This is a genomic window from Thalassospira sp. MCCC 1A01428, from assembly GCF_002115825.1.
Taxonomy (GTDB): Bacteria; Pseudomonadota; Alphaproteobacteria; order Rhodospirillales; family Thalassospiraceae; genus Thalassospira.
Genome location: NZ_JFJZ01000008.1, coordinates 1 through 57,671, shown reverse-complemented (window position 1 = coordinate 57,671; position 57,671 = coordinate 1). Strand labels below are relative to the sequence as shown.

The 57,671-nt window shown below is 52.4% G+C and carries 43 protein-coding genes and 3 tRNA genes; 26 read left to right on the top strand and 20 right to left on the bottom strand.

Features of this window, described 5'->3' with window-relative positions:
• Nucleotides 1-23: 23 nt before the first annotated feature.
• The 5 genes from THS27_RS08855 to THS27_RS08835 form a co-directional block, all read right to left on the bottom strand.
• Nucleotides 24-2,492 (bottom strand): DNA translocase FtsK, encoded by a 2,469-nt coding sequence (locus tag THS27_RS08855; RefSeq protein WP_085589954.1) that lies wholly within the window; start codon nucleotides 2,490-2,492, stop codon nucleotides 24-26.
• A 50-nt stretch (nucleotides 2,493-2,542) separates the two neighbouring features.
• Complete coding sequence (locus tag THS27_RS08850) at nucleotides 2,543-3,733, bottom strand: aminotransferase class I/II-fold pyridoxal phosphate-dependent enzyme (RefSeq protein ID WP_085589952.1); 1,191 nt, start codon at nucleotides 3,731-3,733, stop codon at nucleotides 2,543-2,545.
• Nucleotides 3,734-3,985: 252 nt separating this feature from the next.
• Nucleotides 3,986-5,224: an ammonium transporter gene (locus THS27_RS08845; protein ID WP_085589950.1), complete on the bottom strand. Its 1,239-nt coding sequence runs from the start codon at nucleotides 5,222-5,224 to the stop codon at nucleotides 3,986-3,988.
• Nucleotides 5,225-5,522: 298 nt separating this feature from the next.
• Nucleotides 5,523-6,866: an ammonium transporter gene (gene amt / locus THS27_RS08840; protein ID WP_085589949.1), complete on the bottom strand. Its 1,344-nt coding sequence runs from the start codon at nucleotides 6,864-6,866 to the stop codon at nucleotides 5,523-5,525.
• Between the two features lie 23 nt (nucleotides 6,867-6,889).
• Complete coding sequence (locus THS27_RS08835) at nucleotides 6,890-7,228, bottom strand: P-II family nitrogen regulator (protein WP_073955310.1); 339 nt, start codon at nucleotides 7,226-7,228, stop codon at nucleotides 6,890-6,892.
• Nucleotides 7,229-7,793: 565 nt separating this feature from the next.
• Between THS27_RS08835 and THS27_RS08830 the strand changes: the two genes are divergently transcribed.
• Both THS27_RS08830 and THS27_RS08825 read left to right on the top strand, forming a co-directional pair.
• The gene (locus THS27_RS08830) at nucleotides 7,794-9,017 is read left to right on the top strand and encodes a UbiH/UbiF/VisC/COQ6 family ubiquinone biosynthesis hydroxylase (RefSeq protein ID WP_085589948.1); all 1,224 of its coding nucleotides are present in this window, start codon (nucleotides 7,794-7,796) and stop codon (nucleotides 9,015-9,017) included.
• Nucleotides 9,018-9,464: 447 nt separating this feature from the next.
• Nucleotides 9,465-10,130, top strand: a complete 666-nt coding sequence (locus tag THS27_RS08825) for an OmpW family protein (protein ID WP_085589947.1) — start codon at nucleotides 9,465-9,467, stop codon at nucleotides 10,128-10,130.
• 205 nt (nucleotides 10,131-10,335) lie between these two features.
• Here the strand turns inward: THS27_RS08825 and THS27_RS08820 are convergent, their stop codons facing one another.
• The 5 genes from THS27_RS08820 to THS27_RS08800 form a co-directional block, all read right to left on the bottom strand.
• Nucleotides 10,336-10,725, bottom strand: a complete 390-nt coding sequence (locus tag THS27_RS08820) for a gamma-butyrobetaine hydroxylase-like domain-containing protein (protein ID WP_085589946.1) — start codon at nucleotides 10,723-10,725, stop codon at nucleotides 10,336-10,338.
• 13 nt (nucleotides 10,726-10,738) lie between these two features.
• Nucleotides 10,739-10,930: a Trm112 family protein gene (locus THS27_RS08815; RefSeq protein ID WP_085589945.1), complete on the bottom strand. Its 192-nt coding sequence runs from the start codon at nucleotides 10,928-10,930 to the stop codon at nucleotides 10,739-10,741.
• 89 nt (nucleotides 10,931-11,019) lie between these two features.
• On the bottom strand, nucleotides 11,020-11,718 hold the full coding sequence (locus tag THS27_RS08810; RefSeq protein WP_085589944.1) for an LON peptidase substrate-binding domain-containing protein: 699 nt from the start codon (nucleotides 11,716-11,718) through the stop codon (nucleotides 11,020-11,022).
• Nucleotides 11,715-12,641, bottom strand: coding sequence for a thioredoxin (gene trxA, locus THS27_RS08805; RefSeq protein ID WP_085589943.1), 927 nt, complete (start codon nucleotides 12,639-12,641; stop codon nucleotides 11,715-11,717). Before trxA ends, THS27_RS08810 begins: the two co-directional genes overlap by 4 nt.
• Before the next feature lie 152 nt (nucleotides 12,642-12,793).
• Nucleotides 12,794-13,312: a prolyl-tRNA synthetase associated domain-containing protein gene (locus THS27_RS08800; RefSeq protein WP_085590144.1), complete on the bottom strand. Its 519-nt coding sequence runs from the start codon at nucleotides 13,310-13,312 to the stop codon at nucleotides 12,794-12,796.
• A 220-nt stretch (nucleotides 13,313-13,532) separates the two neighbouring features.
• Between THS27_RS08800 and THS27_RS08795 the strand changes: the two genes are divergently transcribed.
• From THS27_RS08795 to THS27_RS08780, 3 genes are all read left to right on the top strand, one after another.
• Nucleotides 13,533-13,607: transfer RNA gene (locus tag THS27_RS08795), tRNA-Gly, on the top strand.
• A 34-nt stretch (nucleotides 13,608-13,641) separates the two neighbouring features.
• Nucleotides 13,642-13,716, top strand: a tRNA-Gly gene (locus tag THS27_RS08790).
• Between the two features lie 418 nt (nucleotides 13,717-14,134).
• The gene (locus THS27_RS08780) at nucleotides 14,135-16,294 is read left to right on the top strand and encodes a bifunctional diguanylate cyclase/phosphodiesterase (RefSeq protein ID WP_085589941.1); all 2,160 of its coding nucleotides are present in this window, start codon (nucleotides 14,135-14,137) and stop codon (nucleotides 16,292-16,294) included.
• 136 nt (nucleotides 16,295-16,430) lie between these two features.
• On the opposite strand, the gene THS27_RS08775 is transcribed toward THS27_RS08780, so the two are convergent.
• Nucleotides 16,431-17,261, bottom strand: a complete 831-nt coding sequence (locus THS27_RS08775) for an oxidoreductase (RefSeq protein WP_085589940.1) — start codon at nucleotides 17,259-17,261, stop codon at nucleotides 16,431-16,433.
• 316 nt (nucleotides 17,262-17,577) lie between these two features.
• Nucleotides 17,578-18,336, bottom strand: coding sequence for an enoyl-ACP reductase FabI (gene fabI, locus THS27_RS08770; RefSeq protein ID WP_085589939.1), 759 nt, complete (start codon nucleotides 18,334-18,336; stop codon nucleotides 17,578-17,580).
• A gap of 377 nt (nucleotides 18,337-18,713) precedes the next feature.
• On the opposite strand from fabI, the gene THS27_RS08765 reads away from it, so the two are divergent.
• The 3 genes from THS27_RS08765 to THS27_RS08755 all read left to right on the top strand — a co-directional run bounded on the left by THS27_RS08765 (nucleotide 18,714) and on the right by THS27_RS08755 (nucleotide 26,483).
• Complete coding sequence (locus tag THS27_RS08765; RefSeq protein WP_085589938.1) at nucleotides 18,714-23,549, top strand: NAD-glutamate dehydrogenase; 4,836 nt, start codon at nucleotides 18,714-18,716, stop codon at nucleotides 23,547-23,549.
• Nucleotides 23,550-23,946: 397 nt separating this feature from the next.
• Nucleotides 23,947-24,840 carry a zinc metalloprotease HtpX gene (htpX, locus tag THS27_RS08760; protein ID WP_085589937.1) on the top strand — a complete coding sequence of 298 codons (894 nt, stop codon included), beginning with the start codon at nucleotides 23,947-23,949 and terminating at the stop codon, nucleotides 24,838-24,840.
• Nucleotides 24,841-24,986: 146 nt separating this feature from the next.
• Nucleotides 24,987-26,483 carry a hypothetical protein gene (locus THS27_RS08755; RefSeq protein WP_085589936.1) on the top strand — a complete coding sequence of 499 codons (1,497 nt, stop codon included), beginning with the start codon at nucleotides 24,987-24,989 and terminating at the stop codon, nucleotides 26,481-26,483.
• A gap of 326 nt (nucleotides 26,484-26,809) precedes the next feature.
• Here the strand turns inward: THS27_RS08755 and THS27_RS08750 are convergent, their stop codons facing one another.
• Nucleotides 26,810-27,532, bottom strand: a complete 723-nt coding sequence (locus THS27_RS08750) for a Bax inhibitor-1/YccA family protein (protein WP_085589935.1) — start codon at nucleotides 27,530-27,532, stop codon at nucleotides 26,810-26,812.
• A 241-nt stretch (nucleotides 27,533-27,773) separates the two neighbouring features.
• Between THS27_RS08750 and THS27_RS27165 the strand changes: the two genes are divergently transcribed.
• Both THS27_RS27165 and THS27_RS08740 read left to right on the top strand, forming a co-directional pair.
• On the top strand, nucleotides 27,774-29,525 hold the full coding sequence (locus THS27_RS27165; protein ID WP_085589934.1) for a hypothetical protein: 1,752 nt from the start codon (nucleotides 27,774-27,776) through the stop codon (nucleotides 29,523-29,525).
• 136 nt (nucleotides 29,526-29,661) lie between these two features.
• Nucleotides 29,662-31,278 carry an acyl-CoA synthetase gene (locus THS27_RS08740; protein WP_085589933.1) on the top strand — a complete coding sequence of 539 codons (1,617 nt, stop codon included), beginning with the start codon at nucleotides 29,662-29,664 and terminating at the stop codon, nucleotides 31,276-31,278.
• Nucleotides 31,279-31,425: 147 nt separating this feature from the next.
• Here THS27_RS08740 and THS27_RS08735 read toward each other — a convergent pair whose 3' ends face one another.
• Nucleotides 31,426-33,969 (bottom strand): ABC transporter permease, encoded by a 2,544-nt coding sequence (locus THS27_RS08735; RefSeq protein ID WP_085589932.1) that lies wholly within the window; start codon nucleotides 33,967-33,969, stop codon nucleotides 31,426-31,428.
• Entirely contained in the window at nucleotides 33,969-34,721 is a 753-nt protein-coding gene (locus tag THS27_RS08730) for an ABC transporter ATP-binding protein (protein WP_085589931.1), read from the bottom strand. The genes THS27_RS08735 and THS27_RS08730 overlap by 1 nt, the downstream gene beginning before the upstream one ends.
• Nucleotides 34,722-34,865: 144 nt before the next feature.
• Here THS27_RS08730 and THS27_RS08725 point away from each other — a divergent pair, with 144 nt between their 5' ends.
• The 6 genes from THS27_RS08725 to thpR all read left to right on the top strand — a co-directional run bounded on the left by THS27_RS08725 (nucleotide 34,866) and on the right by thpR (nucleotide 41,881).
• Nucleotides 34,866-35,624, top strand: a complete 759-nt coding sequence (locus THS27_RS08725; protein ID WP_085589930.1) for an arylesterase — start codon at nucleotides 34,866-34,868, stop codon at nucleotides 35,622-35,624.
• Nucleotides 35,625-36,780: 1,156 nt separating this feature from the next.
• On the top strand, nucleotides 36,781-37,482 hold the full coding sequence (locus THS27_RS08710) for a J domain-containing protein (RefSeq protein WP_085589927.1): 702 nt from the start codon (nucleotides 36,781-36,783) through the stop codon (nucleotides 37,480-37,482).
• A 233-nt stretch (nucleotides 37,483-37,715) separates the two neighbouring features.
• Complete coding sequence (locus THS27_RS08705) at nucleotides 37,716-38,870, top strand: FIST C-terminal domain-containing protein (RefSeq protein WP_246832898.1); 1,155 nt, start codon at nucleotides 37,716-37,718, stop codon at nucleotides 38,868-38,870.
• Nucleotides 38,871-38,995: 125 nt separating this feature from the next.
• Complete coding sequence (locus tag THS27_RS08700; protein WP_085589925.1) at nucleotides 38,996-40,036, top strand: NADP(H)-dependent aldo-keto reductase; 1,041 nt, start codon at nucleotides 38,996-38,998, stop codon at nucleotides 40,034-40,036.
• A gap of 89 nt (nucleotides 40,037-40,125) precedes the next feature.
• Nucleotides 40,126-41,013, top strand: coding sequence for a pirin family protein (locus THS27_RS08695; protein WP_085589924.1), 888 nt, complete (start codon nucleotides 40,126-40,128; stop codon nucleotides 41,011-41,013).
• A 232-nt stretch (nucleotides 41,014-41,245) separates the two neighbouring features.
• A complete protein-coding gene (gene thpR, locus THS27_RS08690; protein ID WP_085589923.1) occupies nucleotides 41,246-41,881 on the top strand; it encodes an RNA 2',3'-cyclic phosphodiesterase in 636 nt (211 codons plus the stop codon).
• A gap of 78 nt (nucleotides 41,882-41,959) precedes the next feature.
• Here the strand turns inward: thpR and THS27_RS08685 are convergent, their stop codons facing one another.
• The 4 genes from THS27_RS08685 to THS27_RS08665 all read right to left on the bottom strand — a co-directional run bounded on the left by THS27_RS08685 (nucleotide 41,960) and on the right by THS27_RS08665 (nucleotide 45,093).
• Complete coding sequence (locus tag THS27_RS08685; protein WP_371455323.1) at nucleotides 41,960-42,565, bottom strand: type 1 glutamine amidotransferase domain-containing protein; 606 nt, start codon at nucleotides 42,563-42,565, stop codon at nucleotides 41,960-41,962.
• 103 nt (nucleotides 42,566-42,668) lie between these two features.
• Entirely contained in the window at nucleotides 42,669-43,307 is a 639-nt protein-coding gene (locus THS27_RS08680; RefSeq protein ID WP_085589922.1) for a PQQ-binding-like beta-propeller repeat protein, read from the bottom strand.
• Nucleotides 43,308-43,349: 42 nt separating this feature from the next.
• Nucleotides 43,350-44,573 carry a helix-turn-helix domain-containing protein gene (locus tag THS27_RS08675; protein ID WP_085589921.1) on the bottom strand — a complete coding sequence of 408 codons (1,224 nt, stop codon included), beginning with the start codon at nucleotides 44,571-44,573 and terminating at the stop codon, nucleotides 43,350-43,352.
• Nucleotides 44,574-45,003: 430 nt separating this feature from the next.
• Nucleotides 45,004-45,093 (bottom strand) — tRNA-Ser (locus tag THS27_RS08665).
• Between the two features lie 322 nt (nucleotides 45,094-45,415).
• Between THS27_RS08665 and THS27_RS08660 the strand changes: the two genes are divergently transcribed.
• From THS27_RS08660 to THS27_RS08650, 3 genes are all read left to right on the top strand, one after another.
• On the top strand, nucleotides 45,416-45,721 hold the full coding sequence (locus THS27_RS08660) for a hypothetical protein (RefSeq protein ID WP_085589919.1): 306 nt from the start codon (nucleotides 45,416-45,418) through the stop codon (nucleotides 45,719-45,721).
• A gap of 101 nt (nucleotides 45,722-45,822) precedes the next feature.
• Nucleotides 45,823-46,818 (top strand): NADPH:quinone oxidoreductase family protein, encoded by a 996-nt coding sequence (locus THS27_RS08655; protein WP_085589917.1) that lies wholly within the window; start codon nucleotides 45,823-45,825, stop codon nucleotides 46,816-46,818.
• Nucleotides 46,819-47,026: 208 nt separating this feature from the next.
• Entirely contained in the window at nucleotides 47,027-48,325 is a 1,299-nt protein-coding gene (locus THS27_RS08650; protein WP_085589915.1) for a bifunctional 2-polyprenyl-6-hydroxyphenol methylase/3-demethylubiquinol 3-O-methyltransferase UbiG, read from the top strand.
• 311 nt (nucleotides 48,326-48,636) lie between these two features.
• On the opposite strand, the gene THS27_RS08645 is transcribed toward THS27_RS08650, so the two are convergent.
• Nucleotides 48,637-48,852: a DUF1127 domain-containing protein gene (locus THS27_RS08645; RefSeq protein WP_085589913.1), complete on the bottom strand. Its 216-nt coding sequence runs from the start codon at nucleotides 48,850-48,852 to the stop codon at nucleotides 48,637-48,639.
• A 151-nt stretch (nucleotides 48,853-49,003) separates the two neighbouring features.
• On the opposite strand from THS27_RS08645, the gene THS27_RS08640 reads away from it, so the two are divergent.
• The 7 genes from THS27_RS08640 (at nucleotide 49,004) to THS27_RS08610 (ending at nucleotide 57,361) form a co-directional block, all read left to right on the top strand.
• Nucleotides 49,004-49,921, top strand: coding sequence for a LysR substrate-binding domain-containing protein (locus THS27_RS08640; protein ID WP_085589911.1), 918 nt, complete (start codon nucleotides 49,004-49,006; stop codon nucleotides 49,919-49,921).
• A 114-nt stretch (nucleotides 49,922-50,035) separates the two neighbouring features.
• The gene (locus THS27_RS08635; RefSeq protein ID WP_246832897.1) at nucleotides 50,036-51,973 is read left to right on the top strand and encodes an extracellular solute-binding protein; all 1,938 of its coding nucleotides are present in this window, start codon (nucleotides 50,036-50,038) and stop codon (nucleotides 51,971-51,973) included.
• Between the two features lie 3 nt (nucleotides 51,974-51,976).
• Nucleotides 51,977-53,080, top strand: a complete 1,104-nt coding sequence (locus THS27_RS08630; RefSeq protein WP_085589909.1) for a microcin C ABC transporter permease YejB — start codon at nucleotides 51,977-51,979, stop codon at nucleotides 53,078-53,080.
• Between the two features lie 3 nt (nucleotides 53,081-53,083).
• The gene (locus tag THS27_RS08625; protein ID WP_085589907.1) at nucleotides 53,084-54,118 is read left to right on the top strand and encodes an ABC transporter permease; all 1,035 of its coding nucleotides are present in this window, start codon (nucleotides 53,084-53,086) and stop codon (nucleotides 54,116-54,118) included.
• A gap of 9 nt (nucleotides 54,119-54,127) precedes the next feature.
• Nucleotides 54,128-55,762: an ABC transporter ATP-binding protein gene (locus THS27_RS08620; protein WP_085589905.1), complete on the top strand. Its 1,635-nt coding sequence runs from the start codon at nucleotides 54,128-54,130 to the stop codon at nucleotides 55,760-55,762.
• Nucleotides 55,763-55,804: 42 nt separating this feature from the next.
• Nucleotides 55,805-56,470, top strand: a complete 666-nt coding sequence (locus THS27_RS08615) for a hypothetical protein (RefSeq protein WP_085589903.1) — start codon at nucleotides 55,805-55,807, stop codon at nucleotides 56,468-56,470.
• A 222-nt stretch (nucleotides 56,471-56,692) separates the two neighbouring features.
• Complete coding sequence (locus THS27_RS08610; protein ID WP_085589901.1) at nucleotides 56,693-57,361, top strand: LysE family translocator; 669 nt, start codon at nucleotides 56,693-56,695, stop codon at nucleotides 57,359-57,361.
• Nucleotides 57,362-57,671 lie beyond the last annotated feature (310 nt).

The window sequence follows — 57,671 nt, the reverse complement described above, 5'->3', positions numbered from 1 at the left end:
GCATTTTATCGATTTTCAAGGGCTTAATCTTCAAACGGAGTGCCATCCATGTTGCCGATCAGCACTTCGCGTTTGCCCACATGGTTGGCTGCCGATACCAGCCCGTTTTCTTCCATTTGTTCAATAATTCGGGCGGCACGGTTATAACCGATCGACAGTTTGCGCTGAACAAAGCTGGTGGACGCCTTTTTCTCGCGCAGGACAATGCCGACGGCCTGATTGTAAAGGTCGTCATCCGCACTGTTACCACCACCTGAACCGGCATTGCCGCCGCCTGCCATATAGGCTGCAACCGGGTCTTCTTCCGGTTCTTCGGTGACTTCATCAAGATAGGACGGGTCGCCCTGGTCGCGCAGGTGTTTTACAATGCTTTCAACTTCTTCGTCCGATACAAACGGGCCGTGTACACGTTGCAACCGCCCCCCCTGGCCCATAAACAGCATGTCCCCTTGCCCCAGAAGCTGTTCTGCCCCCATTTCACCCAGAATGGTGCGGGAATCGATTTTCGAGGTGACAGAATAGGAAATGCGGGTTGGGAAGTTGGCCTTGATGGTACCGGTAATCACGTCGACCGACGGGCGCTGGGTTGCCATGATCAGATGGATACCGGCGGCACGCGCCATCTGTGCCAGGCGCTGGATCGATGCTTCCACATCCTTGCCGGCCACCAGCATCAAATCGGCCATTTCGTCGACAATAACCACGATAAAGGGCAGGGCTTCCATCGGCAGTTGCTGGTCTTCAAAAATCGGTTTGCCGGTTTCGGGATCAAATCCGGTTTGCACCCGACGGGTCAGTTCTTCGCCCTTGGCAGCGGCTTCCTTGATGCGTTTGTTATATCCGGCAATGTTACGCACCCCGACCTGGCTCATGGCGCGGTAACGGTCTTCCATTTCACGCACCGCCCATTTTAGGGAGACGACGGCTTTGTGCGGGTCGGTCACTACCGGGGTCAGCAAATGCGGAATGCCATCGTAGATTGACAGTTCCAGCATTTTCGGATCAATCATGATGAAACGGCATTCTTCGGGCGTGTGTTTATATAGCAGGCTTAGGATCATGGCGTTCACACCCACCGATTTACCGGACCCTGTGGTCCCGGCAATCAGCAAATGTGGCATTTTTGACAGATCGGCAATCACCGGCGATCCACCAATATCCTTGCCAAGGCTAAGGTTTAGTTTGCCGGTATTCTTTTCAAAATCGTTCGAAGCCAGGATTTCATGCAAATGCACGGTTTCACGTGTGGAATTTGGCAGTTCGATGCCGATAACATTGCGTCCCGGCACCACCGCAACACGGGCGGCTATCGCACTCATGGAACGGGCAATGTCGTCGGCAAGGCCAATCACGCGCGATGATTTAACCCCGGCCGCTGGTTCCAGTTCGTATAATGTCACCACCGGGCCGGGGCGCACCTGTACGATTTCGCCCTTAACACCAAAATCCTGCAATACGGTTTCCAGCAAACGTGCATTTTGCGCCAGCGCCCCCTGATCAATCTGGGCGTAGTCTTCCTCGCTGGGTTCATGAAGCAGGCCAAGCGGCGGGAAGCTGTATTCTCCGGCACCCAGATCAAAGGAGGACTGGCGCTGGGCTGATGCCTTGGTGCTGGGTTGGACCTTGGCCGCCGGCGGGGCCACAATATGAACCGGGGGTTCATTGTCGATATCGTCATAATCATCGGCATCATCGCTGGCCGACAGAGTGTTGCGTTCAACTGCTGCCGCCACCCTTTTTTCCGACCGTTCCATCGATGGTTCCTGACGGGGGCGGGCATTGCGGTCGCCCTTGCGTTCACCCGGTGCAATTTCGGCAACTTCGTCCGCGCTGTTGCCTGGAATGGCACGGCCCACACCGTAAATAACCGTGCCGCCAATACGCGACAATACATGGCCGACGGCCCGCCATTCGGATAATTGATAGGCCATGCAAAACAGGGTCAGGCCCATACCGACAACCATGCTGAACAGGCCGATAATTACCGGTCCGGCAGGGATACCGGCCAAGGTTAACAACATGCCAAGGCGACCAAGCAACAAATCACCGGCAAAGCCGCCATAACCAACGGTTAAGGGCCATGTCATGCCGCGTGGCACAGCCGATGCCGCCGTTGCCATTAACAACAAGGCCAGCGGCAATACCAGAAACCGCAGCCACATCCAGCTAAACGGGCGCATCGCAATCAGGCGCAGGCCCCAGCCAACAATAAGGGCGGTTAACAATGCGGCCCCCAAACCAAGGGTGCGCAACATCATATCGGCGAAATAGGCGCCAAAAATGCCCAGCGGATTATAGATATAGGCGTGGTCGCTGGCGTGGTTAAACGACGGATCACCGGGGTGAAATCCGATCAGCATGATAAACAGGGCAATCCCCGCCGCTGTCAGCGCCAGTCCACACAGCTGGATGCCCCCGCGTTTAAGGAAGCTGACCAGTGCACTGGGTAGAAAGGCAGTGCCGCGTTCAAGAAGGTTTGTCTGACTGCTCATGCCGATTTCCGTTGTTAGTCCTGTTACGTACTGTCTGAAACGTGACCGGGTTAGCGTGATAGGGCGGCGTTAATCCGGCTTAGCCCGTCGCGGGTTGTGGCAAGATCATGCACCAAAGCAATACGAATGAAACGTGCGCCCGGGTTATCGCCCGTTGGACCGTTGATCGAAAGGTAACGCCCGGGAATGACTTTAACCCCTTCTTCCGCCCATATTTTTTTGGTGGCTGCTTCGTCGTCACCCACATCAAGCCATATAAAGAACCCGCCCGCGGGGCGATAAAAGCCAAAACGGTTGCCGAAAATTTCGGCGGCGATATCAATTTTGGCGCGGTACAGGTCGCGGTTGGCTTCGGCGTGGGCATCGTCATTCCAAAGGGCGGTGGATGCCGCCATGATCGGCATGGGAATGGTTGCCGAACAATAGCTGCGCAGGCGGTTGAACTGTTTGATGATTTTGGCATCGCCCGCGACAAAACCGGACCGCAAGCCCGGCGCGCTGGAGCGTTTGGACAGGCTGTGAAACACCAGCACATTATCCATATTGCCGTTTTGGGCGGCACAAATTTCAAGGGCGCCGGTTGGGGCATCGCGGTCGTAAATGTCGGCGTAGCATTCATCCATCGCCAAAACAAAATCGTGTTTGCGTGCCAGGGCAATAATGCGTTCAAGATACTCGCGCGAGGCAACAGCCCCTTGCGGATTGGCGGGCGAACACAGGAAAAACAGGCGGCAAGCCGATAACGTTTCGTCATCGATTTGATCAAGGTCGGGCAAAAAACCGGTTTCCGGCGTGGCGGCCAGCGGCACCATTTCGGCATCGTTAAGCACGGCGGCGCCGCAATAGACCTGATAAAACGGATTGGGCAACAGGACCTTGGGTTTGGGGCCGGGTTGGTCCTGTGGGATAACGCAGGTAGCGATCAGATAAAGGGCTTCACGCGTACCGGCAACCGGAATGATGTGGTCGTCGCGGTGGATCATGTCGTCGGGCAGGTCATAGCGGCGATCGAGCCATCCCTTGATGGCGGCGCGCAGTTCCGGCGTGCCTTGCCCCGGCGGGTATTTGTGCCACAAATGGGCATTGGCGATCATGGCTTCGGTGATCATGGCCGGGGGTTCATGCTGGGGTTCGCCAATGGACATCACCAACGGGTCCTTGCCCGGTGCAATACCGTCCAGCAGGGCGGCAAGCCGCGGAAAAGGATAATCGGGCAAAGTGTCCAGGCGCTGGTTGAACATGTTGTGTGACGTTCCGTTTCTAAAAGACCCCAATTGGCAAACTGGCGGGTTAGCTTGCCTGTGTGTGATTGATTGGCGTGGATGGCCCAATTTGCAGGATGATTTGCAATCAGGATCTTACGCAATCAGAGCGCACACATAGTTTACCCCTAATGGAAAAGTACAAAGAAAGATTTAAAGGACAGTGTCCTTAAACGCAAAAAGCCCGGAAACGTGCGGTTTCCGGGCTTTTTGAATTGTTATATTTTTGGCCTAGCTTGCCTTTACATCATCCTCGGGATAGGCGGTGATTTTATGGATCGACAGATCGGCACCATAATATTCTGCTTCGGAATCAAGGCGGATACCGATTGTGTTTTTCAAAACGCCATAAACCACGAATCCGGCAATCGCGGCATAGGCCGCGCCGCCGATCGAACCGACAAGCTGCGCACCAAACGATACCCCGCCAACGCCGCCAAGTGCCGACAGGCCAAAAACACCGCAAGCTATGCCGCCCATTAAACCGCACATGCCATGCAGGGGCCAAACGCCCAAAACATCATCAATTTTCCATTTTGCCTGGCATTTTTCAAACGCCCAGACAAACAGAAAACCGGCCAGCCCGCCGGTGATCAGCGCGCCAATGGGATGCATGACATCGGACCCGGCACATACCGCGACCAGCCCGGCCAGCGCACCGTTATGGACAAAGCCGGGGTCGTTACGCCCGGCGATCAGCGCGGTTAAAATGCCGCCAACCATCGCCATGAGCGAATTAACCGCGACCAGCCCGGTAATGCCGCTAACCGATTGTGCAGACATGACATTAAAGCCAAACCACCCCACACATAATACCCACGACCCCAGGGCGAGAAAAGGGATGTTGGACGGTGGAATACCCACCAGTCCGCCGGTTTTGGTATAGCGGCCTTTGCGAACGCCCAAGTGAACGACTGCACCAAGGGCGATCCAGCCACCAACGGCATGAACCACAATTGACCCGGCAAAATCATGAAATGGTGCGCCGAAAATGTTGGTAATAGCATTCTGAATGCCAAAATTACCGTTCCAGACAATGCCTTCAAACAGCGGGTAAAACACACCGACCAGAACGGCGGTGGCAATCAGCTGTGGCCAGAATTTGGCCCGTTCGGCAATGCCACCCGAAATAATGGCCGGGATGGCGGCGGCAAATGTCAGCAAAAAGAAAAATTTAACCAGATCAAAGCCACTGCTGGCAAAGGCATGTTGGCCGTTTACAAGTTCGGCCCCACGTAACACATTGGCATTGCTGAAAAAAAATACACCGTAGGCCACAGCATAACCGATGAAAAAATAGGCAATGGTTGAGACGGCAAAATCAACGATGATTTTAACCAGGGCATTAACCTGGTTCTTTTTTCGAACGGTTCCGACTTCGAGAAAGGCGAAACCGGCGTGCATGGCAAGGACCATAATGGCCCCCATCAGCACAAAAAATACGTCCGAGGCAGTTTGAAAAGCCTCCATGAGACGACCTCTGTTTTTGTTTGTAACGTTTCCTCTTGGTGGGCGGCCCAGATCAATATCTGTGCCAACACCATTGTTTGCCTGGAAAATTCGTTAAAAAACAGAAGGTTGATGGCGTTCATGTGCTTAATGGCAATGTCTGGTGTGCTTTTGCTGTTTTGCGGGTATGCCTGCCAAGTGACCAAATGGTTGCTTAAAAAGGCAGCACAAAAAGAAAAGACCCGCCACAAGGGCGGGTCAGTTGGTCTGACAGGTAGGATGCGTTAGCATCCGTCAGGAAATTGTTGTGCAGGGCATCTTAGAAGCGCTGCGAACCTTTACCGAATTCCGGATAGGCTTCGAGGCCCAGTTCTGCAGCATCGGTACCCAATGCTTCGTCTTCTTCCGACAGGCGGAGGCCGACGGTAAATTTAAGAACCAGCCAGACAATGGCCGAGGTTACCAGGGTGAAGGCGCCGATGGCGACTACGCCGGTCAGCTGGACACCGAAGGAAACGTCGGCATTGGTGATCGGAACAGCCAGGGTGCCCCAGATACCGCAAACAAGGTGAACAGACACAGCACCGACAACGTCGTCGATTTTGCATTTGTCAACCAGCGGAACGGCGATGACAACCAGGATGCCGCCAATGGCACCGATGATGATCGCTGCACCGATGGACGGGGTGTCCGGACCGGCAGTGATCGACACCAGGCCAGCCAAAGCACCGTTAAGGGCCATGGTCAGGTCGACTTTTTTGTAGAGGATCTGGGTCAGGATCATGGCTGCGATCACGCCACCAGCAGCTGCCATCGAGGTGTTGGCATAGATGTTGGCAATGGCAATAACGTCGCCAGCGGTGCTCATGGCAAGCTGCGAGCCGCCATTGAAGCCGAACCAGCCGAGCCACAGGATCATGGTACCGATGGTGGCCAGGGTCAGGTTGGAACCCGGCATCGGGTGAACCGAACCGTCTGCACCGAACTTGCCTTTACGTGCGCCAAGGATGATGGCACCGGTAAGGGCTGCCCAGCCGCCGACAGAGTGAACAAGGGTTGAACCGGCGAAGTCATAGAAGCCCATTTCGGCCAGCCAGCCGCCGCCCCACTGCCATGAACCCGTGATCGGATAAAGGACCGAGGTCAGGACAACGGTGAAGATCATGAAAGGCCACAGTTTGATGCGCTCGGCAACCGTGCCTGAAACAACAGAAGCAGCAGTTGCCACAAACACCATCTGGAAGAACCAGTCAGAGGTGGATGCATAACCGGCAGAATAATCGCCAGCAAGGGCTGCGGCGTCATCTGCGCCCCAGATGCCAAAGCTGCCAATCCAGCCGCCATCAACACCGGCATACATCAGGTTGTAGCCGACGAGGTAATACATGATGCCCGCTGCCGCAAACAGGGCAACGTTTTTAAGCAGAATGGTGGCAACGTTTTTGGAGCGAACCAGGCCAGCTTCGAGCATGGCGAAACCGGCAGCCATCCACATCACGAGCGCGCCGTGGATCAGAAAGCTGAAGGTGTTGAAAATGTAACCGGTTTCTGCCGAAACCCCGGAAGCGGCGGCTGCATCCTGTGCAGAGGCCGGTTCGATCATCGCCAGTGTGGCTGCCCCAATTAGCCCGGCAAGGCCGGTATTCTTCATCGAGATTTTCATAATGTCTCCCCTTGTCTCCGGGCTTACAGGGCGTCGTCGCCGGTTTCGCCGGTGCGGATACGAACCGCATGGCTTACGTCGAGAACGAAAATCTTACCGTCCCCGATTTTACCGGTCTGAGCCGTTTTCGTGATGGCTTCGACAACCTGATCGACCAGATTATCCGTGATCGCGACTTCCAGCTTTACCTTCGGCAGGAAGCTGACCATGTATTCGGCGCCACGATAAATTTCGGTCTGACCCTTTTGACGGCCAAAACCTTTGACTTCGGTGACCGTCAGACCCTGAACACCAAGCGCGCTTAACGCTTCGCGAACTTCATCAAGTTTGAACGGTTTGATAACAGCAGTAACCAATTTCATAATATGCGACCTCCCGGCACATCCGTTGACCACCAGTGTGGCAATCACGATTTCGCAGTCACAGCAGGTAAACCAAGAATCGTGCCAGATTCGAAATTCATCGAATAAAGCATTGATTTATTTTGGTTTATTGAATTTATGGTGGGATGCTTCGGGGAAATGGAATCACCACGGGCGCGTATAATTTGTGCAAAGAAAACGCAGCGTGATTAAAACTGCATCAAAAATGGGCATAAATGTGTCAGGTGATTTTTATCATTGATTGCATGAACTTAGACTCGCCCTATTCGTACATATAGATAGCGATAAGGCTGGCGGAAGCGGTTTTGACAGCCTATGTTGCGTCTGATTTTAGCCGCCCGGGTGTTTGGGCTCCGGGAAAATGCAGGCATTGGTGGGCTTGTGGTAACATCAGGCTCTGATCTGCCACCGGGATTGTACGAGGATTATGCAGCGATCATGTTTTGGGCATGTGCTGTATGAATGATCATAAAGATCACATCGTATGCAGGTGGAATACAGGCAGATGCCGCGTGGTAACCGGGCAATGACAGGATCAATAAAGATGACGACGAATGATGTCCTTCATTTTGATGTGATTATTCTGGGGGGTGGCCTGGCAGGGGCCAGCATGGCAATGGCTTTGGCGCATGGTGGATTGCGCAGTGTTGTTATTGACCGGGAAGATCCGCAAATATTGCTGGGGGCCAACCATGATGGTCGTACCTGTGCCATTGCTGCGGCATCGCGTGCGGTGCTCGATGTTACCGGTGTATGGCAATATATGAAAGCCGATGCCGAGCCGATTTCGGATATTCGCATTGCCGATGGCAAAAGCCCGCTTTACCTGCATTACGATCATCGTGATGTGGGAACGGAAGCACTGGGTTATATTGTTGAAAACCGGGTTACGCGCCAGGCGCTGTACCGGGCAATGAATGAAAATGATCTTGTGACGCTGATGGCACCCGCATCGGTCACGGAAATTACCCGCGATAGTGCCAGTATGGTTTTAACCCTGGACAATGGCTGCGTTGTACATGCGCCGTTGGCGATTGGTGCCGAAGGCCGGGGGTCGCCGTTGCGCAAATGGGCTGGCATTAAAACCTATCAGTGGCAGTACAATCAAAGTGCGATTGTCTGTACAGTAAAGCATGAACGCCCACATGAAGGTGTTGCGGTTGAGCATTTTTTGCCCGCAGGCCCGTTTGCCATTTTGCCAATGACTGAAAACCGGTCATCCATTGTGTGGACCGAAAGCACAGCAATCGCCAATTATCTGGTCGGGCAAAGTGATGAAGTCTTTCTGGATGAGCTCTATCAGCGTTTTGACGGATATCTGGGTGATCTTGAAGTGATTGGTCCGCGGTTTTGTTATCCGCTGGGATTGCAACATGCCTATCATTATAGTGATGCCCGTTTGGCCCTGATTGGCGATGCCGCGCACGGAATGCACCCGATTGCGGGGCAAGGGCTGAATATGGGGATTCGCGATGTGGCGGCTTTGGCCGAAATCCTGATCAATGCCCGGCGGTTGGGGCGCGATATTGGCATGCAGGATGTGTTGGCAGAATACGAGCAATGGCGCCGTTTTGATAATACGGTGATGCTTGGGGTTACCGATGCGACCAATCGGCTATTTTCGAATGATATTGCCCCGGTTCGGCTGGCGCGGGATGCAGGACTGGCCGTTGTGCAAAAAATTCCGGCGTTGAAACGTACCTTTATGTCTCATGCAATGGGCTATGCGGGGACTTTGCCGCTGCTAATGCAGGGTAAATCTATCTAGGGCCAAATTTCTCGCGGCACTGGATTTATGTGATTATGGCTTGTTCAAAACCGGTTTGTCCTGGTTTTAGAAAGTGCACGTTTACCTTTACCTTTACCTTTACCTTTACCTTTACCTTTACCTTCGTTGTGCTGCTCGCTACCGGATTGATCAGGGCCACACTAATATGATTCCGGTAATGAATAGCGGTCAGTGCGAGTCGTTAAATCGGCGCCAGTCGACTCGCTATATTTTTCGAAAACAGGATATTTTCCGGAATTGTTGCATCAAATCACATTTTTCCGGCTAAAAAAGTGCCCTGAAATTCGTATGACACGCGCATAGTTAAAAACCATTCTAAAAGACACTTGATTTCGTGTTGTTTTCTTGATGTGGGTCAAGCTATTCGCACGCCAATTGCACGATGCTCCGCCTCGATCAATTCTTTGACGAAGGGGAGTCCGTATTATGCGACTGATCAATACTCTTAAAGCTGCCGGTGCAGTTGCTATTCTGGTTGCGGCTGCTGCTGCTTCAATTGCTCCGGCTTCGGCCGAAGATATGGGCTTCAAGGGCAAATCGGCAGGTGACATCCTGATCCGTGGCCGCGTAGTAAGTGTCGTTCCTGATGAGGACATCAAAAGCAACACTCTGCCGGGCGAAGGTAAAGTGGATAACGATGTTATTCCGGAACTCGATTTTTCTTATTTCATCACCGACAATATCGCACTTGAGTTGATCGCTGGTACGTCCAAGCATGATGTAAAGTGGAACACCGGTGCTGCCGAAGTCGATTTGGGCAGTGTTCGCCTGTTGCCGCCTACTTTGACTGCCCAGTATCACTTCCTGACCAAACAGCGTTTCAGCCCGTATATTGGCGCAGGTGTGAACTACACATTTTTCTATGATGAAAAATCAGGTGATGCGCAGTCAATCAATTATGAAAATGGCTTCGGTCTCGCCTTCCAGGCTGGTTTTGACTATGCAATTTCCGGCCCGTGGTCTTTGAACGTTGATGTGAAGAAAATCTTCCTCAACACCGATGTGACCACCAATGTTGGCGGCACCACGTACAAAGCCGATGCGGATCTTGATCCGTGGCTGTTCGGTGTTGGTATCGGTTACCGCTTCTAATCTGTTCTTTCGGGGACAAAAGCAAAAAAGACCGTCGCAGTCCTCTGCGGCGGTCTTTTTGTGTGTGGTCGCCAGGAGCGCGAAGATGCCCGGATGGTGTGCAATTTGGCAGGATGGTGTTGTTCAACGCATTGAGGGCGGAGGACGGCTCTTACCTCACAGCCCTGCTTGCGTGCTTTATGCCGTGGCGAGGGCTGGTGCGGGTTCAGGCCGGCTTGCGTGGTTCACGAGATAGCCCGCGATCTTTTAGGGCCTGTTCGTAATCCTGCCAGAGCTTGTCCTGGTTTTCGTGCAATTCGCGCAGGTAGTGCCAACTGTAAATGCCGCTGTCATGCAGGTCATCAAACGTGATTTGTATCGCGTATTGGCCAACAGGCTCGATATTAATAATCCCGACATGTTTTCTGCCGGAAATAATCCGTTTTTCAGATGGGTGATGTCCCTGTACTTCGGCAGACGGGCTTTCGATGCGCAAAAGCTCCGCACTCAGGCGGGTGTTCTGGTCATCGTCCCAGATAATTTCCAGTATACGGTCATCTTTGAGATAATTTATCTCGACCGGGATGTGATTTGGCGTGAAAGCATTGCCGGTCATGATTGCAAGCCTGTCAGTCTTCGATGACGCGGGCTTCGTCGGGCAGCATGATGGGAATGCCATCACGGATCGGATAGGCAAGACCGGCCTTGCGGCTGATCAGTTCGCGGTTTTCGCGGTCATATTCCAGTGTATCCTTGGTTACCGGACATACCAGAATTTCCAGAAGTTTCGGATCAACCGGGCTGTGATTTGCGGTCGTCATGTTAAGTTTGCCTTGTCTTTGCAAAATGCATTCACACACCAGAGGTTATGAAGCATCCATTCGCGTCTGTTTTGGCCCAGAGATAAACCCTAGTTGCTGGCAGCCTTGTTTGTTTGCGGGTGACATGCCATTTCCAGCAAGGTTGTCAGCATGTCGCCACGATCATACAGACTTGGACATTCCAGCAAAGCCTGTTTTTCCAGCGGATCAAGCTGGCAGCCCATGGCGATGGCGGTGACCAGCATTTCATCGTCGGTATCGCTGATGGTATCCCAGCACGACCGCAGGGAATGGTGGGCAAAATAGGCGTCCAGCGCACGGCGCAAACGTGATCGGTTCAGGGGCTGGTCCATCGACTGGATGTTATAATCGAGATCACCGCGCCAGCGTGAATAATCACATCGGACGGACCGGTATCCACCTTTGGCCAATGGTAATTCTTCGGCGATATCAAACCGGCATACGCCGGTAAGGGTGACCAGAAAACGCCCGTCATCTGTTTCGCTAAAAGCAGAAATACGGCCCACACACCCGGTGCCAAACATTTCGGCAGTCGATGTATCGGCATTGTCGTTGCCTTTCGAAGGCGTGTCGGAATGGCGCGGTTGCACCATTCCGATCATGCGGTCGCGGCCCAGGGCATCCATGGTCATGTTCAGATAACGCGGCTCGAAAATATTGAGGGGTAAATGACCGCGGGGCAGTAACAGCGCGCCGCTAAGCGGAAACACCGGTAGCGTTGCCGGAAGTTCTGAAAAATCTGGATCAAATGGGCCGCAAATATTCATGCAAACAATACCGTTGAAAGGGCGCGGCGACCAGCAACACTTGCCGGATCCATTGGGCCCCATGCCTCGAAAAACTTGATCAATTGGGTGCGCGCACCATCATCATTCCATTCGCGGTCCTGGCGAATGATCGCAATCATGGTTTGCACAGCTTCTTCACGTTTGTTGGCCGCAAACAGGGCCATGCCCAGGTCAAATTGTGCCTGGATATCATTCGGGCTGGCCTCGGCATTTGCGCGTGCAACATCGAGGTCTGCGTTGTGAAACCCTGCTTCGGCCAGTTCAAGTGCGCTGATGGCGGCTGCGACCGGGGTTTTAAGCCGGGTTTTGTCGTCCATGTCATCAACAAATCCGCGGGCGTGCTCGGTTTCGCCCATGGCGACCATGCAGCGCAAAACACCGCCCAGTGCTGTGTCATTGTCTGGTTCGCGTTCCAGAACATTGCCATACAGGCCATAGGCGGTTGTCGCATCCTCGTCCGCGAGGGCAGCATGAGCCTTTTCCAGCAGCATCTCGATCGGGCTTTCGATCGGGCCGCCGGCAATACGTTCAAAAAAGGCACGGACTTCACTTTCGGGCTGTGCACCCTGAAAGCCGTCAACCGGGCGGCCATCCTTAAATGCATAAACCGTTGGCACCGACTGGATGCGTAATTGCATGGCAAGGTCCTGGTTTTTATCGATATCGATTTTAACCAGCTTCACCCGCCCGCCCGCTTCACGCGTGACTTTTTCGATAATTGGCGTTAGCGTTTTGCAAGGTCCGCACCAAGGTGCCCAAAAATCAACAACAACGGGACCTTCCATTGACGGTTCGATCACATCCTGCACAAAGGTTTCGATGCCGGAATCCTTGATCAGGTCAGAATTTGCCCCGGACTGTGCCGACGGGGCTGGGGCATTGGGATCAAGAATAATAGACATGATAAGGTTACTCGCTGTTGGTCGTATTTTAAATGAGGGTCCTTATCCACAAGGACAAGGGGCAGTGATTTAGATTACGTTTTTGCAATGTTTGGCAGCGGGATCGGCAACCCCAGCAATCTGGGATATTCAATCGCGAATGCAACTGTTTTTCAGTCGCTTTCGGCAATTTCTTCTTCAAAATTCAACATTTTGGGATCATATCCCAGTGAAGTGACGAATTTTAACAAATCTGCCGGTGCAATGGATGTTGTGCGGTCATTTCGCAACGGATGAAAATTCAGAACATTGTCTGGATTGCGAAAAAAGGCACTGTCAAAGGCCACATTAACGATTTTGGCATCATCGTTGATTAGGGAAAATGGCGTTACAGAGCCGGGCATAACGCCAAGCGTTTCGAGTAAAAGATCGGAATTTCCAAAGGATAGCCGGTTGCAGCCAAGTTTTTTATGCAGGTGATTTATTCGGATCGGTTGGTTTTCTTCGGCAACGACCAGCCATAGCGCACCTTTTTTGTCTTTTAAAAACAGGTTTTTGCTGTGCATTCCCGGAAGGTCGCCGCGCAGGGCCTGTGATTCTTCGACTGTAAAAAGGGGGGCGTGTTCGAATGTGTTAAATTCGATTCCCAATTTGTTCAGACAGTCAAACAATCGAGTGGATGCATCGTCCATGTTATTTCCGCTATGGTTGGGCTGTTGAAAAATAATTGCCATAACAATAGCACAAAAATTACGCCAGATAGATAGTCACGCGCAAAAAACCAATAAAAACTGTTGGAAAACAGCCATTTTTTATGATGTGACATTTTCATCAAAAAAGGTGTTGCAATCACTCGTTCTTGGGCTATTATCCGCGCCGCTCCCCAAGGGGAACACAAACAGACTGATGAATGCGGGCGTAGCTCAGGGGTAGAGCATAACCTTGCCAAGGTTAGGGTCGAGAGTTCGAATCTCTTCGCCCGCTCCATCAGGTCGTTTGGGAATACCGCTTTCATTATGATGCGGGCGTAGCTCAGGGGTAGAGCATAACCTTGCCAAGGTTAGGGTCGAGAGTTCGAATCTCTTCGCCCGCTCCATAATGAAAGCATCTCAAGGCCGTCCTTCGGGGCGGCCTTTTGTTTTGTTCTCGCCAATCCGGTCTGCCGGTAGATGTTCCTATTGATGGCGTCGCGTCAGGCATTGGGTTGCAGGTGTTTATCCGGTCTGCAATGGGCCGGTTCATGGTCTGGCATTTTTATATTCGCGATAATGCTATTAAATTCCTTTCTGGTATTGTGATCCCTGATTTCGGGCTTGGTTTATGGGCAAATTCAAACGTGCGGGGATATCGGATAAATGCTTTTTCTTATCCGATTGTATATTGTGTTCAGTAAATTTGTGATAATTTCCGTTTTGAACAGGATGTATCAGGGCAGATTCTGGATATTGGGCCGCTAACCGGGGATAGATGTCATTTCCAGCCGTCATTTTTTATTTGCGCGCACGGTGCCCGCTATGTTGCTGGTGCTGCTTGTCGGGGTTTCAGGTTTTTTTCTGGTATACTGGGCTACCAGCGAGACTGATCGGGTGGCAACAGCACGTCAGCTTTATCTGCTTGATCAGGCGCAGGCGGAAACCTTGCGGGTTATCCCCTATGAGCAGGAAAGCACGACTGTTTGGGATGATGCGGTCCGGGCTGCACTTGGATGGGATAGCAGCTGGCTAGATGCCAATCTGGGATCGTGGATGCATGACTATTTCGGGTTTGATGAACTTTACGTTCTTGACCCCCGCGACGTTCCTGTTCTTGCCTTTCTGTCACGTACCGGTTTGCAGGCACATGTAAGCCCGGAATTTGGCGACGTTTTATATCCGCTGATTAACAAATTACGTGCCCGTTTGCGGGCCGGTGATGGCCCCAACGCCGCCAAAATGCAAACACCCGGTGAAACCGCACTTAAATTGGTGGGTGGGCATCCTGCAATTGTCAGCGTTAAACCGATTGTCAGTGACACCGGTAAAATTCGGCAAATACCCGGCAATGAATTTTTGCACGTTGCTGTGCGGTATATTGACGGGCCGGAATACCTGGCGGAACTGGAACGCAAATACCTGTTTGATCACCTACGGTTTTCAACCGTTCAGGATGCGGTTGGTAATGAACGCGTTTATCCGATGGTTACAAACGATAATCAAACGATAGGCTATTATATCTGGCAGCCATATCGTCCCGGATCAACGGTGATGGCTTATATTTCGCCCATGCTGGTGCTGGTGTTTGGCGGACTGGTTGCGGGGGTATTTGTCTTTATGTCGCTTATGCACCGCCGTGAGACCAGTCAGGATGCCGTTGAAGCCAGAATGCACTATATGGTGATGCATGATGCCCTGACCGGCCTGCCGAACCGGGTGCATTTTAACCAGCGCGTTGATTTGGAACTGTCCCGCCTGGCCCCAGGTGGAGCTGGTATTGCCTTGCTGTTTCTCGATATTAACGGGTTTAAGCAGGTTAACGATTCGTTTGGGCATCCCCTGGGCGACAAGTTGCTTTATGAATTCGGGCAGCGCCTGCTTTCCCTGTCGCGCGAGCGCGATGCGGCGGGACGACTGGGAGGCGATGAATTTACCCTGATGTTAACCGGTATTCGCCAGCGCGAGGATATTGAACGGTTTTGTCGCCGATTGATTGAACTGGCACGGATGCCTTTTAATATTGAAGGACATCAGATTTTTGTCGGGCTTAGTGTGGGGTATGCCTTTGCTCCGGAACACGGCCAGGACCGCAACGAATTGATGCGCAAGGCCGATGTGGCGCTGTATCACGCCAAAATGAACGGGCGTAACGATTTTACCGGTTTTAATCTTGAGATGGACGTGCTGTTGCGCAATCGCCGCCGGGTTGAAAGCGATCTGCGCGAAGCCATGGTTTCGTTCGACCAGTTCAAGGTCCATTATCAGCCGGTTTACGATGTTAAACAAAACAGCCTGATCGGCTTTGAGGCCTTGCTGCGCTGGCAGCATCCGGCGCGGGGCTGGGTCTCGCCGGAGTTTTTCATTCCCGTCGCCGAAGAGGCGGGGCTGATACGTGATTTGGGGCAGTTTGTTTTGCGAAAATCCTGCGAGGCGGCCTTGCAATGGCCGGGTCATACTGTGTCGGTGAATGTGTCGATCATTGAATTGCAGGATGCGGATTATGCAAAAAATCTTTCGGCAATGCTGGCGTTAACCGGCCTGTCACCCGCCCGGCTGGAGCTGGAAGTGACCGAAACGGCCGTGGTAACGACCGGGGCTTGCGAGGATAATCTGCAAGCCATTCGCATGATGGGTGTTCGGGTGGCACTTGATGATTTTGGAACCGGCTTTTCATCACTAGGGCGCCTAACCCAGATTGATGTTGACCGCATCAAGATCGACAAGACCTTTATTCATGGTTTTGATCAGTCTGACTGCGACAAGGCCATGGTGCGTGCGATTGTCGAGCTTGCCCAGGCAACATCACTTTTAACAACGGCTGAAGGCGTTGAAAATATCAGACAGGTGGAGTTCCTGCGCGAAATTGGCTGTGATGCGATTCAGGGTTTTTATTTTTCCGAAGCCGTTCCTTCCGACCAGGTTTTGGCATTGATTGCAGCCGAACCGGACCGCGCTGTGTTATTGGGCGACCGGAATCACTAAAATGCGGCATCAGTACCCGCATGCCCGGGTCGGGGATACCTGATCAATGTATGCGCATTTCTGATAACAAGTACGATGTTGGTGCGGTTTTTTTTGGTGGAAGAATTTGGTGGAAGAATAAGGTCAGGGTCTAATTTTAGTAGTTTGTTGAAGTTGAAAGATCACGCCATTGGTCCAGTTCATATTGATGATTGGCGATTTTGGTTGTCATGATTTCAACGGCATCAGGCCCGACAGGAAAATGAAGCGGCGGTTCATCATCATTTGACAGGCGCACCAGTGTTTGCGCCAGTTTACGCGGATCACCAGGCTGCTGATGGTTATAGCTGCCATAGGTGTTTTTAAGGTTGGTGGCGGTTTCCTGATAATCTTCAATTGTGCTTTCCAGAAAACGAACGGATGATTTATCGAGAAAATCGGTTCGGAAAAACCCGGGTTCGACAATGGTGACGTGAATGCCAAACTGGGCCACTTCCTTTGACAGGGATTCGGAAAAACCGGCAATGGCATGTTTGCTGGCGCAATAAAGCGACCCGCCAGACCCGCCGCGCAACCCGGCGATGGAAGACAGATTGAAAATATGACCCGACCGTTGCCGACGCATGGTGGGCAGCACGGCACGGGTGACATTCATGGCACCAAATACATTGGTTTCAAACTGGGCGCGAATGTCTTCATCGCTTGAATCTTCAAACAACCCGAAATGCCCGTAACCGGCATTGTTGACCAGAACGTCGATTTTGTTGAACTTTGCAGATGCCGCATAAACAGCACTCTTGGCATGGCTCTCGTCGGTAACATCAAGTGTCAGGGCAACGAAACGGTCCCCGGCCGATTGAAACTGATGGGCAAGATTGTCACGGTTGCGTGCGGTGCCAATAACGCGGTCCCCTGCATCAAGGGCCGCTCGTGTGATTTCGGCACCAAGCCCGCGGCTGGCACCGGTGATAAACCATGTCTTGGGCATCAATGCCTCCGTTTGGTCGTTATATGACTGTGATGAAGCCAACTTATCTGATGCAAGGCATTATGCGGTAGACTGATCCCCGCAAAGGATTGCACAATCCTCTAACAAAACCGGTTTGATAGGGCTTATTAAGTTGATCGGAGCCTGCAATGTTGCCTGATCATCGGACTTTTACCCTGTCATCACCGCCTGGAGACGAGCCGCAGGAGTATCGTTCGGCTTCAAAAAGTAACGCCGACGGGCAGGGTTTGCCGTCGGCGTTAACAAGTGCATTTAACCGTTTAACAGGTAAGGATGTGTCGCAGCAGGGATAGGGTTACCCCATGATATGATAGCCGCCGTCTATGTGAATGACATCGCCTGTAATGGCCCGCGACCTGTCGCTGGCTAAAAATGAAGCCAGATCGCCGATTTCGTCGATTGTGACCAGGCGGTGTTCGGGCGAACGGGCGCGGGCCTGTGTCATCAGGTTATCAAATTCGGCAATGCCCGATGCCGCACGGGTAAGGAGCGGGCCGGGCGAAATGGCATGGACGCGAATGCCTTGTGGGCCGAGTTCTGCCGCCATATAGCGGGTTGCAGATTCAAGAGCTGCTTTAACCGGTCCCATAATGCCATAATGGTCGATCACGCGTTCCGATCCCATATAGCTAACGGTCAGCAAGGCGCCGCCATCGGCCATGAGCGGTTCTGCCCGTTTGGCAATGCGCTGAAATGAATGGCAGGAAATATCCATTGCGGTTAAAAAACCGTCGCGCGAACAATCAACCACGCGGCCATGCAAATCATCAGCCGGGGCAAAGGCAATGCAATGCAGGACAAAATCGAGTTTGCCCCATTTTTCGCCAATATCGGCAAACAGGGCGTCGGCCTGGGCCTCATCGCAAACATCAAGCGGTGCAATGATCGACGCATCGACATTTTCGGCCAGCGGGCGGACATATTTTTCCGCTTTTTGATTAAGATAGGTCACGGCAAGGTCGGCACCGTCGCGTCGGAAAGCCTGTGCACAGCCATAGGCGATGGATTTATCGTTGGCGATGCCAATCACCAATCCTTTTTTTCCTGCCAGCATCCAGATACCCCTTTTGAAATTTAAATCACGCTGCAATTGCGAAAGTTTTTAAAAAGATCGTGTCAGAAGAAAGTCTAAACCAGTTTGCGATGCAGCAAATGGCAAAGTTAAGTGACATCGAATATACGACCTATGCAAGTGGCACATAGCCGAACCGATTGAGAAATCAAATTTTTTACATTCCAGACGTAGTTTTTGAGCAGGCGATAAGCTATGTGTAAGTCTGGATGAAGGCGGCGTTTTCGTGTGTTTTTCTTTCCCAGGGTGGCGCTGCCGGAGTCCCAAAGCAATGTGATAATCCGAGGTGTTTAGTATCCGTCGCAAAGACGGGTGCAGGCGGTTCTGGCAAACAGAACCGACAAAAAGGGAAATACGACATGAAAGCCCGAACCGACGACCCGAAACGGGAAGTCATTGACAAAGTTGTCGAGCAAATTCACCTGCGGCTGGCAGGAGACGTGGCGAAGGATGCAGAAGCATTCGTTCGCCTTTTTTATAAGAACGTTCCGCCCGACGATATGGCCGGACGCTCAGTCGATGCCCTTTATGGCGCGGCATTGACGCTTTATAAATTTGCCCGCACGCGACCGACCGATAATGCTGCCAAGATCCGGGTTTATAATCCGGACCTGGAAGAGCACGGCTGGAAATCCGATCACACCGTGATCGAGATGATTAATACCGATATGCCATTTTTGGTGGACTCGGTAACGTCTGCGCTGAACGAATTTGATGCCACCGTTCATCTGGTGATTCATCCGATTATTCGAATCGCGCGAGATGGCGATAACATTTTACAATCTGTCAGCAGTGTTGAAGACTCCGATGCACCACGTGAATCGGTTATGCATGTCGAAATTGATGAGCAGACAGATGAAAATACCCTTCAGGCGATTCATAATCGTCTTGAAGATGTCCTGACCGACGTTGCCCTGGCGGTGCAGGACTGGCAGCCGATGATGTCGCGGGTAAAGGAGGTTCTTTCCCAGATTGAACAGGCGCCCGAAGGCATTTCAGAAGATGCCGTGCAGGAGACCCGTGATTTCCTGGATTGGCTCTATGACGATCATTTCACCCTTTTAGGATACCGCGAATACAAGTTTAGCGGTGAAGGCAAAAAGGCCAAGGTCGACGTTAATACGGACAGTCAGCTTGGTATCCTTCGTCGTGAAGGGACCCACATATTTGATGAATTGCGCCAACTGGGCAAATTATCGCCCGAAGTGCAGGACTTTGTTACCAAACCAAACCTTTTGATGGTGACGAAGGCCAACAAACAGTCAACAGTTCATCGCGCCGTTCATCTTGATACCATCGTTGTTAAACAGTTTGATGAAACGGGTAAGGTAATTGGCCAGCACCTGTTTGTCGGTCTTTTCACATCGGTTGCGTATAATTTAAGCCCGAAACTGATCCCGCTTTTACGGATGAAGCTGGCCGAAACGGTCAAACGCGCCGGGTTCCCGCCCAACAGTCACGATGGCAAGGCGCTGGTCAATATTCTGGAAACCTTCCCGCGTGACGAACTTTTCCAGATCGAACTTGATGACCTTTACCACATCTGCATGGGCATTCTTCATTTGCAGGAACGCCAGCGCATTGCCCTGTTTGTGCGCCGTGACGCCTTTGAACGGTTTGTATCGTGTCAGATTTTCTGCCCGCGGGACCGTTTCACGACCAAGCTGCGCATAAATTTCCAGCGGGTGGTGGAAGAAGCCTTTAATGGCACGGTATCGGCCCATTACACCCAGATCGGCGATTCCCCGCTTGCGCGTTTGCATGTGCTGGTACGAACCACACCGGGCGAACTGCCTGAATATGAAGTCCAGGACATTGAAAAACGGCTGGTCGAGGCCGCACGGGACTGGAATGACACCATGCGCCAGGTTTTGGTGCGTGAAATGGGCGAAGAAAAAGGCCTGTCACTTTATCGGCGTTATGGCGATTCCTTTGCTACCGACTATCAGGACCGTTTTTCCGTGGAAACTGCGGTTCTTGATATTGAACGGTTTGAAGATGTTCTGAATTCGAACGATTTACGGGTTAATCTTTACCGACCGATTGAAGCGGCTGAAAACGAATTACGCTTTAAAATTTATAACCCAGCCGCACCGGTGCCTCTGTCCGATGTGTTGCCGATGCTGGAAAATATGGGTTTGAAGGTGATCACTGAAAACCCGTTTGCGGTAACCCCGCGTGACAGTGCTGTCGGTGTGCGCATTCATGATTTTGGCGTCATTGTTGATGGCACGTTTACGCTGCATGAAGTGCGCAACAAGTTCCAGGAACTGTTTGTGCGCATGTGGCACGGCGAAGTTGAAAACGACGCCTTTAACCGCCTGGTATTGCTGGGGGGGCTGGATTGGCGCGAAGTTGTTATATTGCGGACTTTTGCCCGGTACATGCGCCAGACCGGGTCGGCATTCTCGCAGGATTATCTGGCAAAAACGCTGGCAAATAACGCAGCCCTGGCAACGTCGCTGGTGGAATTGTTCATTGCCCGTTTTGACCCGGACCGCGATCTTGGGCTGGAAGCCGAAATTGGTGCAATTGAAAGCGATATCCTCGCCCGGCTTGATGACGTGATGAACCCGGATGAAGACCGTATTTTGCGGGCTTTTCTTAATCTGGTGCAGTCCAGCCTTCGTACCAACTATTTTCAGGTTGGTGCAGATGGCAATCCCAAGCCGTATCTGTCGATCAAGTTTAATTCTGCCGAGGTCGAAGACCTGCCGCTTCCGCGCCCCTGGCGCGAAGTGTTTGTCTATTCCCCGCGTGTTGAAGCGGTGCATTTACGTGGTGGGCCGGTCGCCCGTGGCGGTATCCGCTGGTCCGATCGCCAGGAAGACTTCCGCACCGAAATTCTTGGGCTTGTAAAGGCACAGATGGTCAAGAATGCCGTTATCGTGCCGGTCGGTTCCAAAGGCGGCTTTGTCGTCAAACGTCCGCCGGTTGATGGCACGCGCGAGGCTTTCCTGGAAGAAGGTATTGCCTGTTATAAAACGTTGATGTGCGGCCTGCTTGATATTACCGACAATATCGTCGCCGGTACGGTGGTGGCGCCAGAGCGGGTCCGTCGTCTTGATGAGGATGATCCCTATCTGGTGGTGGCTGCCGACAAGGGCACTGCGACATTTTCCGATATCGCCAACGGCGTTGCGCGTGATTATGGCTTCTGGCTGGATGATGCCTTTGCATCGGGTGGCTCGCAGGGCTATGACCACAAGAAAATGGGCATTACGGCCCGTGGGGCATGGGAATCCGTCAAACGGCATTTCCGCGAAATTGGCAAAGATATCCAGAAGGAACCCTTCACTGTTGCAGGTGTTGGCGACATGTCGGGCGATGTGTTTGGCAATGGTATGTTGCTTTCCGAACAGATCAAACTGATTGCAGCTTTTAACCACCTGCATATTTTTGTCGATCCTGATCCGAACCCGGAAACCAGCTTTGCCGAACGCAAACGCCTGTTCGACCTGCCGCGCTCTAACTGGGCGGATTACGATGAAAAGCTGCTGTCCAATGGCGGTGGTATTTTTGATCGCCGTGCTAAAACACTGGATCCGTCGGCCGAAGTGCGCAAATTGCTGCATTTGGGCAGCGGTAAAGTCACCCCGGCTGATATGATGAAAGCCATTTTGAAGGCTGAAGTCGAATTGTTGTGGTTTGGTGGTATTGGCACATACATCAAATCGGGCAACGAAAGTAATGCCGATGCCGGGGACCGGGCCAACGATGCCATTCGCATCAATGGCGGCGATGTACGGGCCAAGGTGATTGGTGAAGGTGCCAATCTGGGCTGCACGCAACGGGGGCGGATTGAATATGCCCATCACGGTGGCCGCCTGAATACCGATGCGATCGACAATGCTGGCGGGGTCAATTGTTCTGACCACGAGGTCAATATCAAGATCCTGCTGGGCGAAGTTGTCGCCAATGGCGACATGACGGAAAAGCAGCGTAACAAGTTGCTTGAAGACATGACCGAAGAGGTTGGTGAACTGGTGCAGCGCGATAACTATGTGCAAAGCCAGGCCATTTCCAACATCTTTGCGGGTGGGGGTGACGCCCTTGATGCCCAGGTTCGCCTGATCAGGATGCTGGAACGCGAAGGGCGCCTGAACCGTGAAATTGAATTTTTGCCCGATGAAGAGGAAATCACCCGGCGTTTCAATGCCCATGAAGGCCTGACCCGGCCGGAAATTTCGGTGCTGATGCCCTATGCCAAACTGTGGCTGTATGACGAAGTGCTAAATTCCGACCTGCCTGACGACCCGGTTCTGGTCGAGGAACTGGTGCGGTATTTCCCGACGCCGCTTCGTAAAAAATACGCCGATGCTGTGTCACACCACCGTTTGCGTCGCGAAATTATTGCCACAGTTGGCATTAACAGCCTGGTTAACCGGGTTGGTGGCACCTTTGTTCACGATATGATGGAGGCAACCGGCTTTTCTGCCGTGGATGTGTCGCGTGGATACCTGATTTCGCGGGCGGTGTTTGGCCTGCGTGATATCTGGGCTGGCATAGAAACCCTGGACAATATCGTTGCTGCCAATGTGCAGACCGAAATGTTTAAGGATGTCGGTCGCATGGTCGAGGACGTGACATTATGGTTCCTGCGTAATTGCGAGGAATTGAATGTTGGTTCCAAGATTGAACGGTTCCGCCCGCAGGTCATGCGTGTGATTGAAGCGTTTGATCAAATCATTCCTGGCGATGCAGCCATTCGTAATGGTCTGAAACAACGGGTGGATCACCTTAAGAAACAGGGTGTGCCCGAAGATCTGGCCAAACGGGTGGCCGCAATGCCACAAATGGTGGCCGTATGCGATATTGTGCGGATTGCCGAAGGGGCTGATCGCGATGTCCTTGATGTCGGGGCGACGTATTTTGCCGTTGGCTCGCGTTTTCAGTTGGGCATTTTGCGGGCTGCCGCCGAAACGGTGGAAGCCGAAACCCACTGGCAGAAACTGGCACGCAATGCTGCAATTGATGATCTGTTTGGTCATCAGCGTGAATTGACCCGTGTGGTTCTGGCCGAAGACCAAAACGGCATCATCGGCCCCGATGCTGTTGAACAATGGGTCACGGCCCATCAACGTGGCACACAGCGGTGCGATCAGCTGATCGACGAATTACGCGCTGTCGGCCAGATCGACCTTGCCATGATCACGGTTGCCAACCGTCAGATCAGGGCTTTGATTGGCGGATAAGAGCCCGATCAAATATCTTGCGAAAGCACAAGGCGGGGGCGGCAACAGTTGCCCTCGCTTTTTTATGGGCATGTTATACCAATTGTCGATGAATTCTTCTCATCGACAATTGGATAGGCACACGGCGCCGCGCGACCAATACCGCAAAATGAAAGGGCTTTGTCGGGCCCGCCCGCCGATTGAGAGGCTTGCGGATCGGTTTCGATCAACGAGCTTTGGTATTGGATATTGCCGGGTGGTTTCTTGATGGCCGTCAGGCTTGAAAACCGGGATTTTACCTTTTGGTTCCGGCTGCGTTAACGACTGCGACCTAATTCACAACGAAGCTGCTTCCGGCTTGTGCGAGGCATAAAATGGCCTATCTTTTGGCCGATAAGCCGAATGGAGGAAGACCAGTATGAATTATGTGCGGACCGGATTGTTGCTGGCGGGCATCACAGCGCTATTTGGTGTGGTCGGCATGATGATCGGCGGGCAGCAAGGCATGATTATTGCCTTGTTATTTGCCGGGGCAATGAATGTGTTTGCCTATTGGAATTCCGACAGCATGGTTTTGCGTATGCGCCGTGCCCGACAGGTAGATGAAAATACCGCCCCTGAACTGGTGGGGATTGTGCGCCAGCTGGCCCTGCGGGCTGATTTGCCAATGCCCAAGGTTTATATTGTTGAAAACCCGCAGCCTAATGCCTTTGCTACCGGGCGCAACCCCGAACATGCGGCGGTGGCGGCAACCACCGGGTTGTTGCAATTGTTAAATGCCAACGAAATTGCAGGGGTGATGGCCCATGAACTGGCCCATGTCAAAAATCGCGATACATTGACAATGACAATCACGGCGACCCTGGCAGGGGCGATATCGGCCTTGGCGAACTTTGCCATGTTTGCCGGTATTTTTGGCGGGCACCGTGAAAACAATAACAACCCGCTAGGCGGATTTGGAATGATTCTGGTCGCCATTTTGGCCCCGATGGCGGCCGGCCTGGTGCAAATGGCGATTTCGCGTACCCGCGAATATGAAGCCGACCGGATCGGGGCGGAAATTTGCGGGCATCCGTTGTGGTTGGCCGATGCCCTGGGGCGGCTTGATCGCGGGGTGCATTCGGTGCCCAACCCCGATGCAGAGCGCAACCCGGCAACGGCACATATGTATATTGCGAATCCGTTATCGGGCAAAGGCATGGACAGTCTGTTTGCCACGCACCCGGCGATGGAAAACCGTATTGCAAAACTGCGCGCGATGGCTGGCGCAACGGTTTCCGCAACCCGGCGCCGTAAACGGCCCTGGGGTTGAAATTTATCCGCTCATTTCCTATTCTTTGGTATTGGTAATTTATACGCCGTTAATAATTGACGGAGACCTGTTTGCGTTTGATCATGTCCTTGTCAGATATGGTTTTCGTTGTGGCTCAGTATATTGCCGGGAAGGAATAGCGGAGGATGGCCGGTTTCTGGTCAACACTCGGTCTTGTGTTCAAAGCGGTGTTCGGGGTTGTGCCGGGGGAAACTGTCCCTAATCCGCGGGCGTCTTATTCACACCGACATTCGGGTGATCCGCAATTTGTTTGTGGCATTGCCGATTTTGGCACGGCGGGGCAGGATATTCAGGCTGCGATCAAAGATTGCCTGTCGGATTTTACCGCGTTTTCCTGTGTGACTGTTTCCCAGCAATTGTCGATTAGCGCCGATGCGGTTGATCCGTTTCATGCTGTACGTGATGCCCAGAACTGGGCCTGGAACGCAGCTTTGCGGCAAAATTGTACGGCGCTGTTATGGGGGGTGGCTGCGCCGGACCAAAATGGTGTTAATGTCTGGCTGGCCAACCGGCAAAACACGTTTGCTCCTCACGAGCTGTTTTTGTCACAAAAATACAGTTTCAAATTACCTCTGGCCGAAGATTTCACACAGGCAATACAACTGCTATTACGTGCAACATCCCTGCGTCAGGTCGATGACCCGGCCCGGCGTATGGTGATTTCGACCGAACTGTGCAAATCGCTGGAACAGCAGCAAGACCGGGTTCGTAACCTTGATCTGCTTGATGAATGCGGTGATGGCGTGGTTTTGTGTTTTGCATCGGCGGCATTGGCATTGGCCGAAAATGGCGATCGAAGCTGGTGCCAACTGGCATCCGAGGCGCTGGAACCTTTGGTCGCCCGATGTTTTGGTTTTGATGATTGTGGTGACCGTGACCGGTTGGCCATGATGATTTCGGTGGCCGGGCAATCGGGCGTTGATCAGCTTCAGCCCGAAGACATTGCCTTGTTGGCACTATATGGCCATTTGCTGAACTGGTCTGTTTTGGGCAGCTCGGCCACCCGTGTTTCAAAGTTGGCGGTCGAAATCTGGCGGATATTGCATCGCCGTTTTGAATTTGCAGCTGGTGCCAGTGTTGCACAGGCTGTTTGTTTGATGCGTTTGGGAGAAGCTAGTGGTGCCCAGGCCCGTGAAACCCGGGATCCGGACCTTGCTGCCGAAGCCATCAATTATCTGCGGCGGGCCCTTGGCGCGACGGATGCCAAAACCTATCCGGTACTGTATGGGCTGACAGCCTATCATTTGGGCGATGTTTTGATTGCACACGGAGAACTGGCAAAAACCGGCATTCTGTATGAAAGCATCATTCCATTTTTTCAAGCGACCCTAAAAGTATGTTCCCGGCGGGAAAATCTTTATCTGTGGGGGCGGGCGGTGTTTGCCCTGGCAACCGTGCAAGCCATGCAGGGGCGTGAAAACGGTGACGTGGGAATTTTGCGGACGGCAAAAATGAATTTCATACAGGCCCAGCAAAACCTTGAAGAGGCGGGCGCGCGTTCTGCGGCGCGTACTGCAATGGGCGGGCAAATGCGGGTTGAAACCTTAATGGCCGAAATGTCCGCCCGGGAGGACGAAGGGGCATCCTCTTCCTCCCCGCGTCAGGCCAAGGTTGCCGGATAATATCTGCCATATCCTGCTTTTGACGTATGGCTTCGGCTTTATCTGATATGCCTGTGTAATTGTGCCAAAACCATAAAGCCTGTTGATCAAAACCGATTTGTTTCGCGCCTGATGTGACATCGGGCTTAACAAACCGTCGAACTTTTGCCGCATACATAACGTGTAATCTGTGGGGATTACTGTGCCATCGGATATGGCACACTGGCATTTTTGCCAGCATCGGATGATTATGGAGAGGGTAAAAGCACGACAGGACTGCCCATAAAAAACACCCCCGCAATTCATCAATTGCGGGGGTGTTGTGTGTGGCAATGATGCCAGACCTGTTAGTTGCGCGAATTACCAAAGAAACGCAGCAACATGATGAACAGGTTGATGAAATCAAGATACAGCTGTAAGGCGCCAAAAATGGCCTTCTTGCCAGCGGTCGTGGCATCGTCGTTTTCCCAGTAGCTTTCCTTGATGCGCTGGGTGTCATAGGCGGTCAGACCGGTAAAGATCAGAACACCGGCAGCCGAAATGATAAACTGCAACATGGTGCTGCCAAGGAAGATATTCACAACGCTGGCAATGATGATCCCGATCAGGCCCATGAACAGGAAGCTGCCCCACGCAGACAGATCCTTTTTGGTGGTGTAGCCATACAGGCTCATGGCACCAAAAGTACCGGCGGTGATGAAGAAGGTGCGGGCAATGCTTTCACCGGTATAAATCATGAAAATCGACGACAGCGACAGCCCCATCAGCGCGGCATAGGCCCAGAACACGCCCTGTGCTGCAGGCATGCTCATTTTGTGAATGCCAAAGCTAAGAACCATGACCAGCGCAAACGGTGCCAACATTACGATCCAGGAGAGACCAGTTCCGAAAATTGCCTGTTGTACCGCTTCGTTGTGTCCGGCTGCATATGCGACAATACCGGTTAAAGCCAGCGCAGACGCCATATAGTTATAGACGCGCAGCATATAGGTCCGAAGACCGGCATCAATGTCGGCCGCCGACTGGCCAGCCGAGACAGAATAGCCGCGTCGTTGCGTTTCGAAAGCCATTGAATTCCCTCATATGATCCAGATTGAGCGGGATTGTGCTTACAACCCGTCACTGGTCAAAATATGGCAGGATTTGCCTGAAAAGCAACGATTGCGGGCTTTTGCGACGGGCTGTGGGTCAAACGGTTGTGATTTTGTTCACAATTAAAAATATGACAAAATAAATCAGGCGCCAAAATTCTCGCTATAGTTGGGGTGATAAAAGGAATCGGATTACTGTCGGGGGAGTAAGGGATTTCGTATGGAATTGAAAATAAACACTTTAATTAAAAGTATCAGCCAAATGCGCAACGCGCTGTTTCTGGCCGCAGTGATCATATTTGGCAATTTTATGATCATGTCTGCGGCGGCTGGTGCCGAAGTGAATGTTTCCTTATCAAAACAAAGTGATCAATTGGCAGCCGATTTTTGCGCCGATCCTGCTTTTGATACGCAGCCTTGTCCGATTCTTCCTACCGACATTGCTCAGTTTGACGCCAGTTTTATCTATCGCTTTGTTGGGCCGGAGTCCCAGCGCCCGTTCGATCAGTTTTCGTGGCAGTCTTTTATCGCAATGACATGGCCGTTAACGGCCAACGGTGTGGCGTTGCCCTATGGGCAGGCCGCCCATCCCGCGAAGGGAGATGTGCCGCGTTGGCAACGTCTTGTGAACCGTGATCAATTAATCACGGGGGAGGGCGGTGTTTCACCTTTTGCCCGGGCGGAGGGTTTTTGTGGTGCTGGCGATAGTCCTTCAACCAGCCTGCCACCAAAACCTGCCGATACATTGTTATTATATGCCTTTCATCAGGCAACAGGCGATGTGCTGGTCGACCAGGGGGGAAATTATGTTCTGTATGAAACCAGGCTAAACGATGTTGCCGCTGGCTATATCCGCGATAGCCAGCTTGCATCATTTACAGGGCGCAGCAGGCGGGCGGAAACCGGCAATGAAATTTCGTTTCCGATGCAAGACCCAAATAAACAAGACCCAGGCAAAAATGCCGATGGTTCCGGTGATATATCGGGTAAGGAAATTGCAGGTGGGGATCGGCAGGTTTTAAAAAATGTGGAAGGGCACCGTGTTGGACCCGGGGCAACGTTGTTGAAGTTTGCCTGGCGGGTGTTAAGCCCCGGCGATAATCCCGCGCAGTTTCTAACCCGTAATGCCCGGCTGTTTGTGCCAGCCCGCGACAGTGTTTCGGGAAACCGGTTTTGCCGCGATGTGGTTGTCGGCATGATTGGCATGCATCTGGTTCAACGGGTTGTTAGTGGTAATGGCGATCGCTGGATCTGGTCAACATTTGAACATGTCGCGAATGCCCCATTGGCAGCCAACGCGCGGCGACCCAACAGCTTTATTGCCAAAAAACTGTTCCCCGACGGGTGTTTTGCACAAACCGGGCAGGAGCCTGGCATATTGCAAACCGGCAATGAGAAAAACATTGCAAATCTGCAACGATTTAACCTGTTCGGCATGGCAGGGGGTATAAACATCCCGCTGGAGCAGGCGAAAAACCGACCGTCACCAAACCCGGATACAATAATGATGAAAACCAAAATAACGGGTGTGGCCGCGACGACAGGCGCAGGCACAATGCCGGCTGTGGCAGGATCTGGTGGCGAAACGGTTAATCAGGGCGTTGTCCGCCCTGCGTTGTGGGCAGAGCACGCACCTTATGCTGTTGACCAAACCGGGCAAGCGATTGCCCCGTCGCAAATTGTGCGTTGCTGGCGTGTGTTTGAAGGAACGGACAAAACCAACACCCTGTGGCATCAGGCGTTGGCTGGTAGTGTATGGGATAACTATTTTCTGGTCGGCACCCAATGGATTGGCAATGGCGGTGGTGCGCCGTTTGGCGTAGGTGAAGTGCCGCGGTTTTTAAGTAATGTGGCATTGGAAAGTTTTATCCAGCATCAGGAAACTGGAACCTGCCTTGGTTGTCACAGCACGGCCCGTAGCGATGCCGGGCAATTGTCTAATTTTACGTTTGTGCTGGCACCGGCGAACTGATCCGCAGTTTAATATTAGAAAAAGCAACAGAATAGTTCTGTTTCCCCGCATTCCGTCATAGGATGCGGGCGATAACAGCAATCTGTCGTAACAGACCCGAATAACGGGCAAGACAGATTTCAGGCAGGGAGGAAACATGCTGCCAGCAGGCGATGATTATGCGGCACAGGAGCGGGATTTTGCCTGGGAAGTGCCGGAATTTTACAATATCGGTGTCGATGTTTGCGATAAATGGGCCGATGACCCGACACGTTTAGCCCTGATCCACCGTCGGGGCGACGGGACGCGCCGTGATTACAGCTTTGCCCAGATGCGCCGTTTGTCCAATCGTTTCGCAAACGTTTTATCGCGGCATGGGGTAGGGCGAGGCGACCGGGTGGGCATATTGCTGCCGCAATGCCCGGAAACGGCAATTTCCCATATCGCGACTTATAAGCTTGGCGCAATTGCAGTGCCGTTATTTACCCTGTTCGGGGTGGATGCCCTGGAATACCGGCTGGGTAACTGTGCGGCGCGTGTTTTGGTAACAGATTTGGCCGGGGCGCGCAAAATTGCTGAAATCCGTGATCTTTTACCTGCCCTTGAACATGTTTATGTCATCGATGGCAAACCCGACGATTGCCTGGATTTCAAGGCGTTAAGTTACGAAGCCAGTGATGATTTTACCCCGGTTAGAACCCGCGCCGATGACCCGGCCCTGATCATTTACACATCGGGCACCACTGGCCAACCCAAAGGCGCGCTTCATGCGCACCGGGTGTTGTTGGGCCATTTGCCCGGTGTTGAAATGTCGCACGATATGTTTCCCCAGCCCGGTGATTTGATCTGGACGCCAGCAGACTGGGCCTGGATTGGCGGCTTGCTGGATGTGTTAATGCCGGCCTGGCATCACGGGGTAGCGGTGGTGGCCCACAGGTTTGAAAAATTCAGCCCCGAACGCGCCTTTGCCTTGATGGCCGAATATGGCGTGCGCAATGCGTTTTTGCCGCCCACGGCCCTTAAGATGATGCGCGCCGCCCCGCAAAGCAGTGTGGCACACCATCATTGTCAGCTCCGCACTATTGCCAGCGGCGGCGAAACCCTGGGGGCTGAAATGCTGCAATGGGGGCGCGATACATTTGGCTTAACGATTAACGAGTTTTATGGCCAGACCGAATGCAACATGATTGTCAGCTCGTCATCGCGCCTTAAGGCGACATCAGCGGGCCATATGGGGCGTGCTGTGCCGGGCCATGATGTGCGGATTATTGATGAAACCGGAACCGAAATGGCCCTGGGTGAGGTTGGTATGATTGCGGTACATCGCCCGGACCCGGTGATGTTTTTGCAATATTGGCGGAATGACGCGGCCACACAGGCCAAATTCATTGGCGATTGGATGCTGACCGGGGATTTGGGGGCCAGGGGCAAGGATGGTTTTATTCGCTTTGTTGGCCGTGAAGACGACGTGATCAGTTCTGCCGGATACCGCATTGGCCCTGGCGAGATTGAAGATTGCCTGATTGCGCACCCCGCCGTGCACATGGCCGGTGTGGTTGGCAAGGCAGACCCGGTGCGCGGGCAGATTATCAAGGCATTTGTGGTGCTGGGTGATCAGGATCAACAAAGCGATGCCTTGGCAGGGGATCTTTCAGACTTTGTTCGCACCCGGCTGGGCGCACATGAATATCCGCGTGAAATAGCCTTTGTTGATGCCTTGCCGATGACGGCAACGGGCAAGGTCGTGCGCAGGGCCTTGCGCGATATGGCTTAGGTTTTGGTGTATGGCTTGGCAGCGTGCTGGGCCATGAAAATCGAATCGTATGCGATTTGATCGCCATTTTCAGGCGGATGTTGGCCTTAAAACAGAAAAGCGGGCAGAACCGGTAACAGGGTTTTGCCCGCTTTTTTTCATGGGCGGTTATTCATTGCGCAAAATCGGCGCTGCCGGGCTGCGCAAGGCTTGCCAGGTGCCGATGAACCCGGCTGTTAATGTGGCGATTAATCCGATCAGGATCGGGCCAAAAATGGTTACGGGTAACAGCGTCCAGCTTGCGCCCATTACCAGCACCAAAACGGCCCACGCCGCCGCACTGCCAAACAGGGCCGCAATTAACCCGGTCGACAGGCCCAGAATACCGTATTCCAGCGCATAGGCGTATAAGATGTTGGCTCGTGTTGCGCCCAGCGTTTTAAGAACAACGGCATCATAAATGCGTTTGCGCCGACCGGCGGCGACAGCACCGGCCAGCACCAGCACCCCGGCAATAATGGCGATGGAACTGGTTGCACTCAGCGCAAGGCCGATCCCGGCCAAAATGGTATTGGCTGCTTCCAGTGCCTCGCGCACGCGAATGGCGGAAACATTGGGGAAATCCTTGCCAATCATAAGATCAACCGGTTCTTCCATCGCCGGGGGCATGTGGGCGGTGGCGATCAGGCTGTAGGGGGCCTTGTCGATCAGTCCGGGAGAAAACACCATGGCAAAATTCATGCGCAGGCTTTGCCAGTCCACTTCGCGCAGATTGGCAATTTCGGCGGTAATGTCACGGCCCAGCACATTCACCGTTAAGGTATCGCCCGGTTTCAGGTTAAAGCTGGCCCCGATATCGGCGGTCAGCGATACCAGCGGCTTGCTGGCATCGTTATAGTTTTCCGGCCACCACTTGCCTTGTGTGATTTTGGTGCCCTCGGGTGCTGTTTTGGCAAAGGTTAATCCCCGATCACCGCGTAAAAACCAGCGATCATCACCTGGCGGCACATCGTTGGCGTTTACCCCGTTTAACGCAGTAACACGGCCCCGTAACATTGGTGTTTGTTCAATGTTATCAACGCCTTTTTGGCTGCCAAGTTCGCTGCGAAACGCATCGATCTGGTCAGGGCGGATATCGAGAAAGAAAAACGCCGGGGCGGATTCTGGCAAGCGGTCCTGTATCTCGTGGTTCAGGTTGCCTTCGATGCTGGCAATGGTGACCAGCAATGTCAGCCCTAATCCCAGCGATAAAGTAACGGCGGTGGTGGATGTGCCGGGCCGGTGCAGGTTGGCCAATGCCAAACGGGTAAAGGCGCTGCGCCCCTTTGTGAACCGTTTTGATATCGATATAACAGCGCGCCCGGCCAGTGTGAAAATGACAATGGCGGCAATGGACGCGCCGATAAAGCCCAATGCAATGGCTGTATCGGTGGCACTGGCAACTGTCAGAATAAGTAATAATACCAGCGGAACTGCCAAAACCGGCAGATCGCGGCGGCGAATGAAATTACCGGTTAATCCGGCACCTGAACGAAACAGTCGGGCTGCGGGAATTTCTCGCGCGCGCAACAAGGATGGCAGGGCAAAAACCAGCGTGGTTAAAATGCCAAATGCTGTTGCAATCACAAGCGACGGCAAGGCCGGCCCGGCGGTAACCGCTATCGGCAGCTTGTCTGCCAGAATGGGGGCGACAAGCATGGGGGCCAACGCCCCGATAAGAAGGCCGATAATAATCCCCAGAAGGGCTATTGTCAGAATTTGCAAAAAATAAATCCGCAATACCAGACTATGCGTCGCGCCGATTGATTTTAACGTCGCAATTACAGACGTTTTGCTTTCGACATGGCTGCGTACGGCATTGGCAACACCAATACCGCCCACCAGCAAGGCGGATAACCCGACCAGGGTTAAAAACAAGGTGAGCCGTTCAATAAAGTTTTTCAGGCCGGGGCTGGCATTGTTGGTATCGCGTACGCGCCAGCCTTCGTCGGGATAGGCATCATCCAAACGGGTGCGAAAGGCTTTGATCGTGTCGCTGTTTTTCAGATCGATCAGATAATGATAATGCACAAGGCTGCCTGGCACGATCAAACCGGTATCGGCAAGCGCTGGCAGGGCCACCATCAAACGCGGGCCAAAGTTCAAAAAGCCAATGGCTTTGTCGGGTTCCTTGGCGATGATGCCGCGAATTTGCACATCAACATCGCCCAGTTTCACCGTATCGCCGACTTTGATGTTCAGGCGTTCTAACAATCCGGCTTCGGCCACCCCGCCCCAAAGACCGTCTTTTTTGGTTAGGGTGCTTGCAAACGGGGTATCGTTTTGCAACTGCATCTGTCCAAATAGCGGGTATTGATCATCAACTGCTTTTAATTCGACCAGGCGGCGCTGGTTATTGCCATAGGCCGTGGCGCGTAAGGTGGCAATCTGTTCAACCCGCTGCGCGTTATCTCTAAACCAGTTCTGCTGGGCCGGGCTGGCAGGCATATTGACCTGTTGAATTTCAATGTCGCCGCCCAAAAGGGCCCGGCCATCGCGTTCTAGCGCCCCTAAAACCGATTGCGAAACATTTCCCACGGCGGCAATGGTGCCAACGCCCAGGGCAAGGCAGGCCAGAAAAATCCAGAAGCCGCGCAAACCGCCGCGCAATTCGCGACGTGCCACCCGCCATGCCAATCCCCACTGGTTTGGTTGCGTTGTTTCAGCCCCCATTACGCACCTTCCCCATCCGAAACAATAACGCCGTCACGCATGGTGATGGAGCGATCACACCGGGCGGCCAGCCCTTCGTCATGGGTAATCAAAAGCAGGGTTGATCCCTTTTTGCGCGCCAGATCAAACAGCAATTCAATAATCGTTTCGCCTGTGTGCCCATCAAGATTGCCGGTGGGTTCGTCAGCCAGCAGCAATTCCGGATCGGTTGCCAGCGCACGGGCCAGGGCAACACGCTGTTGTTCGCCGCCGCTGAGCTGACCGGGGTAATGGTCCAGACGATGCCCAAGGCCAACGGCAGCAAGTTCTTCGCGGGCGCGCTCAAACGCATCGGTACGCCCGGCAAATTCCATCGGCAAGGCCACGTTTTCAAGCGCACTCATTGATGGCACCAGGTGAAAATCCTGAAATACGATGCCGACATGGTGACGGCGAAACAATGCCAGCCCGTCTTCGTTAAGCTGGCGCAAATTATGGCCGCAAATTTCAATTTTACCGTCGTGGGCCTGTTCCAGCCCGGCAATGACCATCAAAAGGGATGTTTTGCCTGAGCCCGAAGGGCCAATTAAACTAACGCGTTCACCGGCATTAATGGCCAGATCGATATTTTTAAGAATATCGACCGTCCCGGCAGGGCCTTTCAGGCTTAGTTTCAGGCCTTTGACATTAATTGGCAGGCTTGCCGGCGGAGTAACCGTTTCGGGTTGGGTGGCGGACGATGACAGGGACGAGGCAGAAGCAGAATCACGCATGAAAATTCCAGTCAGGGTTGCGCCATTGCGATTTGGTAGGCATTTGACAGAGACAAACAGCCATTGCGATGATTAGTTTTCATGCAATTTGGCGGTAAACACCAAAATACCCGAATATTGCGCCAGCATAACAAGAGGAAGCCAATGATTACCTGCACAAATGTGTCAATATCCATATCGGAGCAAGGCCCCGGTGTTAACAGTTTCACTTTTGCACAGGCGGGGCGCTATTTTTCCGGGGCGCGTGCACGTGTCATGCAGTGTGTTTTGGCATTGCTGGTTTTCGTTTCGGTTTGTGTATTTTTACAATCGGCCCACGCGCAAACTGCAAATGGCGCAAACGATTCTTTGCAAACACCAACCATTGTTCTGTTTGGTGACAGTCTGATTGCCGGTTACGGCCTGCCAGATCAGGATGGTTTCGCGCCTAATCTGGCGCAATCCCTGAAAAATGCGGGGCTGGATGCCAAGGTTATTAACAGTGGTGTGTCGGGCGATACGACGGCGGCCGGGTTGGCACGGCTTGATTGGGCATTGGTCGATAAGCCCGATCTGGTGGTGCTGGAACTGGGCGCAAATGATGCCTTGCGTGGGGTGGATCCGGCGCAAACCCGTAATAATCTTGAACAAATCATTGAAAAGTTACAGGCAGATCAAACCCGCATTTTGCTGGTCGGTATGTTGGCACCGCCAAATATGGGTAAGGAATATGGGATCGAGTTTAATTCGATCTATCCTGATCTGGCACAGAAATTTCAGCTTCCGCTTTATCCGTTTTTCCTCGATGGGGTTGCTGCAAACCCGGAACTCAATCAGGGGGATGGTATGCATCCTAATGCCAGGGGTGTTGATGTTATTGTGAAAAATATAACGCCAGATGTGATTGCGGCCCTAAAAAACTGATCGGGGGCGCTGCGTTGGGCTTGTGCTGTGGACGGGAAGGACGGCATTCGGGGAACGAAAGGTCAGATATCAGATGCAAGGCAATGGTCTGAGGCGAAACAGTGTTGCTGTCTGAACCAACAGTCTACAATGCGATCTGTTCCGGTTTGATTTTGGTTAGTGCATTGTATTTTCTTCATTATTCTTATTTCTGGGGAACGTATGGCGCGATGAATCAGGCTGTTTTTTGCTGTTGATGCAATGTCCTGTCAAATTCGCATGGCTGAATAATCGCATCATATAAAAATGCCGTGGCTTTAATGGCTTGGGTCGTAATTTTGACCTGAATTAGGGTGTTTCTGGCTGCAAAAGATGCCGCAGGGCAAAAATCTGTCTTGTAAAACTGCAAATGTAGATAGTTTTCGTAACGAAAAGGCAACGATGTTTGCCGTGATCTTTGATACGCAATGGAAGATTTTCTCTTTTCGTATTTTATCGTTATATATCAATAGTTTATGTTTATTTATCGGTGTCAATATTGCGGTAAATCTGTTGGAAATGACCCCAAAAACCAGCAATTTTCGCGGCGAGTTGTGCCTGTTAAGAACTTGTTTACTTTCGGCTGTGTTCTAATTGTCGATGTCGCAACTGCATTCGTAGATTTTTAAAGAAGCCAATCGATTTTGCATCGCGGGTTGGTGCCAAAATTCAAAAATTAGGCCGCAAACCGAAACAAATTTGGGGTTTGAGCAGTTTCGAGAAACGGGTTGCGATCTTTACTTCCAAATTATCATAACTAATTGTTATATATATGTTTTTAATGGGCGGAAAACGGGGTTAGGTCGAGGCTGCGGTTGGCTTGCATAGCTCTGGCGTGTTTTGTTAATACTTTGTTATGCATTTTCCGAATGTCGAATTTGGATAATGAAAGTTAAAAAATATCCATATATTTCAATAATTTAAGTTTTTGGAATAGCTGTTCTTTGCAAAAAGTCGGTTTCAAACCTTGTTGCAAACCGGATTTTGACTCGGAAGCGATTCAAAACTGTCTACTTTTGCAGTTGCACGGTTATATGCCCTCGCATACACTGTGCCCCGCGATTATCGAAGTTGAAGGCGGGCTGTTTTTCCATTCCGGTCGCACTTTATCAAAGCCATTTTCGTTACAAGGGGCTTCATGGCGTCGCCAACTGTAAAGCAGTCCTATACCATTCCCTGTGCCAGTGTTTTTCGCGATGCCGTGCTTGATCTTGCTGCACGACGCGAAGTGAATGCCGCCGATCTGGCACGTTCTGTCATGCTGATTGTGCCGCAAGACGTTATTGACGGCTATGTTGACCCTGGCGACCCGCCCGCAGGGGACCGTGAAACCATCGTGCTTAAATCCGGCCCTGCCGAAGGACGCCCGTGGCGCCGCAAACCGCGCCTGCAATTGCGGTTGCCGTCGGGTTATTCGGTTATCACGGTGCGCAAGGCCCTGAAAATGGCCCTGGATTTTGAAGGGGGAGATGTCCGCATCCGGGTGGACCGTCCTGATGTGTTGGCCGCCGAGCGCCGGGCGTTACAGGAAGTTGCCGATCTTAAAAAACGTATCATGCAACCCCCTGCAGAACTGACGCAATCGCGCGAGGAGGTCGAACGGTTGCGCCAGATAGTCCATAATCTGGCGTTTGATCCGCTGGACCGCGGGGTTAGTACCTATAACGATGCGTTGCATGTCATGGGTTTTGCGCCGGGGGCCCGGCCCGATTTGCGGGCCATTCGGACCAAATACCGGGTGCTGGCCGCCATTCACCACCCCGATAGCAATTATGGTTCGCATCAGCGGATGACACAGTTAAATGCGGCGATGGAACTGTTGCGGCGCCATGTCGGTTAATCCGGGGTTTTGCGGCACATATATATTAAGGCACTGTTATAATGTGTCGCGCTGGTGTTTTGACAGGTCTGTGTTTGCCCCCTTGTGATCAACCTGCTGGAATGGTTAGATCAAACGGTCAAAACAACTTGTTTGGCGGGGAACGCGATGGGGCGCATATTGGCAATGGATATGAACAATAATCCTGTTTCGCATATGGTCGCCTGGGTGTTTGCGCCAATTAACGGGGAAATATGATGACAGCGGAATTTATTGCGGCCCACGCCAGCGGTGAACACTGGGCAGCAATTTCGTCGGAACTGGCTGAAAAACTCGAACGTCAGGGACCGATTGCCGGTGGACTGGCGTTTTTATATGTTTCCGAGCCGATAGCCGGCGATATGGCCAGTATGTTGACATTTCTGCGGTCCCGTCTTGGGGTTGAGTGCTGGGTCGGGACATCGGGGGTTGGCGTTTGTGGGCCGGGGCGGGCCTATTTCGGGGTGCCTGCGGCATCGGTCATGATTGCCCCGTTGCACGAAGACAGTTTTCATGTGTTTGATCCCATTTGCACCGATGACGATATTGATGATGATGCCCTTCAGGATGCCATCACCCGGCTGGAACCATTATTCGGCCTGATCCATGCTGACCCTGGTGTGCCCGAAGCCCTGAAACTTTTGCCCGAATTGGCCCGTACCGGGTCAACCTATCTGGTGGGGGGTGTTGCGTCGGGTAATGACAAGGGGGCGGCGCAAATTGCCAACAAGGTAACCCGTGGGGGGCTTTCCGGGGTTTTGTTTGCCAATGACACCGTGGTGCAGGTTGGCTTAAGCCAGGCTTGTTCGCCAATTGGCCCTGTGCACCGGGTTACCGAGGGGCGGGGCGGCATTATATCACTTTTGGATGACAAGCCAGCCTATCAGGTATTTTGTGACGAAATGGCTGCCGATGAAAACGGCCTGTCGTTGGCGTCGGGGGGAGGCACCGGTGCGCAATTGGGTACCGGGCGCTATCACATTGCCTTTATGGTGCCCGGTACTGATACCGGTGATTTTGTCGTACGTAATTTGATGGGCATTGACCCGCAAAACAATCTGATAGCCGTAAATGACGACGCCCGGCCCGGCGATGCTGTGCGCTTTGTTCGCCGTGACAGTGTAACAGCCGAACAGGATTTGCGCCGAATGCTGGCCGATTTGCAGCGTCGCCTGCCTGGCCGGCCGCGTGGCGCGCTTTATTGCAGCTGTGTCGCCCGTGGGCCGCATTTGTTTGGCACCGAAAACCGCGAAATGATGATCATTCAGGAAGAACTGGGGGATTTGCCCCTGACCGGTTTTTACGGAAATGGTGAAATATGTAACGACCGTTTTTACGCTTATACGGGTGTTTTAACCCTGTTCATGTAATATCGTGATGAAATTTCACGAAAAAAGGCTCACAGCGGTTTCATTGTCGCCAAGGCAGGATATATTCATCCTATTTCCAAAATGAAACAGTCCGCAAACAGGGCTGTAAAAAGGGGACTTTTAGGATGGAATATCGCCGTTTAGGGCGTACTGACATCGATGTCAGTGTTATCTGCCTTGGAACCATGACCTGGGGACAGCAAAACACCCAGGACGAAGCCTTTGAACAGCTGGATTATGCCACCAGCAACGAGATCAATTTCATCGATACCGCCGAAATGTATCCGGTTCCGGCGATGGAAGATACCTTCACCCGCACTGAAACCATCATTGGCAACTGGCTGGAAAAACGCGGCAAGCGCGATGATCTGGTGATTGCTACCAAAATTGTTGGTCCGGCGGAGCGTTTTCCCTATGTGCGGGGTGGCCCGCGCCTGACCCGTGACCAGATTTTTACCGCCATTGATGGTTCGCTATCGCGCCTGAAAACCGATTATGTCGATTTGTATCAGCTGCACTGGCCGGATCGTAATTCCAACTTCTTTGGCAAGCTGGGGTACGAGCATGACACGAACGAGGAATTCACGCCCATAGAGGAAACCCTTTCCGCCCTTGATGAACTGGTCAAGGCGGGCAAGGTGCGCCATATCGGCCTGTCGAACGAAACCCCCTGGGGCCTGATGAAGTTTCTGGAACTGGCCGAGAAAAAAGGCTGGCCCCGGGTTGCTTCGGTGCAGAACCCGTATGGTTTGTTGAATCGTACCTATGAAGTGGGTTTGGCTGAATGCTCGATCCGTGAAGATGCCGGTCTTTTGGCCTATTCACCGCTGGGCGGTGGGGCACTTTCGGGTAAATATCTGAATGGTGCGCGCCCGGAAGGGGCACGGACAACCCTGTGGCCGCAATATTTTGGCCGCTATCTTAAGGAAAATGGCATCAAGGCCACCGAAGCCTATGTCAAACTTGCAAAAGATAACGGGCTGGACCCGGCACAAATGGCACTGGCCTATGTGAATTCACGCTCGTTCCTGACGGCAAACATCATTGGTGCCACATCGATGGAACAGCTGAAATCCAATATCGGATCCGCCGATATCACCCTGTCGGACGATGTTCTGGCCGAAATCGAAAACATCCAGACCCAGTGGCCCAATCCCTGCCCGTAAGCAGGCTTTGGGTTAAGGTTTGGTGTATATTTATGATGCCGGGGGGCGTTGGTGCCACCCGGTAACGCCGATATAAAAGGAGGCGTCGTATGGTAGTGATCGTTTCAGGCAAGGAAACCGACCTGGAAGGAATGTCCGTGCGGCGCCTTTTGCCGCATCGCGATGTGCGTTCGGTTGGTCCGTTTGTATTTTTTGACCATATGGGACCGGTCAGTTTTGACGCCGGTTCGGGCATTGATGTGCCGCCCCATCCCCATATTGGCCTGGCAACGGTGACCTATCTGTTTGACGGGGCGATTTTGCACCACGACAGTCTGGGAAATCATCTTGAAATTACCCCGGGTGATTTAAACTGGATGACAGCCGGCCGTGGTATTGTGCATTCAGAACGTGAAACATCGGATTTGCGTCATTCCGACCATAATTTGCACGGTTTGCAATTATGGGTCGCCTTGCCCGAGGCAGACGAGAACTGCCCGCCTGATTTTACCCATGTCCGAAAAGATGATTTACCGGTCATTCATGAATCCGGCCTGCATATGCGCCTGATCGCGGGCGAAGCCTTTGGTCTGACGGCCCCGGTGCCGGTGAAATCAAAGCTGTTTTACCTTGATGTGCATATGGATGGCGGGGCGCAATTGTTACTGCCCGGTGAAAACCAGCAGGCAGCCTTATATGTTATTGACGGGGCATTGCGGGTGGATGGTGTGCGCTATGAAGCCTTTAGCTTCATTTACGTCGCACCCGAGGAAATCCCCGATATTGTTGCTGAAAACCATTGTCGGGTGATGTTGCTGGGTGGTTTGCCGTTGGGGCATCGCCATATCTGGTGGAACTTTGTTGCCACCAGCAAGGATAAAATTGAACAGGCCAAAGCGGACTGGCGCGAGGGCCGTTTTGCCCCGGTGCCGGGTGAAGATGACCTGGTGCCGATGCCCGGCACATCTCAAAAAGTTACACCCCCGCCCGCGTCGTAATATGCATGTGAAATTTTGTTGATGACATTTCGTTAACATGTCCCGTCTTCGGCGGGCGAATTTGCGTAAGCCCATGCCCGTTACGGTATTGTCCATTTCATCACGTTCCGATGAGGCGGTTTTATGACGTTTGAATATTATATCTGGTTAAGGCTTATGCCCTGAACGGCCCGGTAAGTATGACTTTACCGGGCACCCGCCTGATGATCCCATCTGCAATGCGAGACTGAAAATGCGCCTGTTTGTCGGTATTCCCATCCCGGTCGATATCGCCGAAAATCTGTATCCTGTTGCCCGTGCCATTCGCGGGCTGGAGGCCCAAACCCCCGAAAATATGCACCTGACCCTTAAATTCATTGGCACAGTTCATGACCGTGTTACAGCTGTCAGTATTGATGATGCGCTGCTTCAGACCCGCTTTACACCGTTTGATTTGCAAATTGCCGGGTTGGGGATGTTTGGAACAGACCGCAAGGCACGCATTTTGTGGGCAGCAGTACAGGCGCAACCGTTATTAAACCAGCTTGCCCATCGGGTGGAATCCGCCCTGTTTCGGTGTGATGATATTTCCGGCCAGCTTGATCGGCGTAAGTTCACCCCGCATATCACATTGGGCCGTAACCGTTCTGCCAGCCGGGCCGTAATAGGGCAGGCGGTGGCCGATCACGCCGACTTGGTCAGCCGGTCTTTTCAGGTGGACCGGTTTTGCCTGTATCAGTCGATTTCAACAGGCGATGGTCCGGTTTATCAGGTTGTGGCGGAATATGACGGCGTCGGTATCGACCAACCTGCAGCACGGGAAACCCCCGCTTTTTGCGATGATGAGGCATTTGCCGATATTGATTTTACCGCAGGACCCAAACGCTAACAAAAACCCCCGACCGTGCAAAATGCACAAGATCGGGGGTTTAAATACGTTTACAGGCTTACTTTTGCCTGACGCTGGTTAGGCTGCCCGGCGACTATGTTTGCCTTCGCTAACTTCCTCGACAATCTTGCTGACAAACGCATCAAGATCATTGGGGTTGCGCGAGGTAATAATCGCCTGATCGCAAACCACTTCCTTGTCCTGCCATGTCGCACCGGCATTTAGCATGTCGGTTTTGATCGATGGATAGGACGTTGCCTTGCGATTGCGCAGGGCATCTGCCTCGACCAGCAACCACGGGCCATGGCAAACTGCGGCCACCGGTTTGCCTGATGCGACAAATTCACGTACCAGCGACACAGCGCCTTCGTCATTGCGTAACAGGTCGGGGTTAATTTGCCCGCCGGGAATAACCAGTGCGTCGTAATCCTTGATATCAACGTCTTTGACCTCAAGGTCGACATCAACACTGTCGCCCCAGTCGCCTTTGTCCCAGCTTTTAATGCTACCACTTTTCAAGGAGGCGATTTTTACATCGGCCCCATGGGTGGATAGTTTGTCGCGGGGAACCCTTAGTTCAGAGCGTTCATAGCCGTCTGTCGCAAGGATCAGGATTTTTGCGGTATCGATAGCAGGTATAACGTCTCTCCTTTCATTTGATGTTCGAGCGTTATGTCCCCTCAACGATATGGCGGCTAAAACGTTCCTGATTTTTTCAGAAAAAGGTTCACTTTTTTAGTTTAAATATTTGAAATAAAATATTTTTATTTTATTTCTTGTGCTTTGATCAGGTGTTTTTGCGCACCACACGCACCGTGCCGCTATTGCCGCCGCCACAGAAGAAACGGTCTTTTCCATCAAACTCCATCCCCGATACCCCCATACCATCCGGCATGTCGATCCGGGCAAGGACGGTACCGTCAGTGGCGTCGATATGGCGGATATCACTTTGTTCATTTTCCCAGGTGCCGTGCCAAAGTTCGTCCTCGACCCAGGTGATACCGGTGACAAAGCGATCTGATGTAATGGTACGGAGAATTTCACCGGTTTCCGGGTTGATTTTGTGTATTTTGCGATCACGATATTGCCCAACCCATAGTGAACCCTCCGCCCAGGCCATACCTGAAACCGCCCCGTTGCCGGGGCCAGGGGCTGGGATGGTTGCTAAAACCGCGCCGGTTTCCGGGTCGATCTTGTTAATACGGTTATCGGCAATCTGATAGAAATAGGTGCCATCAAAGGCGGTTCCTGCATCGGCCTCGGCCGCAAGAGTTTTGGTTTTGGTGCCGTCTTCGGGGGTAATCGCGATCAGTTCTGCTCCGGCGGCAAACCAGATTTTTTGCCCGTCATATGTTACCCCGTGAACAGTGCTGACCCCGTCAAACGGGCCAAGTTCTGCAATAATCTCTGCTGCTGCGCGTTTCATGTTCTGTTTCCTTATGGTCTGGATGTTATCGGTGCTTCCAGTTTAGGTGCCCGGCAGCGGACCAGGGAGTAACAAGGTTGTCGTGAAACCGGGAAAGGGCGGGGTCATCCAGCGTTTGGCGCGTCCTTTGCCATAAAACAGGATTTTATCTTTGGCTGCCAGGTCGTCCAGTGCCCTTTGTATCGTGCGTTGGCTACATCCCAGTGCCATGGATAATGCGGAACTTGACCAGGCTTCGCCGTCGGCCAGCAATGCCAGAAGCGGCGCGTGGCGGTCTTCAACCGGTGGGGCAAGAACGACGATTTTTCGGTTTTTGTCGCATGGGTGCAGTGCAAACCCGGTTTTGGTGGCACGAATGGCAGCAATTTTACTTATTTTTGCCCGCAATCGTCCAATTTCGACGCGTAACCGTGCGCGATGGGAATCATCCATATGCCGGGCATTAAAGGCCGTTTGTAAAAGCACCTCGCGGGAAACATCATCGGGCCAGGCTTCGGCCAGCTTACGTAATAATGAAAACAGCACGGGGCGTGATGTCAGCAGCATCGCATTACCATCCTGTCGCAGAACATACCGGCAGGCATCAATCAATATGTTCTTTGACATAATGATTGATGCCACGTCATCTGGCAAAACAGGATGTTCCTTGCCGCTCTCGATCAGGCGGGCAGCAGGTGTATTCAGGATATGCTGTGCTTTTTCGACCTCGGCGATCATCATGGGGACATTCATGCTATCGGCAATTCGGGCGGCATGATCCAAAGCTGCGCGGGCCGTTTTTATGTCAAGACGCCGGGTGGCAATGCCGGCAATTGCCAGTTCGTGTGCGGCCCGCAACAAGCCAGGCAGTTTTTCTATTTTTATTGCACCTAGTAAACTTTCAGCCTGATCGATATGCCCCGATAGCAACAGGCGATGCGCTTCGATATGGCGGGCATGGGCGCCATTGGCGGCATCGTTCATTGCTTCAAGGGTTCTGCGGGCGGCTTCCAGTTTTTTGTCATTGCGGTTAAGGTCGCGTGAAACAAGGGCAATTTCTGCTTCGGCAACCACACATCGCGCGGCGGCAAGCGGCTCGTTGCTGCCAAAGGTGCGGGCTGCTGTTTTTAACAGGTTTCGGGCGCGTTCAAAATCACCCAGTCGGGCCATGGCAATGCCCCTTAAAGCCAGTGCCGGTGGGTCATCACGTAATGAAACGCGCCCCAGTGCGCCCAAGGGATCCCCTGATGCCAAGGCGCGTGCGGCGGCAGTGATTACTGAATCCATTTAAATCGCGTCATGTTTGCCGCTCCTGACGGGAGAATTCCATGTTTATGGTTTTCCCAATGATCGCCAATTTCCGGTCTTGTGACCATGCCGGATAAATCGGTCGTTCCGCAAAGGATGCAAAGAAATCACGCTGAAAACCAGCATAAATGCCATTTTCGACCCGGCAGAAAATATCGTGCCCCGTATGGCTTTGCCTGGCGGATGGCAGGCACACATAAGGATACGTTGGAACGCGAACAGGCTTCGTTTCAGGAGTAAAAATTGTTTTAGGGCGGCGTGTTTGGCATAACTGCGCAACCGGGCATGGCCGGGGGGTGAACCATGCGAGCCAGCCGGAAAATCATGCACAGGCAGATCCAGCGAACCTTACGGTTTCGCAGGGTTGTTCCTGGCAGGATACAAAAATAATAAGGGAATTTAGGGGTGGTGGCAGAGAGAAGGGGATTCGAACCCCTGAGGGGCTTGCACCCCAACACGCTTTCCAGGCGTGCGCCTTAAACCACTCGGCCATCTCTCCACATGCGATCTGTATATATCGCGAAAGCGGGCGGACATTAGCCGACAGCATCGGGGATGACAAGGCCAAATTCAGCGCAGCGGGACGATTTTTGATTACCGGCCATTTATGAACCCGGAAGGGCGAAAAAACAGAACGATATGGGTAATTGCTAACACTTTTGATCTAACATGTACTCTGCAATCAAATGTTTGCCGTAATTTTATGCATTATGGGACGTTCGGTTATGTAGTGCCCCTTTACGGCAGGTGTCTAAAACCGTTACGGTGTCGGCAATTATATCGAAACCGAAAAGTTTGAAGCCGAAAAGGCGGAGAAGAGTATGTGGTTTTTCAGGGTGCTGGGCTGGCTGTTTTTATTTGCCTGTCTGGCTGTACTGGTGGGCGATGGGGTTAGCGCGCTGCAAACAGGAACCATTCGGTTCGTTGCAGGGGGCGAGCTATGGTATCGGCTGGATGCAGGAAGCCTGAATTTACTGCAAGCCCTGATCGAGCGTTATGTCTCGAGCTGGCTTTGGGACAAGGTTTTTGTTCCCGGCTTGCTATTACCTGCGTTTTTGCTGTTGCTTGTGCCTGGGGTGCTGCTGAGTTTTCTGGCACGGCGCAAACGTAAACCAAAGTTTTTCTGATCATAAATTGTGGTTCGTGTGGCACATTGCGGCTGACTGGCTTTTTATAAGCTGCTTTCATCGGAAACCGGTTTGACGGGATCAATCTGCGGAGAACAGTAATGCGGGCCATGATGTGCGAAAAGTTTGGTGTGGCCCCGGTGATGCGCACGGTGGATGACCCGCAGGCCGGTCCGGGCCAGGTGGTGATTGACATATACGCCTGCGGGGTCAATTTCGCCGATACCCTGATCATTGCAGGAAAATATCAGCAACAGCCTGACATTCCGTTTATTCCCGGTTTTGAAATTGCCGGGGTTGTTGCTTCGGTGGGCGAAGGTGTTGATTCCACTGTCATTGGGCAACGGGTGATGGCAATGGTCGCCAGTGGCGGTTTTGCCGAAAAAATTGCCCTTGATGCCGGGCGGATTATTCCCATTCCTGATGGTGTGGCCTTCACCGATGCTGCGGCATTTCAAATCACCTATGGGACATCGTGGTTTGCATTGAAGTATCGCGCTAATGTACGCGCAGGCGAGGTTGTGCTGGTGCATGGTGCCGCCGGCGGAGTGGGTGTGACGGCGGTTGAATGCGCCAAGGTTTTGGGTGCGAATGTGATTGCGACAGCAGGCGGCCCTGAAAAATGCGAGATCGCCCGTCAGCATGGTGCCGATTTTGTCATTGATTATAAAACCGAAAACATAACCGACACTGTGAAGGACATTTGCCAGCGGCACGGATGGAAGGCCGGGGTAAATGTGGTTTATGATCCTGTTGGTGGCGATGTGTTTAATCAGTCCTTGCGATGTGTGGCACCCGGCGCACGTTTGCTGGTCATTGGGTTTGCCAGTGGCGATGTTCCGCAAATTCCGGCCAATATCCTGCTGGTGAAAAACATTGCGGTGCTGGGGTTTTATTTTGGGGCCTATCTGGACCAAAACCCCGAAATTGCCCGCGATGGTATGTCGGAGCTGCTCCATAATCTGGCGGTTGGTCATATAACACCATCGGTTTCGCGGCAATTTGCCCTGGATGATGTATCACAGGCCTTTAGTGCCTTGCGTGACCGCAGTGCGACAAGCAAAATGGTTGTTCTGTGTCGCGAAGATGCTCAATAACACCACGTTATGTCGCTGTTTTTTTAATAGCAGGGCTGGCATCGGGTTACATTGGCTTGCCATTGGCGCAAAAACCATGAATTTTAAAGGCTTGGCCGCGACAAATGCGGATGCCCCGTGTGATCGGTATGATGTTTTCTGATTTGGGGCGTTCCGGCATATCGTTGGCCGCGCAACCCGATGGCATTTTTCAGACGAAAGCATCCCTATGAGCCGGTCGAAACCCAGCAAAAAAAATGCCAGCCGTACCCGTGACCAATATGAAACATTCCCATATCCCGCGCGCCAGGCAGAGGACGAGGACAAGCGCCTGATTGCCGGGTCACCCGGGGATTGGGGCGAGGTTGTTCATTATATTTTTGGCGGGCGCGACCCCGGGAAAAATGGCGCACCTTTGCGTATTCTGGTGGCAGGAGGTGGCACTGGCGATGCGGTGGTGATGCTGGCCCAACAGGCGCAGGATCGCGGTGCAAATGCCGAAATCATCTATATTGACCTGTCTGCCGCATCGCGCCAGATCGCCGAAAGCCGGGTTAATCGGAGGGGTTTGAAAAACGTAACCTTTGTGACCGGGTCGTTTGTTGACCTTGCGGGACAATATGGTCCCTATGACTACATTGATTGCTGCGGGGTATTACATCATTTGCCTGACCCGGATGCCGGGTTGCGCGCCCTGACCGAAAGCTTGAAGCCGGGGGGCGGCATGGGCCTGATGGTTTACGCCACCCTTGGCCGTACCGGCGTTTATCATATGCAGGAAATGATGCAGCGCCTGTCGGCCGAGGCGGCAGGACGCGCCCGGCTTGATGTCGGCAAGTCATTGTTCGAGGGGTTACCGCCAACCAACTGGTTAAAACGCAACCCGTTTGTGAATGATCATATTCAGGGCGGTGATGCCGGGTTTTATGATTTGTTGTTGCACCAGCAAGATCGGGCCTATCGTGTTGACGAAGTTTATGATTTTGTCGAACAGGCGGGTTTGCGACTGCAAAGTTTTGTTGAACCGTTGCGTTATGATCCGGTGATTTACACCACCAGCGCCCCTGTTCGCGCAAAGCTGGCCGGGCTTTCTTCGCGTGAACGGTGCGCCATGGCCGAATTGCTGGCTGGCAATATTACCAAGCATATTTTTTATGTCGTCAAAGCAAATAATAAAACACGTCCGGTTGAAATTTCAGGACGCGAGAAAACAGGAAAAATGCTGGTTCAGGGGCAGGATTTGTCGGTGATGGTGCCGTATCTGGGCCGAATAGATGGCGCGAAACTGGCGGCATCCGTAGCCAAAAATGCGCAGATCAAAATCAATTTTAACGGTTTTTCACTGACACGTGCGCTTCCCCCGGCCAGTGCTGCCATTTTGTCGCGGGTGAACGGGCACCGCAGTTTGGAAGATATTCGCCAGTCGTTTAAGCCGTTACCCGAAATTGAACCATTTTATGCGCAGGTGGCGGCCTTGTTTGCGGTATTGTCAGCAGCAAACCTGATGTTTTTGTATCATCCGGCCTGATTGAAATGTGCAAAAGGGCGCGTGCGGCCTGCTTTGCCCGAGATGCGAAAAAGGGGTGGTTTTGGGCAAAAGAAAAGCCGGGCATCTTGCGATGACCGGCCAGGTTAGCTGCGTTTCAATGACGAACCCGCGGCTGTGTATGGGAGAATGCACGAAGAAGGGCATCAAGAACTTGCAGGGGGAATGAAAGGCGCCCCTGCAAGCTGAAAAATCGGGGAGACATAATGAATTTCCGGGTTTGGCAGTTTAACAGGCCGGAATGCGACCCGGCCCGGTCGGCAGCAAAAGATTTTGCCGCTATGGCTGGTCGATCAGACCTGCCAGAAAGGTTTTTTGGCTTCGATCCGTGCGTCGTAAACATCCCAGCCAATGTCGCGCAGCAAATGGGCGTCCATGTCGGCAAGGCGGTTGCGCAGGGTAAAGCGTGCGGCCCATTGGCGCGGCAGGGCAAGCAAACGATCAAGAATGTCGTTGTTGCCAGCACGGGGGGCGGTGAATGCGGCAGTGTTCTTGGTGATCGCGACCATAATTGTATTCCTTCAATTTGCTGGCGGCTCTCTCAAGGGATGCGGCCATGAATTTCGTTTCGTTAAACCCAGAGTTACGCCGTTTTTTGCTTGCTCTCAAACCATATTTTAGCATCATTGCATGAGGTAAACTCATGCAAGAAAGGCCGCTATGAAACGTCGTCCCTTGCCGTTGAATGCTTTGCGTGCTTTTGAGGTCGCAGGCCGACTTGAAAGTTTTACCAAGGCTTCACAAGAACTTAACGTTACTCAGGGCGCGGTCAGCCGCCAGGTTCAGCATTTGGAGGATGTTCTGGGGCGACGTCTTTTTGAGCGCCATCACAGGCGATTAAAACTCACTAGGCCGGGCCGAATTTTGTTAATGTCGTTGACCGAGGCGTTTGATGCGATTGAATCTGCGGTCGGACGAATCGAGGATCGGCCCGATGATACCCAGTTGCGGGTGCTGGCACCGTTAACCTTTGCCATGCGCTGGATTGTGCCGCGGCTGGGCCGGTTTCAGTCGGAATATCCCGATTTGCAGGTGCAACTGGGCACCTTTAATGACGACAGCCTGCCGGTTGATTTTTCCGAAACCGACATTGCCATCCGCTTTGCCGATACCCCGGGTGACCAGCTGGTGCATGAATTTTTAACCGGTGAACGGTTGTTGCCGGTGTGTCATCCCAGCCTGGTGGCACAATTGTCGCAGCCCGAGGATTTGGCAAAGGTGCCATTACTGCATTGTTCGGCCCAGCGTGAAGACTGGCGTATATGGCTGAATGGTACGGGTATAAAAGGGGTGGATGCCGACAGGGGACCGGTTTTTGCCACCCTTGATATGGCAATGGAGGCTGCCGCCAGCGGTTTTGGTGTGGTTATTTCCGATCCGGCAATGATTGGCGAATATGTGGTGACGAACCGTTTGACTGTACCGTTTGATTTGCCGGTCGATAGCCCCTATGCCTATTCGCTGTGCTATCCGGATGGAAGACTGGAGCGGCGCAAGGTTCGCGCCTTTCGCGATTGGTTGATGAGTGAAATTACACTTGAAACCACAAGGCGCAAAACAGTTCAAAAACAGGTGTAATGCTTTATGATGCCTTGAAATTGAACCATTTTGTTCCCCATTATGAACAAGCAGATAAAGGGCATATTTGCCTTGCATCACCAACCGCGATCATTGGAAAAAACGGTTATTTTGATGGATATCAGTACAGGTGAGGTGGTTCGGTTGGGTTTTGTGCGGTGTAAAAAGCATATGATCAGGGCATGGATTGCGGGATGTGTGGTGCTGGCATGGCCCGTTATTAGCCCGGCTGAGGAAGCCAAACCCAATATCACCCCTGCGCCGACCGTTGCCGTGAGCGAAGAACCCCTTGCCAGTCTGGCGCGGCCTGAATATGCGATATCGCTGTATGGCGATTTAAAATACGGGCCGGGTTTTACCCATTTTGACTATGTTAACCCCGATGCGCCCAAGGGCGGGACCTTGCTGGATAGTTGGACCGGATCGTTTGATTCGCTGAACCCTTATATTTTAAAGGGCGATCCGGCGATCGGGCTTGGGTTGATGTATGATACCTTAATGGTGAGTAGTGATGACGAGCCTTTTTCCGAATACGGGTTGGTCGCGCAAAAGATTGAAGTTCCCGAAGACCGATCTTATGCGACATTTTTCATCAACCCCAAGGCTCGCTTTCAGGACAACATCCCGATCACGGCCGATGATGTGATTTTCTCGTTCAATGCACTGATTGAAAAAGGAAATCCGCTGTATCGGCAATATTATGCCTCGGTTGACCATCTTGAAAAACTGGATGATCTGACGGTCAAGTTTGTATTCAAGCCCGGCGATAATCTGGAATTGCCGTTGATTTTGGGTCAGGTCCCGGTATTACCGGCCCACTACTGGAAAGACCGGGATTTTACCAAAACTACCTTTGAAATTCCGGTTGGCAGTGGCCCCTATAAAATCAGGGATTTCGAGCCGGGCCGTCATATTACCTATGAGCGGGTCAAAAATTATTGGGCCAAAGACCTGCCTTCGGTCAAGGGCATGTATAATTTTGATACCATTCGCTACGATTATTACCGCGATCTTGATGTTGAACGTCAGGCGTTTTTTGCCGGTGAATATTATTATCGCGGTGAACATTCATCGCGTGAATGGTCGACCGGGTATGACAAACCCCCGGTGCGCAATGGCGATATCAAAAAGGAACTGATCCCCAATCACCAACCCCGCGGAATGCAGGGTTTTGTTATGAATACACGCCGTCCGATTTTTGCCGACCATCGGGTGCGTCGGGCCTTGCAATATGCGATGGACTTTCAGTGGTTGAACCGGGCCATGTTTTATGGCGCGTATCAGCGCACAGACAGCTATTTTTCTAATTCTGAACTAGCATCCTCAGGCCTGCCCAAAGGCGAGGAACTGGAAGTTCTGAACAGGTTCCGGGATCAATTGCCATCGGATCTTTTTACCAAGCCCTATAGTCTGCCAGATTATGATCAGGAAAATGGTCGCCGAAAGGCCCTGCGTGAATCCATGACATTGTTAAACGATGCCGGGTGGATTTTGCGAGACCGGAAACTGGTGAATGAAAAAACAGGCGAATTGTTTCATTTTAACTTGCTATTACGCCAGCCGGGATTTGAGAAAATAGCCCTGATGATGCAGGCGCGTTTGCGCCAGTTGGGTATTGAAATGGACTTCCGCCTGGTCGATACCGGTCAATGGATTAACCGGATACAGGCGCACGATTTTGATATGACCACGTTCTGGTGGCAGCAAACCTTGTCGCCGGGTAATGAACAGCGCGACTTTTGGTCCTCTGCTGCGGCCGACCAGCCAGGCAGCCGTAACTTTGCCGGTATCAAGGACCCTGTGGTCGATCAGATTATTGATCTGGTGATATCTGCCGACAGCCGCGATAGCCTGGTGCAACGTACCCGGGCACTGGACCGTGTGTTGTTATGGGGGGATTATACCATTCCGCAATGGTATCAACCCGCGGACCGTTTGGCATATTGGAATATTTTTGGTCGGCCATCGGTGGTGCCAACCAAAGGCAATTCAATGATGACATGGTGGATTGACCCGGAAAAATCAAAAAAACTGGGCAAGGGGGGATATTAAGCCATGCTGAATTATATTCTGCGTCGCATTCTTTTGATCCCGGTGACCCTGTTTGGCATCATGGTGTTGAACTTTGCCATTGTTCAATTCGCGCCCGGTGGCCCGGTGGAACAGATGGTCGCCCAGCTTCAAGGTGCCAGTGTCTCGACCACGGCACGCATTTCAAACAATGGTGCCGATACTGGCGGTGGTGCCCAAAGTGGCAATAATTTTTCAAGCGATTCCAATTACCGGGGCGCGCAAGGCCTGGACCCTGAAGTGATCACCCAGCTTGAAAAGCAGTTTGGGTTTGATAAACCGGCCTATGAACGGTTCTGGATGATGATGAAAAATTATCTGACCTTCGATTTTGGCCAAAGCTATTTTCAGGACCGCGATGTTGTCGATATCGTGATCGACAAGCTACCTGTGTCGATCTCTCTGGGGTTGTGGTCCACGCTGATCATTTATCTGATTTCGGTGCCTCTGGGCGTTGCCAAGGCCGTGCGCGATGGCAGTAACTTTGATGTCTGGACTTCGGTTGCCATTATTACCGGCTATGCCATTCCCGGTTTTCTGTTCGCTGTGTTGCTGATTGTGTTGTTCGCAGGGGGGACATATCTGGATATTTTTCCATTGCGCGGTCTGACGTCAGCTGGGTGGGATGACATGTCGCTTCTTGGTAAAATAGGTGATTATTTCTGGCATTTGACCTTGCCCATTATCGCGCTAACCATTGGGGGTTTTACCACCCTGACCATGCTGACCAAAAATTCGTTTCTCGATGAAATCAACAAACAATATGTGGTGACGGCCAAGGCCAAGGGTCTAAGCGAAAAACGGGTTTTATACGGGCATGTGTTTCGTAATGCGATGTTGTTGGTTATTGCCGGTTTCCCCAGCGCGCTGATTGGCTTGCTGTTTACCGGATCGGTTCTGATCGAGGTGATTTTCTCGCTCGACGGGGTGGGGCTTTTGGGGTTTGAATCCGTCATGAAGCGCGATTACCCGGTAATGTTCGCCACCCTTTACATGTTTACGCTGGCAGGGCTGATTTTGAACCTGATCAGCGATCTGACATACCATTTCGTCGATCCGCGTATCGACTTTGATGCGCGGAAGGATTGAGACATGGCAAATCCATTGCACCTTTCCCCGCTAAACCAGCGTCGTATCGAAAGTTTTTGTGCCAATCGGCGCGGCTATTGGTCATTGATGATTTTTGCCGTGCTGTTTGTGATTTGCCTGTTGGCCGACGGGCTGGCCAATGACCGGCCCCTGATCGTCAAATATGATGGCAACTGGTACTTTCCCATTGTCGAGGATTACCCTGAAACCACCTTTGGTGGCGATTTTGATGTCGCGACCGATTTTTACGATCCCTATTTGCGTGGAAAAATTCAGAATAACGGTTTTGCCGTTTGGCCGATTATTCCGTTTTCCTATGACACTATTGATTTCAACATGCGCGAACCGTTACCCGCAGCCCCATCCTCCCGGCACTGGCTGGGAACCGACGATCTGGGCCGGGATGTATTGGCGCGGCTGATATACGGGTTTCGCATTTCGGTTTTATTTGGCATGGCCCTGACCCTGATCAGTTCGGTCATCGGTATCGCGGCAGGGGCGGTGCAGGGATATTTTGGGGGCTGGGTTGATCTGACATTTCAGCGTGTGATTGAAATCTGGGGCGGGCTGCCGCAACTTTTTATCCTGATTATTCTCGCCAGCCTGTTCGCACCGGGTTTCTGGACGCTTTTGTTTATCATGGTGCTGTTTAACTGGATGAGCCTGACCGGCCTTGTCCGTGCCGAATTTTTACGCGCACGGAATTTTGAATATGTCCGGGCGGCCAAGGCGTTGGGTGTGGGTGATTTTCGCATTATGACACGTCATGTGTTGCCCAATGCGATGGTGGCAACCATTACGTTTTTACCCTTTGTGTTAAATGGTTCTATCGTTGCCCTTACATCGCTGGATTTTCTTGGCCTGGGTATGCCACCGGGTTCACCGTCGCTTGGTGAATTGCTTTCGCAGGGCAAAAACAACCTACAGGCACCGTGGCTGGGCATTACCGCCTTTTTTGCGATCGCCATCATGCTGAGTTTGCTGATTTTTATTGGTGAAGCCGTGCGTGATGCCTTTGATCCGCGCAAGACATTCTAGGGGAATTTGATGTCAGAACAGGGCAAAGCCGAATATCTTTTGGATGTCAGCAATCTCGCGGTGCGCTTTGGCAGTGTCGATGCGGTGCGCGGTGTTTCTTTTCGCATGCAGCGCGGTGAAACGCTGGCTCTGGTGGGTGAAAGCGGGTCGGGAAAATCGGTAACGGCAATGTCGATTTTGCAATTGCTGCCTTATCCGCGTGCCATGCATCCTGCAGGGTCTATTCTGTTTGACGGGCAGGAAATGGTCGGTGCGCCCGAACGCACCTTGCGCCAAATTCGCGGTAACCGCATTTCGATGATTTTTCAGGAGCCAATGACCTCGCTTAACCCGCTCCATAATGTGGAAAAGCAGATCGGCGAGGTGTTGTTGCTGCATAAAGGCCTGCGCGGGGCCAAGGCCCGTGAACGTATTCTTGAGCTTCTGGATCTTGTCGGTATTCCCGATCCGAAATCGCGACTGCGATCGTTGCCGCATGAACTTTCGGGCGGGCAACGCCAGCGCGTGATGATTGCGATGGCGCTGGCCAATGACCCGGAACTGCTTATCGCTGATGAACCGACGACCGCGCTGGATGTGACCATTCAGGCGCAAATATTGCAGTTATTGCGTGATTTGCAAAACCGGCTTGGAATGGCTTTGTTGCTGATTACCCATGACTTGCAAATCGTTAAGAAAATGGCCGATCAGGTTTGTGTCATGAAAGACGGCGAGATTGTAGAATTTGGCGATAACACGCGCCTGTTTGAACAACCCCGTCATCCCTACACACGGCGTTTGCTGGATGCCGTACCCTCGGGGCAGGCGCGGCCTTTGCCCGATAACGCGCAGGAATTATTGCAAACCGGCGATATTCACGTGCGGTTTCCAATTGGTAAAAAAGGCATTCTTGGTCGCCCGGAATATTACCTTGATGCGGTGGATGGTGTGTCGGTATCTGTTCGGCAGGGTGAAACACTGGGTATTGTTGGTGAAAGTGGGTCGGGTAAAACCACATTGGCCCTGGCAATATTGCGCCTGTTGCATTCCAAGGGGGATATCCGGTTTGACGGGCAGGATGTTCGTGCCCGCGAGGGGGCACAATTGCGCGCCTTGCGCCGTGATATGCAGGTGGTGTTTCAGGACCCGTTCGGTTCGCTCAGTCCGCGTATGTCTGTGGCCCAAATTGTTGGCGAAGGGCTGGAAATTCACCAGCCGGAACTTGGCCGTGCCGAACGCGAAGACCGTATTGCCCAGGCTTTGCTAGAGGTTGATTTACCCGAGAGTGCGTTGCACCGTTATCCGCACGAATTTTCCGGGGGGCAGCGCCAGCGTATTTCGATTGCACGGGCTTTAGTCTTAAAACCTCGCTTTATGGTCCTTGACGAACCGACCTCGGCACTCGATATGTCGGTACAGGCGCAAATTGTTGAATTGCTGCGCGATTTGCAAATGCGTCATAACATGGCGTATCTGTTTATCAGTCACGATCTGAAAGTGGTTCGCGCCCTTTCGCATCGGGTGATGGTGATGAAAAGCGGGAAACTGGTTGAAAGTGGTGCCGCCGATCAGATTTTTGATCATCCGCAACATGTTTATACCAAACAGCTTCTGGCCGCCGCGCTTGACATAGATGCCCCTGATGGGCGAGTTGATGCGCTATAGCATACAAAGAAGCATATAAAACGTGATAGTAGGTTGGAAATAATGGGTAAAACCCGGAAGACAGCACAGCGGAAAACTGTGCCGCTGGCAGCCCGTATTTGTATATTTTTCGGCATAGCCGTTTTTGCCCTGACGGCATTTTCCATTTCAAATGCATATGCCTCTTCGGGCGAAGGCAAGGAGGCTGCGGCAGAAGGTGAATCTGCTGGTGTGGCCTTGCCAGCCAATGTATTCGAACTTGAAAAAGTTGTGACATCTATTGTCTTGCCGCGTCAGGGCATGATCCGCCAGATCGCGGCAGATGTCTGGCTTGAGCTGTCCTCTGTCGAACATCGTGCCATTGTAACGCGTATTCAGCCCAAATTGTTGAACGCTTTTTTGCGCGATATTCAACGTTATTTTTATCGCGACACCCAGTATCGCGCCGAAAAGGTTGCCAAGGGCAAGCGTGGCTATCATTACGAAGCGCCGTCACTGCTTTTGCCGCCGAAACCAAAACTGGATGAAGACGGTAACGAAATTCACGAGGAACCTGCCGAAGGCGAGGCTGAAAAACCGCTTTTTTCCCCGTTTAAACCAACGCCGGACCCGATCATTGTGGGCCTGCAACGGCGTTTGCTGGCAACCTGTAACAAGGTGCTGGGCCCCGATATTGTGAAGTCGGTGCAGGTGCGCGGTCTGTTTGATCAATGGCCCAATGAACGATAGGAATGCGGGTATCCACCCGTCATTCCGGTAACAAGCAGTAACGCACGCTGATTAAACCTGGTTGATGCTCCCGTTATTACAACGGATGTTCTGTTAAACCCGGCCGGTCGGTCGGGCTGGCAGGGTCAATTTCCTTGGCATGGTTGGTTTGCCCGGATTGCGCTTGTTCGTGCGATTGGCTGTGATACACCCCGCAATTATTGCCAGGTATCGGGGTGTTAAATGTCGTTGCATATATGGATCAGTTTTTGCGCGCTGGTGGTATTGATGGTGTCAACGCCAGGTCCAAGTGTGCTGATTGGTATGTCGCATTCCATGCGGTACGGTCCTGTGCCAACCTTGGTAACCGCATTGGGCGATGTTACCGCCAATATGATTCAGATGGTGATTGCAGCAGTTGGTCTTGGGGCCATTCTGGCAACATCGGCGACAGCATTTTATACGGTCAAATGGGTTGGCGTGGCGTTTTTGCTGGCAATGGGGCTGGCGGCGTTTTTTCGCAAGCCCGCCGGAAAAGGCATTAAAAACGATATCGTAATAAAAAATATAACAGGCCGTGAACCTGCGCGTCCGCTTAAAATGTTCGGTCAGGGGTTTTTGGTTGCGGCCGGTAACCCAAAGGCGATTGCTTTTTTTGGCGCTTTGTTTCCCCAGTTTATTGATGCAACACAGCCTTTGCTGCCTCAGCTTTTGATTTTGGGGGGAACCTTTGTTGTTTTTGATTACACTGCCGTAATGGTTTACGCGGCGGCGGCATCGCGCATTACGCCTTGGGTAACCCGCCATGGTGGTCACCGTGCCATTGGCCGTTTTAGCGGCGGTGTGCTGATCGTTGCGGCAATGTTGCTTTCCCTGATTGATATGCCAGGCAGCTTTGCCGGTGAGAAATAATCAGGTGCGGGGGAGCATCTGCCGATTGACCCTGCCTTTTATTAAGTGATGTCTCGGCCGATGCCCTGACCCCGGTTCCATCTTTTTTGGTAATTTCATATCTGCCATCTGTGGGCAGAAGCCTTAAACGGGCTTGGCAATGTATAATGCATTGGGGGACCGTAACGCTGCATCGCAACGTGTTTGACGGTATTGCATTTGCGCGAATGCCAATTGGCCCGGGCAAGATGATAACATGTTGAGTGATACCCTGTTTCAGGGCAAGGGACGTGTTCAGGTTATTTGGCTGTGCTAGGCTCAGGACTCATTA

Excerpts from the sequence above, each read along its gene's own strand:
- THS27_RS08675 (WP_085589921.1), bottom strand. The coding sequence starts at position 44,573 with ATGGATTCAGTAATCACTGCCGCCGCACGCGCCTTGGCATCAGGGGAT.
- THS27_RS08710 (WP_085589927.1), top strand. The coding sequence starts at position 36,781 with ATGGCGTCGCCAACTGTAAAGCAGTCCTATACCATTCCCTGTGCCAGT.
- THS27_RS08845 (WP_085589950.1), bottom strand. The coding sequence starts at position 5,224 with ATGGAGGCTTTTCAAACTGCCTCGGACGTATTTTTTGTGCTGATGGGG.
- THS27_RS08625 (WP_085589907.1), top strand. The coding sequence starts at position 53,084 with ATGGCAAATCCATTGCACCTTTCCCCGCTAAACCAGCGTCGTATCGAA.
- THS27_RS08830 (WP_085589948.1), top strand. The coding sequence starts at position 7,794 with ATGACGACGAATGATGTCCTTCATTTTGATGTGATTATTCTGGGGGGT.
- THS27_RS08735 (WP_085589932.1), bottom strand. The coding sequence starts at position 33,969 with ATGGGGGCTGAAACAACGCAACCAAACCAGTGGGGATTGGCATGGCGG.
- THS27_RS08825 (WP_085589947.1), top strand. The coding sequence starts at position 9,465 with ATGCGACTGATCAATACTCTTAAAGCTGCCGGTGCAGTTGCTATTCTG.
- THS27_RS08740 (WP_085589933.1), top strand. The coding sequence starts at position 29,662 with ATGCTGCCAGCAGGCGATGATTATGCGGCACAGGAGCGGGATTTTGCC.
- THS27_RS27165 (WP_085589934.1), top strand. The coding sequence starts at position 27,774 with ATGGAATTGAAAATAAACACTTTAATTAAAAGTATCAGCCAAATGCGC.
- THS27_RS08610 (WP_085589901.1), top strand. The coding sequence starts at position 56,693 with ATGTCGTTGCATATATGGATCAGTTTTTGCGCGCTGGTGGTATTGATG.
- THS27_RS08730 (WP_085589931.1), bottom strand. The coding sequence starts at position 34,721 with ATGCGTGATTCTGCTTCTGCCTCGTCCCTGTCATCGTCCGCCACCCAA.
- THS27_RS08635 (WP_246832897.1), top strand. The coding sequence starts at position 50,036 with ATGGATATCAGTACAGGTGAGGTGGTTCGGTTGGGTTTTGTGCGGTGT.
- THS27_RS08660 (WP_085589919.1), top strand. The coding sequence starts at position 45,416 with ATGTGGTTTTTCAGGGTGCTGGGCTGGCTGTTTTTATTTGCCTGTCTG.
- THS27_RS08630 (WP_085589909.1), top strand. The coding sequence starts at position 51,977 with ATGCTGAATTATATTCTGCGTCGCATTCTTTTGATCCCGGTGACCCTG.
- thpR (WP_085589923.1), top strand. The coding sequence starts at position 41,246 with ATGCGCCTGTTTGTCGGTATTCCCATCCCGGTCGATATCGCCGAAAAT.
- THS27_RS08645 (WP_085589913.1), bottom strand. The coding sequence starts at position 48,852 with ATGGTCGCGATCACCAAGAACACTGCCGCATTCACCGCCCCCCGTGCT.
- THS27_RS08650 (WP_085589915.1), top strand. The coding sequence starts at position 47,027 with ATGAGCCGGTCGAAACCCAGCAAAAAAAATGCCAGCCGTACCCGTGAC.
- THS27_RS08820 (WP_085589946.1), bottom strand. The coding sequence starts at position 10,725 with ATGACCGGCAATGCTTTCACGCCAAATCACATCCCGGTCGAGATAAAT.
- trxA (WP_085589943.1), bottom strand. The coding sequence starts at position 12,641 with ATGTCTATTATTCTTGATCCCAATGCCCCAGCCCCGTCGGCACAGTCC.
- THS27_RS08775 (WP_085589940.1), bottom strand. The coding sequence starts at position 17,261 with ATGCCCAAGACATGGTTTATCACCGGTGCCAGCCGCGGGCTTGGTGCC.
- THS27_RS08850 (WP_085589952.1), bottom strand. The coding sequence starts at position 3,733 with ATGTTCAACCAGCGCCTGGACACTTTGCCCGATTATCCTTTTCCGCGG.
- THS27_RS08800 (WP_085590144.1), bottom strand. The coding sequence starts at position 13,312 with ATGGACGATGCATCCACTCGATTGTTTGACTGTCTGAACAAATTGGGA.
- THS27_RS08755 (WP_085589936.1), top strand. The coding sequence starts at position 24,987 with ATGGCCGGTTTCTGGTCAACACTCGGTCTTGTGTTCAAAGCGGTGTTC.
- THS27_RS08855 (WP_085589954.1), bottom strand. The coding sequence starts at position 2,492 with ATGAGCAGTCAGACAAACCTTCTTGAACGCGGCACTGCCTTTCTACCC.
- THS27_RS08700 (WP_085589925.1), top strand. The coding sequence starts at position 38,996 with ATGGAATATCGCCGTTTAGGGCGTACTGACATCGATGTCAGTGTTATC.
- THS27_RS08815 (WP_085589945.1), bottom strand. The coding sequence starts at position 10,930 with ATGACGACCGCAAATCACAGCCCGGTTGATCCGAAACTTCTGGAAATT.
- THS27_RS08640 (WP_085589911.1), top strand. The coding sequence starts at position 49,004 with ATGAAACGTCGTCCCTTGCCGTTGAATGCTTTGCGTGCTTTTGAGGTC.
- THS27_RS08750 (WP_085589935.1), bottom strand. The coding sequence starts at position 27,532 with ATGGCTTTCGAAACGCAACGACGCGGCTATTCTGTCTCGGCTGGCCAG.
- THS27_RS08655 (WP_085589917.1), top strand. The coding sequence starts at position 45,823 with ATGCGGGCCATGATGTGCGAAAAGTTTGGTGTGGCCCCGGTGATGCGC.
- amt (WP_085589949.1), bottom strand. The coding sequence starts at position 6,866 with ATGAAAATCTCGATGAAGAATACCGGCCTTGCCGGGCTAATTGGGGCA.
- THS27_RS08725 (WP_085589930.1), top strand. The coding sequence starts at position 34,866 with ATGATTACCTGCACAAATGTGTCAATATCCATATCGGAGCAAGGCCCC.
- THS27_RS08765 (WP_085589938.1), top strand. The coding sequence starts at position 18,714 with ATGAAAGCCCGAACCGACGACCCGAAACGGGAAGTCATTGACAAAGTT.
- fabI (WP_085589939.1), bottom strand. The coding sequence starts at position 18,336 with ATGCTGGCAGGAAAAAAAGGATTGGTGATTGGCATCGCCAACGATAAA.
- THS27_RS08810 (WP_085589944.1), bottom strand. The coding sequence starts at position 11,718 with ATGAATATTTGCGGCCCATTTGATCCAGATTTTTCAGAACTTCCGGCA.
- THS27_RS08620 (WP_085589905.1), top strand. The coding sequence starts at position 54,128 with ATGTCAGAACAGGGCAAAGCCGAATATCTTTTGGATGTCAGCAATCTC.
- THS27_RS08835 (WP_073955310.1), bottom strand. The coding sequence starts at position 7,228 with ATGAAATTGGTTACTGCTGTTATCAAACCGTTCAAACTTGATGAAGTT.
- THS27_RS08705 (WP_246832898.1), top strand. The coding sequence starts at position 37,716 with ATGATGACAGCGGAATTTATTGCGGCCCACGCCAGCGGTGAACACTGG.
- THS27_RS08680 (WP_085589922.1), bottom strand. The coding sequence starts at position 43,307 with ATGAAACGCGCAGCAGCAGAGATTATTGCAGAACTTGGCCCGTTTGAC.
- THS27_RS08780 (WP_085589941.1), top strand. The coding sequence starts at position 14,135 with ATGTTGCTGGTGCTGCTTGTCGGGGTTTCAGGTTTTTTTCTGGTATAC.
- THS27_RS08615 (WP_085589903.1), top strand. The coding sequence starts at position 55,805 with ATGGGTAAAACCCGGAAGACAGCACAGCGGAAAACTGTGCCGCTGGCA.
- THS27_RS08695 (WP_085589924.1), top strand. The coding sequence starts at position 40,126 with ATGGTAGTGATCGTTTCAGGCAAGGAAACCGACCTGGAAGGAATGTCC.
- htpX (WP_085589937.1), top strand. The coding sequence starts at position 23,947 with ATGAATTATGTGCGGACCGGATTGTTGCTGGCGGGCATCACAGCGCTA.